The sequence below is a fragment of the Massilibacteroides sp. genome (assembly GCF_028705895.1).
Lineage (GTDB): Bacteria > Bacteroidota > Bacteroidia > Bacteroidales > Tannerellaceae > Massilibacteroides.
The window spans coordinates 1-57,671 of record NZ_JAQWCQ010000008.1 but is presented as its reverse complement, the minus strand read 5'-3'; the positions used below and the strand labels follow the sequence as shown (position 1 = coordinate 57,671).

At 39.8% G+C, this 57,671-nt stretch carries 37 protein-coding genes (1 of these 37 running past the window's edge); 10 read left to right on the top strand and 27 right to left on the bottom strand.

Going from position 1 to position 57,671, the window contains the following annotated elements; all coding sequences use genetic code 11:
• The 22 genes from menD to PHT93_RS03355 all read right to left on the bottom strand — a co-directional run.
• Positions 1-542, bottom strand: the beginning of a protein-coding gene (menD, locus tag PHT93_RS03460; protein WP_300239504.1) for a 2-succinyl-5-enolpyruvyl-6-hydroxy-3-cyclohexene-1-carboxylic-acid synthase. 1,123 nt of this gene lie to the left of the window's left edge; the window shows 542 of its 1,665 coding nt (coding positions 1-542); it begins with the start codon at positions 540-542; its stop codon lies off the left edge, out of view.
• A gap of 7 nt (positions 543-549) precedes the next feature.
• A complete protein-coding gene (locus PHT93_RS03455) occupies positions 550-1,629 on the bottom strand; it encodes an isochorismate synthase (RefSeq protein ID WP_300239502.1) in 1,080 nt (359 codons plus the stop codon).
• Positions 1,626-2,858 (bottom strand): Cof-type HAD-IIB family hydrolase, encoded by a 1,233-nt coding sequence (locus PHT93_RS03450; protein WP_300239500.1) that lies wholly within the window; start codon positions 2,856-2,858, stop codon positions 1,626-1,628. The genes PHT93_RS03455 and PHT93_RS03450 overlap by 4 nt, the downstream gene beginning before the upstream one ends.
• A 408-nt stretch (positions 2,859-3,266) precedes the next feature.
• Positions 3,267-4,208: a malate dehydrogenase gene (mdh, locus tag PHT93_RS03445; protein WP_300239497.1), complete on the bottom strand. Its 942-nt coding sequence runs from the start codon at positions 4,206-4,208 to the stop codon at positions 3,267-3,269.
• A gap of 149 nt (positions 4,209-4,357) precedes the next feature.
• Positions 4,358-5,539, bottom strand: a complete 1,182-nt coding sequence (locus tag PHT93_RS03440; RefSeq protein WP_300239494.1) for a class I SAM-dependent rRNA methyltransferase — start codon at positions 5,537-5,539, stop codon at positions 4,358-4,360.
• Positions 5,540-6,106, bottom strand: coding sequence for a 3'-5' exonuclease (locus PHT93_RS03435; RefSeq protein WP_300239492.1), 567 nt, complete (start codon positions 6,104-6,106; stop codon positions 5,540-5,542). It abuts the gene before it with no gap.
• 8 nt (positions 6,107-6,114) lie between these two features.
• Entirely contained in the window at positions 6,115-6,663 is a 549-nt protein-coding gene (locus PHT93_RS03430) for a DUF5063 domain-containing protein (RefSeq protein WP_300239490.1), read from the bottom strand.
• A gap of 92 nt (positions 6,664-6,755) precedes the next feature.
• Positions 6,756-7,352, bottom strand: coding sequence for a hypothetical protein (locus PHT93_RS03425; RefSeq protein ID WP_300239488.1), 597 nt, complete (start codon positions 7,350-7,352; stop codon positions 6,756-6,758).
• A gap of 116 nt (positions 7,353-7,468) precedes the next feature.
• Positions 7,469-8,779, bottom strand: a complete 1,311-nt coding sequence (locus tag PHT93_RS03420; RefSeq protein ID WP_300239485.1) for a Na+/H+ antiporter NhaC family protein — start codon at positions 8,777-8,779, stop codon at positions 7,469-7,471.
• Positions 8,780-8,791: 12 nt separating this feature from the next.
• On the bottom strand, positions 8,792-11,368 hold the full coding sequence (locus tag PHT93_RS03415; RefSeq protein ID WP_300239482.1) for a DUF5686 and carboxypeptidase-like regulatory domain-containing protein: 2,577 nt from the start codon (positions 11,366-11,368) through the stop codon (positions 8,792-8,794).
• 188 nt (positions 11,369-11,556) lie between these two features.
• Positions 11,557-14,115, bottom strand: coding sequence for a glycoside hydrolase family 2 protein (locus PHT93_RS03410; protein ID WP_300239568.1), 2,559 nt, complete (start codon positions 14,113-14,115; stop codon positions 11,557-11,559).
• 70 nt (positions 14,116-14,185) lie between these two features.
• Positions 14,186-16,075, bottom strand: a complete 1,890-nt coding sequence (locus PHT93_RS03405) for an AMP-binding protein (protein ID WP_300239480.1) — start codon at positions 16,073-16,075, stop codon at positions 14,186-14,188.
• A gap of 9 nt (positions 16,076-16,084) precedes the next feature.
• On the bottom strand, positions 16,085-19,444 hold the full coding sequence (gene mfd, locus PHT93_RS03400) for a transcription-repair coupling factor (protein ID WP_300239478.1): 3,360 nt from the start codon (positions 19,442-19,444) through the stop codon (positions 16,085-16,087).
• A gap of 332 nt (positions 19,445-19,776) precedes the next feature.
• Positions 19,777-21,279: a SusD/RagB family nutrient-binding outer membrane lipoprotein gene (locus PHT93_RS03395; RefSeq protein WP_300239476.1), complete on the bottom strand. Its 1,503-nt coding sequence runs from the start codon at positions 21,277-21,279 to the stop codon at positions 19,777-19,779.
• An 18-nt stretch (positions 21,280-21,297) separates the two neighbouring features.
• Positions 21,298-24,525, bottom strand: a complete 3,228-nt coding sequence (locus PHT93_RS03390) for a SusC/RagA family TonB-linked outer membrane protein (RefSeq protein ID WP_300239474.1) — start codon at positions 24,523-24,525, stop codon at positions 21,298-21,300.
• A gap of 702 nt (positions 24,526-25,227) precedes the next feature.
• A complete protein-coding gene (locus tag PHT93_RS03385; protein WP_300239472.1) occupies positions 25,228-25,734 on the bottom strand; it encodes a flavodoxin in 507 nt (168 codons plus the stop codon).
• Positions 25,735-25,757: 23 nt separating this feature from the next.
• On the bottom strand, positions 25,758-27,791 hold the full coding sequence (locus PHT93_RS03380; protein WP_300239470.1) for an alpha-ketoacid dehydrogenase subunit alpha/beta: 2,034 nt from the start codon (positions 27,789-27,791) through the stop codon (positions 25,758-25,760).
• 22 nt (positions 27,792-27,813) lie between these two features.
• Positions 27,814-29,142, bottom strand: coding sequence for a dihydrolipoamide acetyltransferase family protein (locus PHT93_RS03375; protein ID WP_300239468.1), 1,329 nt, complete (start codon positions 29,140-29,142; stop codon positions 27,814-27,816).
• 103 nt (positions 29,143-29,245) lie between these two features.
• Entirely contained in the window at positions 29,246-29,989 is a 744-nt protein-coding gene (locus tag PHT93_RS03370; RefSeq protein ID WP_300239466.1) for a lipoate--protein ligase family protein, read from the bottom strand.
• 5 nt (positions 29,990-29,994) lie between these two features.
• On the bottom strand, positions 29,995-31,344 hold the full coding sequence (gene lpdA / locus PHT93_RS03365) for a dihydrolipoyl dehydrogenase (RefSeq protein WP_300239464.1): 1,350 nt from the start codon (positions 31,342-31,344) through the stop codon (positions 29,995-29,997).
• Positions 31,345-32,310: 966 nt separating this feature from the next.
• Positions 32,311-32,469: a hypothetical protein gene (locus tag PHT93_RS03360; protein ID WP_300239172.1), complete on the bottom strand. Its 159-nt coding sequence runs from the start codon at positions 32,467-32,469 to the stop codon at positions 32,311-32,313.
• Positions 32,470-32,531: 62 nt separating this feature from the next.
• Positions 32,532-33,722, bottom strand: a complete 1,191-nt coding sequence (locus PHT93_RS03355) for an esterase (RefSeq protein ID WP_300239462.1) — start codon at positions 33,720-33,722, stop codon at positions 32,532-32,534.
• Between the two features lie 187 nt (positions 33,723-33,909).
• On the opposite strand from PHT93_RS03355, the gene PHT93_RS03350 reads away from it, so the two are divergent.
• From PHT93_RS03350 to PHT93_RS03325, 6 genes are all read left to right on the top strand, one after another.
• The gene (locus PHT93_RS03350; protein WP_300239459.1) at positions 33,910-34,815 is read left to right on the top strand and encodes a hypothetical protein; all 906 of its coding nucleotides are present in this window, start codon (positions 33,910-33,912) and stop codon (positions 34,813-34,815) included.
• Positions 34,816-34,852: 37 nt separating this feature from the next.
• The gene (locus tag PHT93_RS03345; protein ID WP_300239456.1) at positions 34,853-36,196 is read left to right on the top strand and encodes a TolC family protein; all 1,344 of its coding nucleotides are present in this window, start codon (positions 34,853-34,855) and stop codon (positions 36,194-36,196) included.
• A 19-nt stretch (positions 36,197-36,215) separates the two neighbouring features.
• Positions 36,216-37,229, top strand: coding sequence for an HlyD family secretion protein (locus PHT93_RS03340; RefSeq protein WP_300239453.1), 1,014 nt, complete (start codon positions 36,216-36,218; stop codon positions 37,227-37,229).
• Positions 37,226-38,404 carry an ABC transporter permease gene (locus PHT93_RS03335; protein WP_300239451.1) on the top strand — a complete coding sequence of 393 codons (1,179 nt, stop codon included), beginning with the start codon at positions 37,226-37,228 and terminating at the stop codon, positions 38,402-38,404. Before PHT93_RS03340 ends, PHT93_RS03335 begins: the two co-directional genes overlap by 4 nt.
• 12 nt (positions 38,405-38,416) lie before the next feature.
• On the top strand, positions 38,417-39,628 hold the full coding sequence (locus tag PHT93_RS03330; protein ID WP_300239448.1) for an ABC transporter permease: 1,212 nt from the start codon (positions 38,417-38,419) through the stop codon (positions 39,626-39,628).
• Between the two features lie 122 nt (positions 39,629-39,750).
• Positions 39,751-40,623: a sugar phosphate isomerase/epimerase gene (locus PHT93_RS03325; RefSeq protein ID WP_300239445.1), complete on the top strand. Its 873-nt coding sequence runs from the start codon at positions 39,751-39,753 to the stop codon at positions 40,621-40,623.
• Between the two features lie 40 nt (positions 40,624-40,663).
• On the opposite strand, the gene PHT93_RS03320 is transcribed toward PHT93_RS03325, so the two are convergent.
• Genes PHT93_RS03320 through PHT93_RS03305 form a run of 4 tightly spaced genes read right to left on the bottom strand, consistent with a single transcriptional unit; the run spans position 40,664 to position 47,636 of the window.
• A complete protein-coding gene (locus PHT93_RS03320) occupies positions 40,664-41,404 on the bottom strand; it encodes an HAD-IA family hydrolase (protein ID WP_300239443.1) in 741 nt (246 codons plus the stop codon).
• A gap of 16 nt (positions 41,405-41,420) precedes the next feature.
• A complete protein-coding gene (gene carB / locus PHT93_RS03315) occupies positions 41,421-44,645 on the bottom strand; it encodes a carbamoyl-phosphate synthase (glutamine-hydrolyzing) large subunit (protein ID WP_300239440.1) in 3,225 nt (1,074 codons plus the stop codon).
• A 14-nt stretch (positions 44,646-44,659) separates the two neighbouring features.
• Complete coding sequence (carA, locus tag PHT93_RS03310) at positions 44,660-45,736, bottom strand: glutamine-hydrolyzing carbamoyl-phosphate synthase small subunit (protein WP_300239438.1); 1,077 nt, start codon at positions 45,734-45,736, stop codon at positions 44,660-44,662.
• Between the two features lie 19 nt (positions 45,737-45,755).
• The gene (locus tag PHT93_RS03305; RefSeq protein ID WP_300239435.1) at positions 45,756-47,636 is read right to left on the bottom strand and encodes an amidophosphoribosyltransferase; all 1,881 of its coding nucleotides are present in this window, start codon (positions 47,634-47,636) and stop codon (positions 45,756-45,758) included.
• A 583-nt stretch (positions 47,637-48,219) separates the two neighbouring features.
• Here PHT93_RS03305 and gltB point away from each other — a divergent pair.
• The 3 genes from gltB (at position 48,220) to asnB (ending at position 55,935) form a co-directional block, all read left to right on the top strand.
• Positions 48,220-52,731 carry a glutamate synthase large subunit gene (gene gltB, locus PHT93_RS03300; protein ID WP_300239432.1) on the top strand — a complete coding sequence of 1,504 codons (4,512 nt, stop codon included), beginning with the start codon at positions 48,220-48,222 and terminating at the stop codon, positions 52,729-52,731.
• 23 nt (positions 52,732-52,754) lie between these two features.
• On the top strand, positions 52,755-54,188 hold the full coding sequence (locus tag PHT93_RS03295) for a glutamate synthase subunit beta (protein ID WP_300239430.1): 1,434 nt from the start codon (positions 52,755-52,757) through the stop codon (positions 54,186-54,188).
• A gap of 64 nt (positions 54,189-54,252) precedes the next feature.
• A complete protein-coding gene (gene asnB, locus PHT93_RS03290; protein WP_300239428.1) occupies positions 54,253-55,935 on the top strand; it encodes an asparagine synthase B in 1,683 nt (560 codons plus the stop codon).
• Positions 55,936-56,020: 85 nt separating this feature from the next.
• Here the strand turns inward: asnB and PHT93_RS03285 are convergent, their stop codons facing one another.
• Entirely contained in the window at positions 56,021-56,584 is a 564-nt protein-coding gene (locus PHT93_RS03285; RefSeq protein ID WP_300239426.1) for a 30S ribosomal protein S16, read from the bottom strand.
• 285 nt (positions 56,585-56,869) lie between these two features.
• Here PHT93_RS03285 and PHT93_RS03280 point away from each other — a divergent pair, with 285 nt between their 5' ends.
• The gene (locus PHT93_RS03280; RefSeq protein ID WP_300239424.1) at positions 56,870-57,520 is read left to right on the top strand and encodes an NAD(P)-dependent oxidoreductase; all 651 of its coding nucleotides are present in this window, start codon (positions 56,870-56,872) and stop codon (positions 57,518-57,520) included.
• Positions 57,521-57,671 lie beyond the last annotated feature (151 nt).

The following is a 57,671-nucleotide window of genomic DNA, read 5'->3' as shown; positions in this document are numbered from 1 at the left end:
TCTTCCGTTTCGAACCGGAACAACGGTTCCTCCAAAGGAATGTTGATATGCGTAGGTCCTTTTATTCCGTTATCCAAAGCAAGCACCGCTTCATTAATTAATCGGTTGCAATGCCACTCTTCTTCTTTATTACTTATTAGCGGAAGCTGAACCGAATGACGGGTAATTCTCCGGAATATGTTTATTTGCGGAATAGTTTGCCCGTCCATTTGTCCAAGCCATGCCTGAGGACGATCTGCAGTGATGACCAACAGCGGTAATTCCTGATAGAAGGCTTCAGCTACTGATGAACCCAAATTTAATACGGCTGTTCCCGAAGTACAACAGACGGCAACCGGTTTATTAATTGCCTGAATAACCCCGAGTGCAAAAAAGCCTGCGCTTCTTTCATCCACAATCGTGTAACACGTGAAATCGTTATCTGTGACAAAAGAATGGATAAGCGGGGAATTTCTTGAACCGGGAGATAATACGATATGAGTGATACCGTGCGCTTTAAGTAAGGCTACTAATTGTAAAACACTTCTTTTGTCTGAATACATGATTAAGCTATTTAAGTATCCCTAACATCGTTTGTAGTTTCTGTTCGGTTTCCTCCCATTCTTCCTCAGGTGATGAAGACGCGAGCAAACCTCCACCTGCAAACAAAGTAAGCGAACTTTTTTCAATCAACATACATCGTAGGTTTACATATATGTCTGTTTCGCCATCAATATCCAATAATCCCAGAAATCCCGAATAGTAGAGACGGTCGTATCCTTCATTTTTTTTAATAAATTGATAAGCCTCGTTTTTGGGAAGTCCTGATACTGCAGGGGTAGGGTGGAGTGTTCTTAATAAAGTTCCTAATGCATACGGTTCAGATAGCTGAAAACGAAAGTCTGTTCGTAAATGAGCGAGTTCTCCTGCTTTTATCGTGTAAGGTCCTTTTGTTTCCGGTATAATACCGAAAGAAGAAAGCTGATTGTGCAAATAAGATGAAACCACCTCCTGTTCTTCCAGATTTTTTTCATCCCACGAAATCTGTGTAGAATTCGGATAACGTGTACCGGCAAGTGCTATTGTTTTCCATACCTTCTTATCTTTCGAAAGTAAGACTTCCGGAGTGCTTCCTAACCATGTACCCGTTTGTGGGGTATGTAAAAGATAAACATAAGAATAGATATACTTTTCTGCCGCTTTAAAAAATGAACGTCCCGGAGAAAACGCTTTCTCTTTTTCTATTGTTTTAGTTCTCGACAAAACTAATTTCTTTATTTCTTCCTTCTTTAATGGAGAAACAAAGTGATCAAACAATTGGCCGTATTTAGTTTTATCAATACTATTATGAATACTATTCTGTTCACGATTTCTTTGCTCCTGTTCTTCTGGTTTTGTCAATACGGCCTTGTCTAAATCAAAACAATCAGGCTGTATCAAAAGCACAGGAGAACTTGCCGAAACCCGGAAAGGGGCAATCACAAATCCCTTTTTGTCGTTGAGCTCTTCAATGTTTTGAAAAACCTCAGGAGAACCGGTGGTTTGCATCAGAAAACGGGGAGAGGTTTCGCCCGGTAAACGGTAAATCACAAAACTTCTATTCTGCTCTATCAGAGTGTCTAAGATTTGATCTGCTTTTGTGATTGTCATCTCTTTTTAAGTACGCTGTTTACTACACGGATTGATGATACAAGCTTGTCGGTTGAAGTAAACACATCGACATTCCAGACGTGCGATGATCGTCCTTTATGAATAATTGTTCCAACGGCACGTACCGTATCTCCTTCATGGGCAGACGACATGTGATTGCCGCTCACCTGCATGCCGACAACAATCTCATCCGGCTCACAAATAATCATGGAGCCCAAGCCGGCTACTGTTTCTGCAAGTGCCAATGTAGCTCCTCCATGAAGAATTCCAAAAGGCTGACGTGTGCGTTTGTCCACAGGCATTGTCGCTTCGATACGTGTTGCAGATGCATAGGTATATTGTATTCCCAGATTTCCCATGAGAGCATGACGACTACCTGCATTTAGCTGATCCAAGGACACGTCGGTGGGGCGTACCTCCGCTATGATGAACTTTTGTACGGCCAATGCAACCCCATCTTTGTCATTTGTTTCAGTCACAAAATCCGCACATGCCTGAATTGAATCCTGAGCATTACCCATCGCAACACCCAAGCCGGCCACTTGAAGCATAGAAAAATCACGCCGGCCATCACCAATTGCCATCACTTCGTCTGCCGCAACGCCCAGTTTCTCGATCAGAACCCCCAACGTATTTCCCTTATCTATAAACTCCGGAACTACTTCAAGGAAAAATGGCTCCGAACGATACACATCCAATACTCCCGCCAAACGTTTACGCCAATGATCTTTTAATCCGACCAAAGCTTGTTCATCATCACTAACCAAAACACATTTACAAGGAGAGAAAACAGTCGCTTCAGAAAGATTTTCTACAGCTTCTATCTGCATGCCATTAAGCTTTGCTTCATCCTGAATATGTTTATTTTCCGGATTAGTGGTGATTAATTTATCCTTATAATAAGTGAAAAAGCCAAAGCCATTCTTTTGTGCTTTTTTCTCTAAATAAGGAAACATTTTAGGATCGATCCTTTTCTCAAATAATATCTGATCATTTTGTAAATCAATCACCTGACCTCCATTATAAGCAAGCGCATAACCACCATGATTTCTTAGTTCTAACTTCTCAATCAATGGTTGTAAACCAAAAGGAGAACGCCCTGAAGCCAAAACGATGCGCACGCCCATCTGTTGTACTTTAAGAAGCGTTGCTAATGTTTGTTTGGAAATTTCTTTATCACTATTAACTAATGTGCCATCTACATCGAGCACTAATAATTTATATTTCATACGAATCTCTTTTTAGTACCTACAAGAATCCTACAAATGTACAAATATTATCCTGTATTAATTATAGAGATCGACCGAAGCTGAAGTACTCTTCCCAGCTTCTAATTCTGCCTCCGTAAAGACATAGTATTTGATGAAAAAATATAAAGGATATAATTGGAAAAATATCCTTTATTTTTCCAATTATATCCTTTATATTTTTCGAGGTGATTTATTCATTGATTTTCAACGAATAAAAAATGCGGTTTTGAAGGGTTGGATTTGCGCATATTTGTTTCCTTCAACGGGTAGTTTATGAAAAAAAATCCTCCCTTGTTTTTCTTTTACCACAGTAAAAAACAAAGGAGGAATTTTAAAAATATCCAGTACGTCAAAAAATAATGACTACTGTTTTATTTCTGTAATGATTTAAAGAACGTTGATTTCTTTCAATACATCATTTGTCTTGCGAACAGCTTCTGCACTCTTAGTGAATAATGCTTTTTCGTCTGCATTCAGGTTAAGATCTACGATGCTTTCAACACCGTTTTTACCTAAGATTACAGGAACGCCGATACAGATGTCTGATTGGCCATATTCACCTTCTAAAGCAACTGAACAAGGAACAAGTTTCTTTTGGTTGTGAATGATTGATTCAACAACGTATGCTCCTGCTGCACCTGGCGCATACCAGGCAGAAGTTCCTAACAGGCCTGTAAGAGTAGCGCCACCAACCATAGTTGCTTTAACTACTTCTTCTAATTTTTCTGCACTTAACAATGTAGAAACAGGAGTTCCTTTGTATGTCGCTAAACGGGTCAAAGGAATCATTGTTGTGTCTCCATGACCACCGATAACAAGACCTTCTACTTCGTTAGCATTGCAACCTAATGCCTGTGACAGATAGTATTTGAAACGTGAACTATCCAAAGCACCACCCATACCGATGATACGGTTTTTAGGCAAACCTAAAGATTTAAGTGCTAAGTAAGTCATTGTGTCCATTGGGTTAGAAATAACCACAAGGATAGCATTTGGAGAATATTTCAACGCATTTTCTGCTACTGTCTTTACGATGCCTGCATTAACACCGATCAATTCTTCACGAGTCATTCCCGGTTTACGAGGAATACCTGAAGTGATAACAACAACATCAGAATTTGCTGTTTTTGCATAGTCGTTTGTGCAACCTACCAATGTAGAATCAAAACCTAACAATTGAGCAGTTTGCATCATATCCATTGCTTTACCTTCGGATACGCCTTCTTTCACATCAAGCATGATAACTTCATCTGCTACTTCATTAAATGCAAGAACATTTGCACATGTTGCACCTACGTTACCGGCGCCAACAACTGTTACTTTAGACATAATAATTCAATTTTTATATGTTACTGACTAATAATACTTCCATAATTAATCATGACAAAGGTACAATCCTATCATGTAATAAAGAAATTTTTCCGTAAATAAAAGAGGCTGTTATCTGTACTAAATTAGTTAAACTTTCTTTCCGTATATTATTCAACAAACAGAACGAGACCTTTCAGGTATTCACCTTCCGGATGATAGATATTTACCGGATGATCGGCCGGCTGTGTTAGTTGATGAAGGATACGCACGTTGCGACCGGATTGGGCGGCAGCACTAAAGACTGCTAATCTGAAATTTTCTTTGCTTACTACCTGCGAGCAAGAAAAGGTAAACAGGATTCCTCCCGGCTTGATCTTCTCAAAAGCTATGGCATTTAATTTGCGGTATCCTTGTAATGCATTGCGCAATACGTTTTTATGCTTGGCAAAAGCCGGAGGGTCAAGAATGATCAAATCATAATTATCTCCCATTTTGTCTAAGTATTTGAACGCGTCGTCTGCAAAAGCTTCGTGTCGTTCGTCTCCCGGAAAGTTTAACTCCACGTTTTGTTTTGTCAAAGAGATTGCTTTTGCGGAACTATCCACCGAATGAACTAAATTTGCTCCACCACGCATGGCGTAAAATGAGAATCCTCCGGTATAACAGAACATGTTTAAAACCGACCGACCGGTAGAGTAAAATTCAAGCAATGAACGATTCTCGCGTTGGTCAACAAAGAAGCCTGTCTTCTGTCCTTTTACCCAGTCCACATGAAACAGCAGTCCGTTCTCTATCGCCGTTTCAATCTCTTTACCATCATACAAGTAGCCGTCTTCATTTTCTAAATTAGCTTTGAATGGGAGGGTAGCATCCGATTTGTAATAAATATTGTTGATCTCTATAATTTCTGCATGTAGCGCATCCGCGATCTGTTTACGGGCAAGGTGCATGCCGACCGAGTGCGCCTGGATAACTGCTGTGTTGGCATATACATCTATTATGAGTCCCGGCAGACTGTCTCCTTCTCCGTGAATCAATCGATAAGTATTGTTGTTTTCTACGCCGGCAAGCTTTAGTGAGCGCCTTAGTTGGTAAGCTACGCGAATTCTCTCTTGCCAGAATGATGCATCAATTTCTATTGGTGTGAAAGAAAGTACTCTGACTGCTATACTTCCAATTTGATAATGCCCTACAGCCAGAAAATCTCCTGCGGCACTATATACATCTACTAATTCGCCTTCTTCCGGATTTCCTGCAATTTTATTTATTGCACCTGAAAAAACCCAGGGGTGAAATCTGCGTAACGATTCCTCTTTCTTCGGTTTAAGTAATACTCTACAATTGTTCATTTATTCTTTTATCAAAGTATTGTATATCTTCAAACAAGCTGATGCATCCAACGCTGCATATTTTTGTTGAGATTCTGTAAGATGATCTGCTTCCCAATTCGTGAGCCGTTGTCCTTTGGAGATTTTCTTGTTAAATAAAATCGCGTAGATCTTCTGTAAGCTTGCTTCTTTTATACCGTATTTACCTACCATCTCCTGAAGGTCGATAAAATTAGCCGGTTCTATATTGGTTCGTTTTCGCATAGCTCCAAAATCATCTCGTAGAGAGAGACCTATTTTAAGCGTTTTATCATCGATCAGAAAGTCTTTTAATTCTGTCGGGATGCCTACTTTATTCAGCCGGATAAGAAAGCATACATCATCTATCGCCAATTGCATCAGCGCCACTTTGTAAGTCTGTCCTTTTTTAAAACTCGGCCGTGTTTCGGTATCAAAACCTACCTTTTCAAAATTACGTAAATAAGTTACTGCTTTACTAAGATCTTCCTGAGTATCAACTACGATAATTCTTTTTGTATATTCTTCGACAGGTAGTTGGGCTATCTGATCCTTAGTTATTGTTTGCATATACTGCATTATTCTTGCTCCTCTTCGTTTGTGTCCGGTTCTAAAGACGCATTGTATCTTAATGAATGCATAGCTTTTAAGGCATTCAAAAGCGGTTGTCCCCAGAACTCAATGAAATTTGTACGGCAAACGGCCATCGCTTCCTGCATAATATCTTCGTTCCCTTGTCTGAAAAGAGATACAAAATTGCCAGTATCCTGATATACGTCTGCCAGGTTTTCTGAAATAAATGCGGCAATAGGAGCATCACTGTATTGCATGTCCGGATGAAAGGTATCCAAGTATGCATCATATTCGCCTAACAAGTCTGCTATGCGCTCTCTTACAGATTCATACATGTCTTCTGTTACCGTCAATTCTAATTCTATATCATCATCGCTTTCAATCTCCGGAAGTAAAGCAGCCTTGAGATATAATAAAGGCAATAATTTAGTTGCTTTATCAACAAAATCAAATAAACTTACCTCTTTTGTGTTTTCGATAAATGAACAAAATTCCAAAGCTACTGTGACAAATTCCAGCGTGTTGCGTTCATATATCGGACTATGTTCATTCATACACTATTGTCTTTGACTATTTTTGTTGACAAAAGTAGTAATATCTTGCGACTTACAGAAAGGATGTTCGTGATTACTTCCCGATAAACAGATTAATATGTCTTCCAGGCGGTAGCGTATTTTCTGTTTCTTTTCTTTGCCCGTTCGCTGGGCCAGAATATATAACGTAGAATATCCTCCATCGAAAATGCGTATCCGATACCGGCTAATGCTCCTCCGCGAGATTGCCCGTCTTTGATTTCCGGACTTAAATCTCCTGTATGCGCGGTAACATAAAATCCTTTGCTTCCGATTGATATTCTTTTCATGCTTATGTAATCTCTATTTTTCGACACATAAACCAAACTTTTTAATTGCGTACTGTCCGGTATATCATATAACATGAACACACCGGGAGGGAGGGAAGAGAGGTCTATTATTTCTGTATCTTCTTCCTCTGGTTGAATTCCTGTAAATTCTTTTAAAATAGGTAACTCGGAGGATGATTCAAGTAGTTGGGTATTGGGCTTGTCAGACCTGATTAGGCGTCCTTCTTCAATGGCTCGTTTTGTTTCGGGGTTTAACTCTATTTTTATTTTGCCCGACTTTACTCCTTCAATCCATAGAGAGTCTTCTTTTGATAACTGCGCACTTATATTTGCAGCCAAAAGAAAACAGGATACGAGAAGAAGTAGTTTGCGAATAATCATTGAATTCTATGTTTATTCTTCAAAAATAGATGAAAACAGACAGGAAGAATGGTTTTTGATAGTAATAATGAGGAAGATTAACGCTTTTTTGACAATATTAAAGAGAATCAACCTTTTTATATAGTTGCTTTAGAGGTTTTAGGAAATCCCAACAAAATAGCAAAAGCTCCTCCGACACCTAAAAGGTAAGGATAATAGAGGTAGGGCATAATCTCTAAGGGGGATACTTCTCCTAAACCGGAGGCAATAAGAAGTTGTGCGCCATAAGGGATGAACCCTTGTACTGCACAGGAAAAAATGTCTATCAGACTTGCACTCCGACGAGGATCTACATCAAATTTCGTAGCAATGTTCTTTGCTATCGGTCCGGCAATAATTAATGCAATTGTATTATTCGCTGTACAGAAATTTGCAAATGCTGTAAATGCAGCCATGCTTGTTTCAGCTCCTTTTCGTCCGTGTATATGGGATGTGAGTTTTAATATTAGCCAATCTATTCCTCCGTTAAACCGAATCATTTCCAGCATTCCTCCAGCCAAAATCGTAACAATGATCAATTCTCCCATGCCTGTGATTCCTTTTCCCATAGAAATAGTCCAATCCCATAAACCTATATGTCCGGTTATTAATCCTGTAATTCCTGAAAGAATAATACCAATAACCAAGACGAAGGTTACGTTTACGCCTAATACGGCAATAACAAGTACTATAAGATAAGGTATTACATTAACCCATTCAACTACTTCGGGTTGGTAGGCTTCTCTTACTTCATTCCCCAAAAAAATGTATAATAATAACGTAAGAATAGCTATGGGGGCAACAATTCTGATGTTTAGTTTAAATTTATCGGACATGTCACAACCTTGCGTACGGGTAACAATTATAGTTGTATCTGAAATAAATGATAAATTGTCTCCAAACATAGCTCCGCCAACAACAGATGCTAACATCATTTCTGTAGGAATACCCGTTTTTGTAGCTATGCCGACAATGACAGGAGATAAAGCTACGATTGTTCCGACGGATGTGCCAATAGCAATAGAAATGAGACAACCCGCAATAAAAATACCCGCTACAAGAAGATTACCGGGGATAACGGATAATGTCAGATTTACAGCCGCATCTATGGCTCCTGTTGCTTTTGTTGTTTCAGCAAAAGCACCTGCTAAAACGAAAATGACAACCATGAGCATAATATTGCTGTCTCCGGCTCCGCGGCAAAACTGCTCCATCCGGTTTGCGATCTTGCCTCCTTTAGATATGCCGATAGCCACAATTGAAGCAATGACAAAAGCTACGGATATCGGCATTTTATAAAAATCTCCAGCGATTATGGAAACGACAAGGTAGGATATAAGAAATATCCCTAATGGCAGAAGTGCCCAAGGATTTGGAGCTCTGTTGGGATTGAAATCAGAAGAGGTCATGCGTTGTTTTTATTAGAAGGAAAAGCGTAATGCTATGCGTATCCCTCCTTTTTTAATATCGGGATTATTCAAATAATTCAGTCTTCTATAGTAATCGATACGTAATATCTTAAATATATTCTCTAAACCAAAGCTGACTTCCATGTAAGGCGTTTTTCCTATTGGTTGCGAGCCGTCAGGGAATAGGAACAAATTATTACTATACATCGGATTGTTCTTGTTCGACAAACTTCCATAGACACCATTGAACGAAACAACTTCACGCAGGCGGAGCCAGTTTATTCCCGGAATACGATTGAGTATCCACCCCTTGAGATAATACGTTGCGCTAAGCGATACATATTGGTCGGTCAGAAATTCCATCGGATTCATCATATGAAAAGCTTCCGGCTGTATAGTGATAGACTGGTTGGTATTTGGCATAATAAGTAGCGGGAAAGGTACTTTGTCCCATATCTTCCCTGCCTTAATCTGTGTGTCTATATGTCCGAAAGAAGATAACCAGATACGCTTTTCAGCACTTGCTTCTGTTCTGTTGAATTTGTATTCACCACCTAATATATCAGTTCCCAGTTGGTGTGATAATCTGAATATCGGTGCATCTTTTGCTAAGTTAAAGACTGATTCTTTTCCTGCACGTCCCGAATAAGCTTTCTCTCCCGGAGCAAATCGAAGTTGTAACCCGAACTCCGATGTTGTTATGTCGTTAATACGGAACAAAGAACCATTTTCATCCCGTTGAATATAGTTTAGTGTTCCGGCGGCTTCTGAATTTTGATTTTTATACCACGATGTTAACGTGAGCCCGTTAAGCCACTCTTTCTGGTATTGGAGTTCAGACTTCCTGATATAGTTCATTTTAGTTATCGGAGCGCCGACTTTTAAGGCTACGAATACGTTATCTTTTGATGTAAATAAGAAGTCTTGCCCAGGAGTATATAGATCATATTCCTGTATCAATGAAAGATTATTTACAGGATTCTCCCCTTCATGATATTTCTTCTCATTAAAACTGTATGTGAGTTTGGTGTTGTATTTAAACTTCCGGTCATTCATTCCATAAGCAAGATAACCGCTGGCAAACCAATGAGGGGTAAGATTTGCGGTTGTCATACCTCCAACCCGAACGCGTAATCCTTCTAATTTATTGGAACTTAATATCGTATTCATAGGACCAAAGTCAAAATCACTTGTGCTTCGATCCCTACCTGTTGGAACATAGCCGGAGATTAATATCTCAGCAGTTTTTATCAATACATTAAATACCGGTATTTTTCGTAGTTCTGCCAACAGATCGTCTAATGCGCTTTCCTTTTCTTTTAAAGGTACATGCCTCTTGTTTATCCAGAATGTATCCGGACGTGCATCTGCCATCTTCTCAATATGTATAGGTCCCATCTGATTGAATATGGAATCGGCCTTCGGTATATCGAATTGATACTGATTATAGGTTCTCAACTGATGGGCATAGAATTGCTGAGATCCTTTTACAATATAGAAATTAATGTATGTATTCTCGCTGTCAACTACCCACGTGCTGTCGGGCATTTGCTTGAATTGTTGTTCAATGCGAAGTCTGTCAACGAAATTAAGATTTATATTATGAGGTACATTAAGCAGGAATTTCTTTAAAGAATAGTTGCCGTCTAATGTAATATATAGCCTTCCTGTGAAGCCGTAACTCTGACTGTTGACCGGAACAAAGGCCAGGTCAACACATTTGTCTCCACCGATATCAAGCGTATCCATGATGTAATATTGATAATAGCTTACCGCTAAGGTGGAAGAAAGCGGGCTTACAAATCGATTCAATAATATATTGATGTTGTTATCAAATATGTTAATGCTTTGAAATATCTCCTCAAGGTTGGATGTTATTCCTCCTTCATCGATTGTCTCGTCTATTCCCTGGAGTCTCTTTCCTTTTATAAATGTCTTGTTTGATTTCGGATGTTTGCGATAATATTGATCTGCTAATGTTTCTCTGATGGATACTGTTAGAATCGGTTTGCCGTCGAATTCAGAAGTATCTAAGTAATTTTTGATAAACTTCAGCTTCTTCATGAAGGCATTCTTTTCGAAATCAGGGTTGAAATTGTCAAAAGAAATACTGAGTTTTTCGTATGTTTCAACCTGATATTGATCTTTTGCTTCGATTCTGTTCTCGTCTTTACGCTCAATTACTTTCTTAATTAGTTCAACAGCCGGATTGTCCTTTCGGGAGTATTTCTCTCTCTTCGGCTTTACTACTACTTCGGAAATCTGAAACGATGTAGAAGACAACAAAATGACCAATCCTTCGTTTTTACTCCCTTGTTTCAGTGGAATCCTTTTGGTGTCGTATCCTAAAGAACTAACCACAAGTTTGGTAAACCCACTGTTGTTCTGAAGAGTGAATTTACCCGCATCATCTGTCATTGCTCCGATCGTTGAATTCTCGAAAATTACAGAAACATAAGATAGCGGTTCTCCTGAAATTGAATCTTTTACAATGCCTGATGCAGAAGTAATATTCTGCGCATGAGAAAGCAAAGTCCCGAATATGACAAAAAGAAACAGGATAGATATATTGCGGATTATTTTGATCATCTAAATTTGAACTGTTGCAATTGTAAAAAATATGACTGCAAAGGTACTATTTTTCCTAAAGCTCCCTAATGCTTAGTCTTTAATAATATTTAATCTGCATTGTAAGTCATACAATAATCTAAAAACAAAGGGATGGTTACTAATGTTTTGTAACCACCCCTGTTTATTGTAATTTATAACCTGATGACTTAATAGGCATCACTTATACTGACACTTTTTAGTTGTTTGTCAAATGTAATTTTATCCAAAGATGTTTTTACATGTATTTTTACCGGCTCTCCTGGAAGCAGGTCAAAATAGTTGTCCGAGAAGAAATTGTCTATTCCTTCAATACTCAGAAATACCCCGCGCGCAAATGTGTCGCTTTCAACTGTTACGTCAAAACCATCCGAAGCAGGTGTCGATTGTAGTTTAATATTTGCTTTCGGGAAGTCAATATCCTTATAACGAGTAAGGAAATAATTGCTTGAGACTGTTTCACCTTTATTGGGAGTGAAACGAACGTTAACAACTACTTCGTTCGCTTTTTTATCGCCCAGCAACTTTTCAATCTTTTCCGTCAGTTGGATTTTACTGGTATTTGCCGGCAGGGTTACATAGACTTTTTGGGTGGTAACAACATTACCCTTTAGATCTAATACACGGAGAATTAAGTGGCCTTTTATTTTATATAAATTGTCAGAAACAACATATACATTAAGAGTTCCATTCTCTGCAATAGGAGAAACCAAAATATTAGCAAATGCTTTTTTAGCAAAATAATGCTGCGCTTTCCAACGTCCGTAATAATCACGGCTTGACCAAGAAGCTACCGGCCAGCAATCATTGTGTTGCCAGTAAAGAGAACCCATACAATAAGGCATATCACGACGGTGCGCTTCGATTGCTGTCTTGATTGCGTCTCCCTGCAATAATTGTCCCATATAAAGGAAGTTCTGGAAATCTTTAGGCTTGCGGTATTCGTTCAACAAATACCATTCTATCAGTCCGTTTGCATGACTACCGCCACGTTGGTGAGCCATCATCACTTCTGAGAAGATATCGTGATCACGTTCTTCCGGTGCATATTTCAATACGGATTGATATTCCGGGAAGGATTGGAAACCATATTCCGAGAAGAAACGGGCACGTATATGGTTGTAATTTGCAATAGAATCCTTCGCATGCCATACACCCCAATAGTGTGCGTCTCCGTTTGGATTCCAATTGACTGTTCCCGATTCACATTTGGCATCCGGATCGCCCCCGTAAGGTGAAGATGGCCAATAGAATGCTGTTGGGTCATATTCTGCTACAGCTTCTTCTAAGACACCGTGGAAAACATCTTTATAATCTTTACGCATTTCATCCAATACACCTAATTTTTTAAATTTAGGCATCCATCCCCAGTTAAACCAAGCCGTGTGACTTTCATTATTCCCACACCAGATGGCAATACTCGGATGGTTACGTAGGCGAATGATATTATCTTTTGCTTCATGACGGATATTATCCAACATTTCAGGATTCATCGGGTAGGTACTGCATGCAAACATGAAGTCCTGCCATACTAAAATGCCGTATTTGTCGCATAACTCGTAGAACATGTCTTCTTCATAGATACCACCTCCCCAGATACGAAGCATATTCATATTGGCATTTACCGCATCAAGAATTGTTTTTTCGTAGTTCTTGAATGTGAGGCGTGGAAGGAAATTATCCTGCGGAATGTAGTTGGCTCCTTTAGCAAAAACATTTACTCCATTTAAACGGAAATAGAATGTATGTCCGAATTCGTCTTTCTCATTGATCACTTTCAGTTCGCGGATACCCAAATTTTCTGTGCGGCTATCGGCTTCTTTGCCATTAAATGATACGGTTGTCGTAAATGAATAAAGATGAGGCTCACCCAGACCATTGCTCCACCAAAGTTTCGGATTGTTAACAACAATGTCTTTTTCAATCAGATTTACCCCTTTGGTGAGCGAGGCTTTCGTTGTCCAACCGTTCTTGATTCCATCAGCTTTGATCGTTAAAACAGCTTCTCCTGCTTTATCTGCAAGGACTTCTGCTTTAACTTTGATGTTAGCACGTTTGGCAGAGACCTTCTCCTGTATGTAGTGTACATTATCAATCCGGGCATTGTTCCATCCTTCCAGATAAACCGGACGCCAGATACCGCTGGTAACCAAACGAGGCCCCCAGTCCCATCCGTAATGATAACCTGCCTTACGAGCAAAGACGCTTACTTTTTTATCAAAGACACCCCCATTTTGCGATTGGTCGTTTCCTGCTTCATTTACATAATTTAATGCGTCAAACTTAGGTATATCCATTTTAATCGGAGAATGAAAATAAATACGCAATTCGTTATCCGCTTTTTTAAGTAAACCTTTTACATCCACTCTCCATTCACGAAACATATTGTTTGCTTTCAGGATACAAGAATCATTCAGATAAACATCTGCATAAGTATCCAATCCTTTGAAATCAAGTTCAATATTATCTTTGTCGAATAACTCGGACGATACGTTCAATTGTATTTTGTAAATCCAATCTTCTTTATCAATCCATTGAACGCCTCTTTCATTCAATCGAAAGAAAGGATCTTCAATAATCTTGTTGTCCATCAAATCGGTGTGTACTACACCGGGTACTGTTGCGGGATACCAGTTGTTCCCTCTTTCTTGTTTAAAAGTCCATCCTTTGTCAATTTTTTGGTTGACAACTCCATCTGCCCAGATCGGCGTTGAAATTAATAAGGCCATGCCTGCAAGGGCTGTGGGAATAATTGTTCTAAAACTCATAAGTCTAAATTTTTATTAGTGGTATATTCTATTACAGAGATTTTTTGTTTTCACTATTCAGAGGATTCTTGCCCTCTGCCAGATATAAATATTCAATTCTGTTTGCGTATGCTTTTTCCACTTTGCCCCGAACAATCTTCATGGTACTGTTTACCATTCCGTTTTGTTCTGTAAATGGCTCCGGTAGCACTGCAAAAGAAGCAGGTAGCCAACGTTCCGGAAACATACCGAATAGTTCGCCTCCTTTTTTGAACTTGTTGATGTCTTTCAGAATTAGCCTGATTGCTTCTTCTTTTCCTTCTTCTGATGCAAAATCGGCTACATTCTTTTTCAGATATTCTTTGTTGGGAACCAACAAAGCGACCGTGTAAGGATTCTGATTGTTGTACAAAATTAATTGGTCAATAGACGGGGAGTGTTCCACTAAGGCTTCTTCAATTCCTTCCGGACTGTATTTCTCACCGTCACTACCTATCAATAAGCTTTTGAATCGTCCTAAAACATACAATAGATTATCCTCACTCATATAGCCCATATCGCCTGTATAGAGCCAGCCATCTATTATCGTTTCTTGTGTTGAGGAAGGATTTTTCCAATAACCAGCCATTACATTTTCTCCATGAATGACGATTTCGCCTTTTTCTCCTTTGGGTAGTTCTTTTCTGTCATTGTCACAAATTTTGACGTCGAGTGGCTGAACCAACACACCGCTACTGCCGAATTTATGTCTTCGCGGACCGTTGGTCGAAATGACAGGGGTTGCCTCACTTAATCCATATCCCTGATACATCGGGAGACCTATAGCATAATAAAATTTCTGCAGGTCTTTATCAAGTAAAGCACCACCTCCGATAAAGAATCTCAGTTCTCCACCAAAGTTTTCACGTACCTTGGAAAAAACAATCTTATCGAAAAGAGCAACAAGAGGTTTCAGTATAAAACGCCAACCACGTCCCTTATCATCACCTCCATCACCATTATATATATAAGCAATCTTCAAACCTATATTAAACAGACTCTTGACTGTATCTCCTTTCGCATTGATTCCCTGTTCAATGTTCTTTTTAAAACTTTTTGCTAGAGCAGGAACGCTTAAAATAAGATACGGTTTGATTTCTTTAATGTTGATCGGGATATTTTTCAAGGTTTCCATTCCTGTACGGCCTACTTGTACGGTGGCAACAGATGCACCTTGAGACATGAAAATATAGAATCCAACGACATGCGCGAAACAGTGATCCAATGGTAGGATGACTAATGTACGCCAATTGCTGTCTATGTCAACGCAAGTAAGCGACTGCTCTACGTTTGCCGTATAATTACGATGAGTCAGGATCACCCCTTTCGGATCAGCCGTAGTTCCTGAAGTATAAGTAATTGTTGCATAATCATCATTCGTTAAAGAATGGGCAACCGTAAGAAGTTCCTCCAGCGAATGTTCTTTCAGCCAGTCTTTACCCAGTTCGATCACCTGATTCATGGAGATTTCTTTCTCTCCATATTGAGGTTGTTCGTCAAATAGGATGACTTTTTCTACTAAAGGCAATTTATCTAAAATAGATTGTATTTTCTTTAGCTGGTTTCCGGAAACGACAATATACTTTACATCCGCGTGCTGTAAGCGAAATAACAAGTCGTTCGCCTCTTCTAATTTAATAGATAAAGGTACATTTGTAGCTCCCGCGTAGAACATCGCTAATTCACCAATGATCCAGGCATTGCGCCCTTCACTTAGCAAAGCCATATGATCCCCCTTTTTTACACCTAAAGCCATCAATCCGGCACCGAGTGCATAGACCTGATCCTGTACCTCTTTGTAAGAAGTCGGTTCGAATTTATCTTTCTTTTTCTCCCACAGAAATGTGTTGTTCGGGTATTGCTTTACAGACCCTTCAAACAGGTCAACAATTGTCTTTTTCATGCGTAGCAATTATTTATTGAGTTCTATTTTATCTATCTCTTCAAGAATGGCACAAGCCGTTTCTACAGTTGGTACATTCTTTATAACAATGCTTCGTTTATTGTTTTGCTCCCGCAGGTTACACCCTCTTGGATTCCATTGGATATAACGAAGGAGCTTGTCGAACGCCTCGCTTTGATAATATGAACTATCCGTATTGGAAACAAGGAAGAGGCTCATTTGCCCTTTCTTCATAATTACTTTTTCCATACCTAATTTTTTTGCAAGTCGTCGTAGGCGTACAATCCGGATCAACTCTTTTCCTTCTTTGGGAATACGTCCGAAACGATCCTTCAAACGTTCCGAGAAAGATTGTATCTCATGCTCTTCCTGCATATTATCCAATTCGCGGTATAAAGATATACGTTCTGAGTCATTTGGTATATATGTTGGAGGAAACATTAACTCCAAATCACTTTCGATATATGTTTCACGAACATATTCGCTACCACTCGTGCGTTTGCCGTCCGCTTGTGTTTCGTAGAGACCGGAAAATTCTTCTGTTTTTAATTCATCTACCGCCTCTTCCAGAATCTTTTGATACGTTTCATAACCAAGATCGGCCACAAATCCGCTTTGTTCAGCCCCGAGTAGATTGCCAGCTCCGCGAATATCCAAATCTTGCATGGAAATGTGAATACCGCTACCCAATTCAGCGAAATTCTCTATAGCTTGCAAACGACGTCTGGCTTCTTGTGTTAATGAAGAGAGTGGGGGGGAGAGCAGGTAACAAAAGGCTTTTCGGTTACTTCTTCCAACGCGTCCGCGCAATTGGTGCAGATCGGAAAGCCCGAAATGCTGCGCATTATTAATGATGATCGTATTTGCATTCGACACATCAATCCCACTTTCTATAATACTGGTCGCAATCAGAACATCGTATTCATAGTTTACAAAATCAAGCAGTATCTGTTCTAATTTTCCCGGATCCATTTGTCCGTGTCCAATACAAATACGAGCGTCAGGAACTTCACGTTGAACCAATGTCGCTATTTCATGAATGTTTTGTATCCTGTTATTGATAAAGAAAACCTGTCCGTTACGACTCATTTCGAAGTTGATAGCCTCACGGATAATATCGGGATTGAATCGTTCTACTTCGGTTTGCACCGGATATCTGTTGGGTGGGGGGGTGGTGATATTACTCAGATCACGTGCACCCATAAGCGAAAATTGTAAAGTTCGGGGAATAGGAGTCGCTGTCATCGTCAACGTATCCACATTGCTCTTCATCTGACGTAATTTTTCTTTAACAGAAACGCCGAACTTCTGTTCCTCATCTATAACAAACAATCCGAGATCTTTAAAACTGACATCCTTTCCAACCAATCGGTGTGTACCAATAATGATGTCTATTTCTCCATCTTTTAAGGCCGTTAATGTCTTTTTTATCGTTCCTGCAGATTTAGCTCTGCTTATATAATCTATTTTACAAGGGAAATCTTTCAGTCGTTCTTTAAATGTCTGATAATGTTGAAACGCGAGAACCGTTGTCGGTACTAATACGGCAACCTGTTTATTATCTGACACTGCTTTAAAGGCTGCACGGATAGCGACTTCCGTTTTACCGAATCCGACATCTCCGCAAATCAAACGATCCATCGGGCGATTATTTTCCATATCCGCTTTAACCTCTGCCGTAGCTTTCTCCTGATCTGGTGTGTCTTCGTAAATAAAACTGGCTTCTAATTCATGCTGCATGAAACTGTCAGGCGAATATGCGAAGCCTGTTTCCTGCATACGCTTTGAATAAAGTACAATCAGATCGCGGGCAATATCCTTGACCTTGCTTTTTGTCTTTTCCTTTACCCGTTCCCAAGCTCCTGTGCCTAATTTGTTCAGTTTAGGCGGCTCGCCACTTTCTTTTCCTTTATACTTAGATAATTTATGCAGAGAATGAATGCTGACGAATATAATGTCGTTGTTGAGGTAAACCAATTTAATTACCTCCTGAATATTGCCGTTGATCTCTGTACGAACCAATCCTCCGAATTGTCCCACACCATGATCAATATGCACCACATAATCTCCAATAGAAAATTGGTGCAACTCTTTTAAAGAAAGAGATATCTTTCCACTTCTTGCTTTGTCGCTCTTTAAATTAAATTTGTGAAAACGATCAAAAAGTTGATGATCAGTGAAAAAGCAAGCCTTAAGCGAAGCATCTGCAAAACCGGCGTGTATTGTTTTATTGACGGGCGTAAACGAGATAGCATCCCCACGATCTTCAAAGATCGCTTTAATACGGGTATTTTGTTTCTCTACATCACTTAGAATATAAATTTGGTAACCTTTCTCTATGTAGTTAATGAAAGAAGAACTAACCAGATCGAAATTCTTATGAAAGATGGGTTGCGCTTCTGTAGAAAAAGTAATAGTCGCTTCAGGTACCCCCATTGGACGTGTACCAAAATGAATACGTTTAAAATCCAACAGGCCACGTAAAAATATATCTCCGCTGAGTAATCTCTTTCGCATTTGCTCCTGGTCGGAAAAAGAATCCTCATCACCGATAATGGGAGCCTCATTATATATACTGTCTATTCGTTCTTTGCACCATTCCAAATCATACAATCCGAAAATTGTATCTTTCGGAAGCGAGTCCATGAGAGAGGTATTGCCACCTCCACTTCTACTCATTTCAGGAATAATATAGATCGAATCTAATTTTTCTTTAGATAATTGCGTTTCAACATCAAATGTACGGATTGTCTCCACCTCAGTCCCGAAAAAATCAATACGAAACGGATACTCATTAGAATACGAAAAGATATCTAAGATACTACCGCGAACAGCATACTGACCGGGTTCATAAACATAATCTACCTGTTCAAACCCGTATTCATCTAATACATCCGAAACAAAAATGCTATCTAATTTTTCTCCGACACTGATCTGCAGCGTGTTTTCTCTAAGTGTTTCTCTGGAGATAACCCTTTCTGCAATAGCATCCGGATAAGTGACGATAACAAATGGGGAATTTTCCTTTTGCAACATGCTCAATACCTCTGTCCGCAAAATTTCATTTGCCGGATCCGTATGCCCATATTTAATTGCCCGTTTATAAGCTGAGGGAAAGAAATAAATATCATCAGAAGCCGTAAGTTGCATTAAATCATGATAAAAATATCCCGCTTCTTCCAAATCATTTAAAATACAGACATAGCTACCCCTTCTTTTAGTGAAAAGAGAAGCTATTGTCATTGCCGCACCTGAGCCGCTCAGGCCTTTCAGAAAAATATTTCGAGATGTTTTGTCCTTTAAAAGACTTCCTAAAGCCATGACTTCAGGATGGGCGGCATACAGTTCTACTAAATTTTTTACCTCCACGTAAATCATATGTTTTCACAACAAAGGTACGTAATAAAAATAATTGAGGGTTACGAATCATATAAATTCCATTTGGATTGTATGGACTACTACTGATGATTAATAGTAGTTCTAAAAATTTTGAGGCGCCTCAACTTTCGTTTCCAGGCGCCTTAAAACTTTTTTTATCACAGATTCAAATTTTTTCATTGTACAGATTTCCGTTTTTAACCCATGTTATAGGTATGATCCGGTCAGGTTGGATTTTAGATAATTAAAAAGGGTGTCCGAACAAAGGACACCCTCTTTCAACAAGTCAAGGTTCAAATGTGTGTTTATGTATTAGAAAGAATTTAATTTACCCCGGTACGTTTATCCCACCAAAGCTGTTTACCCCAAACATAATCAACTACATTTGCAGCTGCAGCTGTTACATTCGTTTTGTTATAAAGATATTGGTTGTTTGGATATGGGAAGCGGAAAGGTACATCATTGTGTATGCCATTAAATGCGGAGCGTGCTCCCGGATACTTTGGAGATACTCCATCAGCCGCTTTAGAAGTGTGAATGTAGGTAGGATAGCCGGTTCTGCGATACAGAGACCATGCTTCAATATTTTGTTTGAAGAGCGCTACCCATTCTTCAAAGTATAAGCGGGCATATGTGTCATCCCATTTACCTTTACCTGCAAGATATGCTTCTGTTTTTGCTTCAGTAATATCATTGTCTGTCATGGACAAGCGAACTCCTTTTTCATAGGCTTCTTTTGCCGTCATTGGAACGTTCCATCCGTTTAATGCGGCTTCAGCCATCATGAAATAACTTTCGCATGCACGATAGAATGGAGAAAAACCATCCGGATCTTCACGATATTTTACTCCCATGCGAGATATGGCATCACGATTTTCAGGGTCGGTCTTTGAACCATTTTCGAAACCGCGGTATTCACCATCCGAAACCGCAGGTTTAGCGATAACTGCAATACGAGGATCTTCCATCATCTTCATGTGATCAATAAATATGTCAGCCATACCATCGTCGTCGCGGTCTTGGAAGTTGTCATAATATCGTTCGTAATAATCACCGGAACCTTGCCACCAGAAGTAAGCATTTTCGTCTGTCTCGTCAATATATGGGTATTTGTCCGGATTATTGTATATCTCTTCGATGATAGATTTAGATTCTGAATAAACACCTGAAATACGCATAGCAATACGCAAACGGAGTGAATTGCAATACTTTTGCCATTGTTCAATATCGCCATTGAACAAGAAGTCGCCACTGCCTATGTCGTCTGTACCTAAACCTTCTGCCCAACTGTCAGCAACCGTTTTCAGGTTGGCTAAAATCTGAGGATAAATCGTAGATTGTTCATCATAAGGAGTCTGTAATACGGATCCGGCTTCGGGAGAACCCTTAAACGCTTCTGAATAAGGTATATCCCCGAAACAATCTACAGCCATGAACATCAGGTAGTTTTGCATTAAAAGAGATACGTTGCGAATATTCTTATTGTCTTCAGTAGCGTCTGCTGTCCTATCCAATATATCCTGCAATTGTACATGCCCCCAGTAGCAATGATACCATCTGTTTCCATACGTGTTATTTGTCGGGATATAACCACTATAGTCATTCAGATACTGAATCTCTGAAACATAACCAGCCCATTGAGCAATATCCAAATCTCCTCCGAACCGATCGGCTGTTAGACGAATAACATCCGCGAAAATATTTGTGTACGGTACAGTTGAATATGCGTCCGGGTCTGTGTTGATCTCATCAAATGAGCTGGTACATCCTACCGTTGTCGCGAAAAATATAGATGCTGCAGCTAATGTTTTAAATATCTTTTTCATAATTCAAACAGCTTTTAATTAAAATGTTAAACCTAATTTAAGACCGATACTGCGTGATCCCGGAGTTGATGCCTGTTCGAATCCTACACCACGGCTATCACTGGACACACCACCGGTTTCCGGATCCAAACGCAAAGTATTGGATGAGTGTACCCAAAGCAGGGCAAGGTTTGTTCCGATTAATGATACTGTCGCTTTCTTGAAATATTTAGTTTTGTTCAATATTGCTTTTGGGAGTTCATAAGACAGATATACTTCACGTAGTTTCAGGAACGAACCGTCGAATACGTAGGTTTCGGATGTGCCATAAGAATTAAACCATGTATAAGCATTTGTCTTTATTGTGTTTTCCACCCAGTTACCACTTGCGTCCTCCATAACAAAACGTTCATCAGTCTGAACATCTTTACCACCTATAACATCTTTTTCACGAATTCCGTTTTCAGCTGTCACATAAGCAGTACCGGCAGAATATGAGTGAGACATAGATTGAGACCAGATATCACCGCCAATGCGTAAATCCAATAAGAAACCGAATGCCAGATTCTTATAATTGAAATCCTGACGCCATCCCATTAAGAAGTCCGGAGTGACATTTCCGATCACTTGAGCAGAGGCTGTCGTCGGTTTTCCATTTGCATTTACTTTGATTGCTCCGATTTGATCGGCAGAGGCTGTATTTGCTTTCACATCATCTTCAGTTATACGTGAATAGCCGGTTCCAACCAAGTCGCCCCAAGTAGAACCCACGCGTGCTTGTGTGGCAATACCCCAGGTCCAACCAATCTGATACGTATCCAAACCGGAATATAAGCTTACAACTTTACTCTTGTCTTTTGCAAAGTTCAGAGTAGAAGTCCAGTTCAATCCCTCTTTGCTGCGAAGCACATCACCTCTTAATTGGATTTCAACCCCTTTATTGTCTATCTGTCCGGCATTAACCAACATGGAAGAGAATCCCACTACATTTGATGTAGAAACAGATAATATCTGATCTTTGGTTTGTTTCTGATAATAAGCTATATCAAAATGTATGCGATCGTCTAATAAACCAACCTCAGTACCTATTTCCCAAGTAGTAATACTTTCCGGTTTTAAATCGAGATTAGGGTATGAGTAACTCTTATACATTTGTGCTACACCATTAAATGATGAACTTTCAGCATAATAATAGTAACTATTGCGATAAGCACTTGTAGCTTTACCGATCTCGGCGATACCTGCACGCAGTTTCCAGAAAGAGAGGACGTCTCCTTTGATGCTTTCAAACGATGCTGTCGGAATCCAACTCAAACTTGCTGAAGGGTAGAAGAAATCTTCATGTATTGTGGAACTCCAGTCGTTACGCGCGCTGGCTTCTAAATAAAGTTGATTTTTCCAGCCTAAAGAAGCATTGGCATAGATTGAATTCGAACGTATGTGGCTATGGTCTATTGTTGCTGTCGCGTCACCGGATTTGTTTGCCAAAGTATAAACACCAGGAACAGTTAAAGCTGTTGCTCCCAAAGCGTGAGTTTCCCACGTAAGATCTCTATAGTTTGCTCCTACTATACCTGAAAGATTGATATCTCCAAATGTTTTGTTTACAGAAGCAATAAAGTCGGTATTCAACTCTGTGTTTTTGGTTGTTTGCTGTAAGAAACCACCGTCAGGCCAGTCACCACGATCAAAATAGTGTTTTTCAAAAGTCTGCGCGTTGTAATAGTCGAAACCTACACGACCTTCAAACTTCAGCCATTCAAAAGGTTGATAAAATAATGATGATTTCCCAAATATACGATCACGCTGGTAACTGTTCGTGTTTTCATATAAGGAAAAATAGGGGTTCATGTGATAATAATCAATCCAGTTATAATAGGTATAGTTACCTTGAGCATCCTTCTGGTCCCAATTGGCTTTTAGTGTCTTCATATTGATCTGACGGCCAGACCAGGTTATCAAAGAGTTCATCGGGTTGTTACCATATCCCTGAGTAATTAAGTTGTCACTCTGTGTACGGGTGTAACTGGCGTTCATAAGATACGAGATATATTTATTCAGTTTAATCTCCGTGTTCATCTGACCGGAATACTTCTTCTGGTCTGTGTTAGGCACAGTACCTACCTGATCGCGGAATGACAATGATGCACGAGTTGTTACTTTTTCACCCTTTGCCTGAACTGATATGATGTGGTTCATTGAAACACCTGTCTGGAAAAAGTCTTTTATGTTATTCGGGCGAGAAACCCAATCCACATATTCACCATTACTGTCATACTGACTGATCTTCAATCCAGCGTCCAGTCTTGGTCCCCAAGACTCGTCATAACCAACATTGACCCCTTTTGAATAATCAAAACCGTATTGAGTTGCATAATCCTGATAACTCAGATCGGAATGACTTCCGTTTTTCCAGTGCCATTCATCACCGTCATGACCTTGACCGTATAAGTTTTGAAGTTTTGGAATATTTGCGACTTGATCCATAGTAATGTTCATGTCATATGAAACAGAAACGCCATTCGCATTTTTACCGGATTTGGTCGTAATTAAAATTACACCGTTACCTGCACGCATGCCATACAAAGCCGCAGATCCACCTTTCAAGACCGAGATTGACTCTATATCTTCCGGGTTGATATCGTTAAGGCCGGAACCGTAGTCAACGCCATTGTACGTATTGTCTCCAGAACGTTGAGTATCATTGGCGATTGGAACGCCATCTACAACGACTAATGGCTGTTGGTCTGCACTTAATGAAGAGTTACCACGAATCGAGATACGTGAAGATGCACCAACAGAGCCTCCAAACTGGTTAATCTGAACTCCGGCAACCTTACCTGCCAACGAGCTGGTCAGACTTGTTGCACCGGCTTTTGTCAACTCTCCCGATTTTACTTCCTGGACAGCATAACCCAAAGATTTCTTCTCGCGATTAAGTCCCATTGCGGTTACAACAACTTCATCCAATTTTTGCGAGTCTGTTTCAAGTAAAATGCGTAAATTCGCTTGAATAGCCACCTCCTGGCTTTTCATACCCAAATAAGAAACCACTAATGTCGTTGCAGAATTAGGTACATTCAGTGTAAAAACACCGTCGAAGTTTGTTACTGTACCGATAGTAGTGCCTTTTACTACTATCGAAGCTCCAATTACCGGCTCTTCTCCTTCTGCGGAAAGAACAAGTCCCTCAATAGTTCGGGTTTGAGCCAGTGTAATCCCTATGCTTCCTAACAAGCATAAAAAAAGAAAAGTCAATCTTTTCATAAACACTCTTTTTTTTCGATTTGATTAATACTAAGCGTAAAGTTTTTATTTAACATAAATACAAGATAACTACATAATGAATGTCAATATGACAGAGTTTGAATGGAAAAAGGCGTGTAAGTAATAAGGAAAATCTAATGATGTTTTAAACGCTATTTCCAGTGGTAAATTTACACTTATTTAATTATTAAACAATATTTTTGTTATTTTATTTTGGTTTAAAGTAAGATTTAGACAAAAGTAAATATTTTAACAGTTTCTGTTCAAGATTCAATGAGTCAAAGATATATATATAATATAATGGTCTATTTGAGATATCTTTTTGTCAATAATAAAAATTCTGCTTAATACATTTATTGAAAGTGAAAATGTACATTGTAGTTCGTATTTTTAGAAAAAACTGTTTGGAGGTAAGGTGAAGTCAGATAGTTCAGAATGAGCTGTCTATATATATATTGGTTTTGAAATTAATCCCTTGGAAGAATTAAAAACACGAAATAATGGTCAAATAATAAAATGATATAATAAAATTCTATTTTCGGTCAAATCGACATTTTGTTGATCTGTAAGAGAAAAGTGAGAAGTAAATATCTTTTTGTCAAATAGTGTCTATGAAACAAAAAAGAGTAGAATACAGAGGAGCATCTATATGCGTTCCTCTGTATTCTACTCTTTTAAGCTGTAAGCTTTATAGGAGTTTATTTAGTTAAACTCCTTTTTCAGCTGTTTAACCCATGCGGCAATACGTGATCCGGTCAGGTCGGATTGATTCTCCTGATCAATTGCTAATCCGAGGAATTTACCGTCGCGTAAAGCGCGAGAACCTTCAAACGTATATCCTTCAATGGAGGTGTGACCTACGATTTCGGCGCCAGAGGCTTCGAAAAATTCAGCCAACAGGCCGATTCCGTCAACAAAGTTTTCCGGATACCCTTCTTGGTCTCCTAAACCGAAGATGGCCACTTTTTTACCTTTCATCTTTAGATTTTCTAATTCGGGAAGTAATTCATCCCAGTAAGTGGGTAATTCACCATCAAACCATGTTGACGCACCTATTATCAGGTTGTCGTATTGTTCGAAACTTTTCTTTCCGGCTTCTTCTACGGCAACAATGTCAGCTTTGTTTTCTCCGAAAGCCTCTTGTATTTCTTTCCCGATCAAGGCTGTCTTTTTGGTGTTAACGCCATAAAATAATCCTGTCTTTTTCATCTTACTTATTGTTCTTGTTAAAGTTAATACTGTATTTGTTTCTTTGCTGCTTCATAAATTAATGCAGCATTTGGTAAAATAGCTCTTTCAAGAATAGGGTTGAATCCAACCGGAGTGAAGGTAGAACCTACACGCTGAATCGGGGCATCTAAGTAACGGAACATTTCGTCTGCAATTGTCGCTGCGACTTCTGCTCCGAATCCGGAAAAGACTTTATCTTCATGTACAATCAGAACTTTACTTGTCTTCTTTATTGACTCAAAGATGGTTCCTTTGTCTAAAGGCAGAAGGGAACGAAGGTCTATGACTTCTACAGAGCCTATCCCTTCTTTTGCTAATTGTTCTGCAGCCTGAAGGCTTAGATGCGTAGTGTTACCATACGTAACCAAGGTGAGATCAGCCCCTGAACGACGAATCCTTGCCTTACCAAACGGAACTTCAAAGTCATCGGGCACTACGGTAGATGCTTCCACTGCGTTGTATAATGCCTTAGGTTCCATAAATACCGTTAGTCCTTCGGAACGAAGACTGGTGCGTAACAGGCCTGCTGCATCATCGGCAAAGGATGGATAAACAATCCGCGCTCCCGGTAGGGTAGTTAGAGCACCTTCAATGTTCTGGGAATGATAAAGTCCGCCACCTATATAACCACCGGAAGCTAAACGAAGCGTGATATTCGGAGAAAACTGTCCGTTACTTCTCCAATAGTCGTGTGTACATTCCACATATTGATTCATGGCCGGCCAGAAATAGTCTGCAAATTCAGCGCCTTCAATTACCACACGTATCTTCGGATCGAAACGACTCATCCCGTTGGCCGTACCCACAATATAATCTTCAGCAATAGGAGCATTATAGACCCGGTTTTCACCAAATTCCTGCTGCATACCTTTGGATACATTGAACACACCACCTTTATCGCGATTGGCTACGTCTTGTCCGAATAAGAATGTATCCGGGTTTTTACGGAATTCGGCTTTCAACGTTTCATTGATCGCGGTTACCATATTAATCTTTTCACCGTCCTTGTTATGCGTACCATCTACATATACCTTTGGTTTGTAAGGTTCCGGAATAACAAAATTGTGAATTGTCTTCGGATCAGGATCCGGAGCAGAGATTGCCTTGCGGTTTGCTACACTCAATTCTTTCTTGGCTTCCGCTTCGATTTCTTTGAGCTCTTTCTCTGAGAAACGTTTGTAACGAAGCAACATACGGCGGAACTTCAATAAAGGGTCGGCTGCCTTTACGTAAGACAGTTCGTCTTCATCACGATATAGTGTATGTTTGTCCGAATTAGAATGCGAACCGATACGTACACAGTTGGCTTGTACAATTACCGGATTACTTGTTTCAATTGCATATTCACGTGCCTCGGTCATGGCATTCATCGAATCGAATACATCCTTACCATTACAGTGAATAATCCGGAGATTTTTCATCCCGACGAAATTGTCCGCAACCTTACGGTTGGCTGTCTGATCCTTCTTGGGAACAGAAATCCCGTAACCATTATCCTGGATTACAAAGATAACAGGCAGTTTTTCATTACTTGCCCCGTTTATCGCTTCGTAAACATACCCTTCCGATGTGGAAGACTCACCGTGCAATGTAATAGCAACACCTTTATGTTTGTAATAAACCATTGCACGGGCTACTCCAACAGCATGTGTGTCGTGGCTGGCAACAGCCGAAGACACATTTTCAATATGCCAGTTTACCTTGGCAAAGTGATTAGACATATGGCGACCGCCACTTGAAATATCAGTAGCTTTGGACAGTCCGTTTAAGAGAATCTCTTCAATAGTGAGTCCGGCAGAAAGAACCGTAAGCATGTCCCGGTAATAAGGAAACATAAAATCTTGCCCTTTCTCGAATACCTGCCCTACGGCCAATTGAATGCCATCATGTCCCGCATATGGAGCATGATAAGACCATCCCAAAGATTGTAAGAGGTACGCCGGTGCTTTCTCGTCGATCGCTCGTCCGAGAGTCATCAGGTGAAACCACTTCTTCAGGGTTTCCTTATCGGTCGTTTTTATATCGTATTTCTTCATGACTTATTTTATTTATTATGTATTACTCATTCCAATTCTCAAGATAATCAGCAACGCGGCGTACGAATTCTCCACCTAAAGAACCATCAATTACACGATGGTCGAATGAAAGCGATAAATACATCTTATGACGTATTGCAATTACATCGCCTTCGGGAGTTTCGATTATAGCCGGTTTCTTTTCGATAGCGCCTACTCCAAGTATCGCTACTTCCGGCTGATTAATAATCGGTGTGCTGATCAGACTTTTGAACGAACCGAAATTAGAGATTGTAAACGTTCCCCCCTGAATGTCATCCGGCATCAATTTGTTTTTACGTGCTTTATCAGCTACTGTACTGATAGATGCCGCTAACCCACTAATACTTAGTTTATCCGCATCTTTAATTACGGGAACAATCAGGTTGCCGTCGTTCAACGAAACAGCAATACCGATGTTGATTCGTTTTTTCTGAATAATATTGTATCCATCCACAGAAGAATTGATTCTTGGGAAATCTTTGAGTGCCTTGGCTGTTGCTTCCGTAATCGGAGACATAAAGGTCAGGCTAACGCCTTCACGTTTTTTGAAAGCATCTTTGTTTTTTTCTCTCCAACGTACCAATTTGGTCATATCTACTTCCACGATTGTCGTTACGTGCGGAGAAATCTTCTTAGACGCAGTCATACGGTCGGCAATAATACGACGAACGGGATCCATTGCGATTACCTCGTCTTCTGCACCGGCTACTACCGGAACGGACGGAGTAGATGGCGCGGCTGGTTGAGGAACGGGAGCAGGCGATGGTTGAGCAACTGCTGCCTGAGGAGTAGGAACGGGCTTTGGGGCAGATGCCGGAGCGCCCGTTTTCTTTCTGCCGATATAAGAATCTATATCTTTTTTACTCAAACGTCCCTGATAGCCTGTGCCTGGAATTGCGTCAAGCTCTTCCTTGCCTATGCCGGCTTCTTGCGCTTTACTTAAAACTACCGGAGAATACCAGCGGTCTTCGCTTCCTTTACTGTTTTTTACTGGTTCAGCTGGAGGAGTAGTGCTTTCTGTTGGTTCTGCAGCTGCGGGTGATGTTTCATTGGCGGGTTCATCGTTGGCGGGTTCATCTCCGTCTTCACCGTCTAACTGGATAAGAGCTACAACTACTCCTACGGCGATTGTATCACCTTCGTTGGCTAATATCTTCAGTACCTTACCGGCTACCGGAGAGGGGATTTCCGCACTAACTTTTGCTGTGTTGACTTCAAATAGTACATCATCTTCATTTACAGTATCACCTACCTTGACCGACCAGGAAACGATCGTGCCTTCTGTAATACTTTCGCCCAGTTTGGGCATTTTTATTTCAAATGTTGCCATAAATTGTGAATTAATAAACACACGTTTATTTATTGTGTGTTACAGTGTTAAGATAAGTTTGTACCTCTTGAACAAGAAGGTAAGATAGATTGTTTTCTATGCTTTATTTTTTTAAGGATTTACCGTCGTAAATCCAGCTTTCTGTAGCATATTTTATGTTTCTGAGTTCGTTGATACGATCAATATCTTCAGTCTTAAAAACATCGGTCTTGTTTCCTTCTGTTTGTTCAGTATAGTAGTTTATAATATAATTCTTTATTTCATCTAACCCGATTGAAGAGGGAAGATGGTTTAAAACGTTCGTTACTGGACTTTTGACTGATTTGACAGCCGTTTTTTGTTTTCTAACCTTTAGTTTTTGCTCCGAAGGAGTATCTAAAGATGTAGCCAGCTTTTGTAAATCCGATGAATAAAGAAGAGTAGCGTGAAACAATACTCTGTCCTTATAAATACTTTGTGCACTTCCTGATATCTTCAAGCCGTCAATTGTGATTCCCCTTCGCTCGTCTGTAGAAGCGGAGATGCCTAATGGCGCAAGCATATCAATCAATTTACGGGTGAAAATATCAAAATCAGCGGATTTGTTGGTTTCTATAAACGTGAAGTTCAGATTACCCTGATCATGATAAACAGCACCGCCACCGGAATAGCGGCGGGCTATTTTTATCTTATTCTCATTTACGAATCCAATATTTACCTCAGCAAAAATATCCTGATGCTTCCCGATCACCACACAAGGATCATTCTGCCATAGCATGAATACATCCTTTTGCGTATTCTTTAACAGATATTCTTCAGCAGCAAGGTTAAAATAAACGTCCGTAGTTCTGTTGTCAATACAAAGCATCTGCTTTATGAAAACAGGGTTTCGTGGATAATTTCAGCGACAGTCGGGTGAGGGTAAACATGCTTTCTGAATTCTTCTACCGTTGCACCATTGTCGATTGCCACTGCTGCGAGAACGATCAGTTCAGATGCCGGATTGCCCAATAAATGACAACCGATGATCCGTTCATCAGTATCGACAATTATTTTACAAAGACTGGAACCTGTTTCATTTTCGGCAACAAATCTACCGGAGTAGGCCATTGGTAATTTTAATACATTATACGGAATTCCTTCTGCTTGCAGCTCTTCTTCTGTTTTACCTACACCCGCTATTTCCGGATTGGTATATACAACACCCGGAATAGCTCTATAGCTCATCGGATCATTTTCACCCAGAATATGACTGATTGCTACTTCTCCTTCACGAATAGCTGTATGTGCCAACATGGAGAAGCCGGTAATATCGCCAGCTGCATAAACGCGAGGGTGACTTGTTTGCATATATTCATTCACCCGAACTCCATTACGAAGTAATTCTATATTAAGACTTTCCAGACCAATACCTTGCGTAACGGCACGACGGCCGACGCTTACTAAAACACGATCTGCTTCGATCGTTTCCGTCTTTCCGTTTTTTTCCACATCTACACCTTTACTGCTGACACCAACTACCTTTGTTTCCAACAAGAAATTTACTCCCCGTTTGGAATAGTCAGCCCTTAACATGGCGGATGTTTCTTTATCCATAGCACCTAAAATCTCAGGCATCATTTCAATCACATGAACCTTTACGCCCATACTATTAAAGAAAGAAGCAAACTCGATACCTATAACACCACCTCCGATAATAGCAAGTGATTTCGGTAATTCTTTTGATTCAAGGGCTTCCTTAGATGTCCAGTAAGAAACATCAGAAAGTCCCGGTATAGGAGGAATCACTGTGTCAGAACCGGTGCAAACAAGAACGTATCTGACGCTGTATATCTGATCTCCACACGAAATATGAATCGTTTCGTGTTCTTCTCCGGTAATAACAGCTGTTCCCTGAACAATTTCAACACCACTAAAGGTTAGTTTTCCACGCACACCGGCAGTCAATTTACGAACAACTTTATTTTTACGACTGATGATCTTGTCTAAATCAAACGATGGATCACCACCCGCAATAATTCCGTATTTGCCGGCACTTTTAATGTTATCTAATGTTTTTGCAGAATATAAAAGGGTTTTCGTGGGGATGCAGCCCTCGTTCAAACAAACACCACCAACAGCGTTTCGTTCAAAGAGAACAGTTTTCAAACCGCCCAAAGCTGCCTTTTCGGCCGCATTATAACCGGCAGGGCCACCTCCGATAATAGCCAAATCGTATTCCATGGTCATATTATAATTTTTGATACAACATATTTACTATTTAGAGTAACAAATAAAACCAAAATAAGTTATATTCATCAGCATTATTTAACCGATAGTAACGCGTGAAAAAATATAAAGGATATAATTGCAAAAATATCCTTTATTTTTGCAATTATATCCTTTATATTTTCGGTGGTGTTTTATTCGTTGATTTTCAACAAAATAAAAAGCGGATCAGTCCGATACCCCGGTTGTTATTACACTTGGATTATGTCGTTTTTAATGGGATTACCTCGATAGGTTAAAACAAATCGTGGACAGCAAATATAAAAAAGTGAAATAAAAAACAAAATAATAGCAAAATTTATCATTTTCAGACAAATTGTCGTCGGCTTCAATAGCGTTGTTTTAACGCGCTTTATTAAATAAAATGACAATATATGTACCCGAAAAACAAACACCGAAAAACCACTCTTAAAACGCACGATACGGCATGCCCGTTTTTTTTGAATTATCAAAATTGAACAAAAAAAGGCAATGGATAAAATCTCCCTATTCTTTTTGGAAAAAGATTCTATTCTTTTTTTGAATATAAAGGATATTTTTCAGAAAATAACCTTTATATTTTCGGTAAAAAACGGGCTATTTTAGTCTAAATACAATATTTATTGGTCTAAAACGATACTATAAATCGAAAAACAAGGATGGACATTTTTTTACGCGTAAGTAAAAGGACGAAAAAAGTATCTATTTGTCAAAATAAAACACAAAAAACCAAAACTATTCGATTGATTTTAATGTATTGTAAATCAAGAATATGAACGGGATTGATTTTGTTGGAAGCCTCTGCTCAGCGTAGTCTCTAAACCAATGTCATCAACTTAAGCTATACAGTTTGGTTTTAAGGCTGAAAGCCTGCTATATTATAGCCCAACTATTAGGGTAGGTTTATACTGTCCTTTCAGGCCGCAAAGGAAGGGTGTCCTATTACCCAACACGTTGTGTTGGGCTGATATATACTCGGCTTTCAGCCGGAATTATTCGATGAATAGTAAGACTAAAGTGGAGCAAGAAGTTTGAGTTGATGACATTGGTCTCTAAAATGCCAGTTTGCAGTATAGACGTATCACGATGGATTATTACCATAACAACCCGATATTTTGCCTGATCCGAAAAAATCACGTTTTTATGTCGAAATTTAGCGCTTTTTATTTGAACAACATGGGGGCAAATTCCGTGAGATAAATCCTCCAGTTTTTCCAGATATGTCCGTCTTCGTTTTCGTAATATACATATTTATAACCTTTCTCGTCTAATTTTTTACGATAGTCCAGATTTGCCTCGTAAAGAAAATCGGTTTTGCCAATAGCAATCCAATACAGTTTAGGTGGGTTATTAAATTGTTTCTTTAATTTTTCATCCGTATTCTCATATATAGGAGAAGAACTTCCCTCTCTGGGTAAAATAGCGGCAGAGAATAGACCCACGTAATCAAATTTTTCGGGGTATTCTTTAGATATATGTAAAGAGTGAAAACCACCCATAGAGAGTCCTGCTATAGCCCGAGCTGATTTTTCTTCTATTGTCCGGTAGTTCTTTTCGATAAAATTCATCACATCAGGAAAGCTTTTTTCCATTTCTCCATCCATTGTTTTGGGTAACGACATGGTTGGTTTAACAAAGCCCAAAGACGATTCTCCGGGTGCGGCTTCCTGAGCAACATTCCCATTGGGCATAACAACGATCATCGGTTTGGCTTTACCTTGAGCTATGAGATTATCCAATATCTGTGCTGTCCGGCCTAATGCAATCCATGCTTCTTCATCACCACCCATACCGTGAAGTAAATAAAACACAGGATATTTGTTACTGCTTTCTTCATAACCGGGAGGTGCGTAAATGGTAATTCTTCTGGTAATACCTAAAGTAGGGCTATTATACCAACGACGGGATACTGTTCCATGAGGTACCTCATTAACTTTATACAAACTTGCCCTATCGCCCTCGATGAGGAATACATTTGTTAATGAAGCTACATCCCGGATAAGATATACATTAGACGGATCCGTCGTTTTGAATCCGTCAATGATAAATGAATAACCGTACAACTCCGGTTTGAGAATTGGCGATGTATATTCCCACACCCCTTTTTCGTTTTTTGCCAGATCCACAACTCCAGGTCCGTCAACTTCTCCAAATGGTGTTTTTTGTTTTTGTGCAGGAAGGAAATCTCCTGTTATTTGCACTTGGTTTGCTTTAGGTGCATTTAACCGGAATGTTACTGTCTGGTCTGCATGTATTTCAGGAGATATTATTTCTTGTTTTTCCCATAGTGCCTGTTGACCGAAGGTGTAACCTGTCCAAAAAACGGCAATAATAATTGTTATGATTTTTTTCATATGGCTGTTATTTTAATTATTTATACAATAATAAATATAAAAAATGCAGTAATAATAATATTCTTTGTTAAAAATCATATACTTTGCTATTCTTTCGGATTGCTTTAAAAATTTGTAAATAAAAGTTATACTTATCGTTAATAACTTGATTAAAGCTTAACTTTGTGCGTTTAAATAGAAAAAACGTATGAGTATGGAGAATAAAGAAGCTAAAGAGATAAATAAGCTTTCAATACTTATCATTACTGTCGTAGTGTTAATTCTGATTATTGCGGGAGCAGCTTATTATATTTTTCATCAACGGGAGCAGCTTAATGAAATTACCCAAACATATGATTTGGATAAAGAAATGCTCGAAGATGAATATAATGAATTGTCACTGCAGTACGAAGGGTATAAATTCCAGATAGGTAATGATTCTTTAGTTGCTTTGCTTTCTACAGAACAAGCTAAGGTACAAAGACTATTAGAGGAGCTTCGTACGGTAAAAGCAACAAATTCCAAACGGATCAATGAGTTGAAGAAAGAATTGGCTACTCTACGGAATATTATGCGAAGCTACGTGATACAGATAGATTCTTTAAATGCGGCCAATGAACAGCTGAAGAAAGAGAATAAAGAGGTTGTGAAAAAATTCCAACAGGCCACTTCTACAGCTGCGCAATTGTCAAAAGAAAAAGAGAAATTGACGGAACGGGTAACATTAGCCAGTAAGTTAGATGCTGCTACTATTACGGTTACTCCTGTAAATTCGCGAGGAAAAACCATGACGCGAATAAAGAAAATGGAACAATTTGTCGTTAAGTTTACTGTCACCAAAAATATAACCGCTCCGGTAGGAGAAAAAACGATCTATGTAAGGATTATGAAACCTGATGATGATATATTGGTGAAAAGCCGGACAAATGTTTTCGAATTTGAAGGAAAGGAGATAAATTATTCGATGAAAAGGATTGTTGAGTATGAAGGAGAGGAGCTTCCGGTTGTCATGTATTGGGATATTGAAGAATTTCTTTCTCCGGGAACTTATCGGGTAGATATTTTTGCTGATGGTAATCTTATCGGTAAAAAGAATTTTGTTCTGGAGAAATAAACGTTCTCATATTGTTTAATATAAAAGATTGATAAACATGAAATATTTGTTTCTATTATTCCTTTCTCTATTGGTTGTGCCTGCAAATGCTCAGAGGATACTTACTCTTGAGGAATGCCGGCAGTTGACTGTGAAAAATAATAAAGAACTACAGATTGCAGGTGAGCGAGTAAAGATTTCATCTTCGGATAAAAAAGCTGCTTTTACTAAGTTTTTTCCACAATTATCGGCTACGGGTACTTTTCTGTGGAATGAAAAAGATATTAATTTAGTTGATTATAATGCTTTAGGTGATTTGTCGGCATTAATCCCCTCGCAGGTTAAAGAGGCTACCCGTCTTGATATTGAAAATGTATGGATAGGAGGGGTGTCGTTAGTACAGCCTGTTTTTATGGGTGGGAAGATTGTCTCGTATAATCAAATTACAAAATATGCGCAGGAGTTGGCCGAATCAATGAATAATCTTAAACTTCAACAGGTTATTTATAAGACTGACGAAGTGTATTGGCAGGTGGTTTCGTTAGCCAATAAGAAAGATCTGGCAGACTCTTATGTTGTGTTGCTGAATAAAATGGATTCGGATGTGTCGGAAATGATAAAAGAAGGAGTGGCGACATATGCTGATGGACTTTCTGTTAAGGTACGTTTGAACGAAGCGGAAATGGCTCAGACCAAAGTTGCAAATGGCCTTGCTTTATCACGAATGTTATTGGCGCAGCTTTGCGGTTTACCAATGAATGAATCTTATATATTAGCTGATGAGATGTTAGCCGATTTACCTATGTCGGATGATTTGCCGGTAGGAAATGTAGAAGAAGCCTTTTTGAATCGGATGGAATTAAAAAGCCTGAATCTGGCTGAACGTATTTATAAAAAGAAAGAAGCTTTAGTCTTAGCAGATATGTTACCTAATATTGCTTTAACAGCAAACTATTTAGTAATGAATCCGAATTCATTTAATGGATTTAAAAATGAGTTTGGCGGTATGTTTAATGTCGGAGTTGCTATGAAAATTCCTTTGTCCGGTTGGTGGGAAGGGGTGCATAAAAGAAATTCTGCGCGTGCGGAGACTACTATAAAGCGGTTGGAATTAGAAGATGCCCGAGAGAAAATAGAACTTGAAGTGACCCAATCTGCTTATAAATTAAATGAAGCGAATAAGAAATTGAGTGCTTCGATGAAGAATAAGGAAAGGGCGGAAGAAAATCTTCGTCATGCAAATCTTGGTTTTAATGAAGGAGTAATTCCTGTATTGAATCTGATGGAAGCGCAAACGGCTTGGATGTCTGCCGGATCGGATCTTATTGATGCGCAGATTGAGGTGAAGCTAACAAAAGTTTATTTGATGAAATCAATGGGGAAATTAGATATAGAAAAGTAAAATCTTAAAAGATATAAAGATGAGCGACACAAAAAAGTTTTCGATGAGTAATATGATGCTGGCGTTTATAACCGTGCTGGTCGTAATCGGATTGGTAGCACTTGCCGGCTTTTTTCTTTTGTCACCATCGGATGATGTGATAATGGGACAGGCTGAGGCTACTCAAGTACGTGTTTCCGGAAAATTAGCGGGACGTATTGCTGCTTATCGTGCAGCTGAAGGCGACCGTGTAAATGCCGGCGATACGTTAGTCTTTTTAGATACTCCGGAAGTAAGGGCTAAACTTCGTCAGGCTGAAGCAATGCAATCAGCGGCAGCAGCCCAGAATCAAAAAGCAATGACAGGAGCTCGGGCACAAGAGATCGCAGCTGCTTATGAAATTAGTCAAAAGGCTCAGGCAGGACTTGATATAGCAAAGAAATCGTTTGATCGAGTTTTGAATCTTTATGAAAAAGGTGTGATGTCTGCTCAGAAAAAAGATGAAGCAGAGGCAAATTACAAGGCAGCAGAAGCAACGGCTAAAGCGGCAACCTTACAATATGAAATGGCTAAAGAAGGCGCACGCCGTGAGGATAAAGCAGCCGCAGCGGCAACGTTAGAACGTGCAGAAGGGGCTGTGGCAGAGGTTGAATCTTATATCAGTGAATCAGTATTGCTTTCTCCAATTAGTGGTGAAATAGTTGAACGTTTCCCGGAAATCGGAGAATTAGTCGGAACAGGCGCCCCAATAATGAATATTGCAGACTTGAACGACATGTGGGTGACTTTCAGTATTCGCGAAGATCTATTGTCTGCCATAAAAATAGGAACAGAAGTGAATGGCTTTATCCCGGCTTTAGGAAATGAACCGGTAGCTATGAAAGTTTATTTTATGAAGGATATGGGGTCTTATGCTGCATGGAAAGCAACAAAGACGACCGGACAATACGATGTGAAAACTTTTGAAGTGCGCGCTCGTCCGATAAAAACTGTAGAAGGACTTCGTCCGGGTATGTCTGTTATTTTGAAGAAAAAAGGTAATACGCTGTTATGAGTTACGGACAGCAGAAATATGGCGTTGGAGCTATTGCTGTCAGAGAAATTAAGCGTCTGCTATCGCACAGGCTGTATCTTTTCTGTCTGCTGTTAGCTCCTTCGATCAGTGTTGTATTTTTTATCTCATTGATGCGTGACGGTTTGCCGACAAACTTACCTGTTGCTTTGGTCGATTTAGATAATACAGCTACATCCCGTACTTTAGTGCGCCAGTTAGATGCTTTTACGCAAACTCAGATAACGCAAAAAATGAACTCCTTTACTGAAGCGCGTATTGCAATGCAAAAAGGGGAGGTCTATGGTATTTATTATATTCCTGAAGGTTTTGGAACAGATGCCGTATCTGGTAAACAACCGAAACTTTCTTTTTACACAAATGGTACGTACCTGATTGCAGCATCACTGTTGTTCAGAGATATGAAGACGATTTCTGTCTTGGCCGGTGCTTCTGTAGGTTTACAAACCGGCATAGCACAAGGCAAATCGACAGATCAGATTATGGGACAGTTGCAACCTATAGTAATTGATACGCATGCCCTTGGTAATCCCTGGCTGAATTATTCGGTCTATTTAAATAATACAATTCTTCCAGGAATATTACAATTGCTGATTTTCTTGGTGACAGTATATTGTATTGGGGTAGAAATAAAGCTTGGTACAGCAGAAGAATGGTTAAAAATGGGACATGGCTGTCTCTTTAAATCATTATTGGGGAAATTACTTCCCTACACCGTGATTTTTACAATCATAGGATTTATGATTTGTGCTGTATTATATGGATTTAATTCTTTCCCTCTCCAATCAGGTTGGTTTCCGATGCTGACTGCTATCTTTTTTCTTGTGATTGCTTCTCAGGCAGTCGGAATATTTATGATTGGGACGTTACCAACATTACGTTTAGGATTAAGTTTTGCCAGCCTTTTCGGTATGATTTCTTTTTCAATTGTGGGCTTTTCGTTTCCGGTATTGGGGATGCACTCGACGTTACAAGCCTTGGCTGAATTATTCCCGTTGAGACATTATTTCCTGATTTATATAGATCAAGCCTTGAACGGACGTGATCTTTATTATAGTATTGGAGAATATCTGTGGTTGCTTAGTTTTCTGATCCTGCCGTTTCTGATAGGAAAGAATTTGAAGAAAGCATTACTTTATATGAAGTACATTCCTTAAAAGAGAAAGAAGATGGCGAATGAAACAAATTTAAGAGAAATTGTTAAGGAAGGTATAGCCGATGTCTTTTATATCTGGAGAGAAGAACTGAAGAATGTTTTTCGCGATACAGGTGTTGTGATTTTCTTTTTCTTAGTTCCTTTTGCTTATCCATTGGTGTATGCTTTTATTTATAATAATGAAGTTGTGCACGAAGCGAAGATGGTTGTCGTAGATAATTCCGACTCTTTTTTAAGTCGTGAGTTTACGCGGCGAGTAAATGCCACACCTGATGTAGAGGTCGTTCGCGTGTGTAAGAATATGGATGAGGCGAAACGGATGTTAGATGAGAAGAAGGCATATGGCATTCTATCTTTTCCATCAGAATTCAGTAAAGATATAAACGCAGGCAGACAAACTACGATATCCTTGTATTCGGATATGAGTAGTCTGCTTTTCTATAAAGCATTTCTACTTTCTGCAACAGAAGTTTCTTTTAGTTTAAGTAAAGAATATGTAAGTGAACTACATCCGGCTTCTTCTCGTCAGACAGAGCTTGTCAAAATAGATCCGGTTCCATATGAGTCGGTTGCTTTGTTTAATAGCCAGATGGGATTTGCAAGTTTTCTCGTGCCTGCTATATTGATATTGGTAATACAACAGACGTTAATACTTGGTATAGGTATGTTAGGTGGTACAGCACGTGAGAGAAACCAACGCCACACGCTGGTTCCGATTTCCGATATCCACTTTAGAGGAACTTTGCGTATTGTATTAGGGAAGTCCTTGTCCTATCTGGTGTTGTATGTTGTAGTCTGTATTTGGGTAATTGCGATCGTTCCCAGACTTTTTTCTTTTCCGCAAATTGGAAATCCCGGTGTAATAGCCTTATTCTTACTTCCATTCCTTGCTGCGTCGATATTCTTTGCCATGACTCTTTCCGGATTCATGACATCTCGCGAATCGCCTATGCTCGTTTTTGTTTTTACTTCTGTAATCCTTTTATTTATCTCCGGAGTTTCCTGGCCTAAAGAGGCTATTCCGGAGTTCTGGCGAATATTGGGGTATTTATTCCCTTCTACTCCCGGTGTTCAGGGATTCATCCGGATAAATACGTCGGGCGCAAGTCTGAATGAAGTTTCCCATGAATACCGACTACTTTGGATACAAGCCGGTTTTTATTTTATATCAGCCTGCTTGATTTATCGTTACCAGATTATTAGAAGTCTGAAAAATAATGACTGATACCGAGAAGCTAAAACGGTCATTATCCTCACAATAATAAATTAATTCTCTCTAAATGACAAAAAACTGAAAATATAGTTATATTTTTGTCTTAACGGTACAATTTTTAATTTAACAATACTATGCAAAACAGACGTGACTTTTTGAAAAGTGCTTCCTTAATGTTGGCAGGCGGACTTGTAGCGCCACAATTATTATCCTCATGTGCGGGTAAACCAGCTAAATACATAGGTCTTCAACTTTATTCTTTAAGAGATATGGTGAAAGAATCCGGTATTAAGGCTGTTCTTGAAGCTGCATCAAAGATGGGATATAAAAATCTTGAAACGGCAGGATACGATAATGGTAAAATCTATGGTTTAGCTCCTGCGGAATTTAAGAAAATGGTGAACGACTTAGGTATGAAATGTACAAGCGCTCACTTGGGACAGGCTTTTACAAAAGAAAAAGAAGCAGAAGTAATGGCTTGGTGGGATCAGGCAATTGAAGCTCACAATGAATTAGGCGTTAAATATATGGTTCAACCGTGGATGCCTGTTAATGATCAGACTACTTTAGATGACTTGAAGATGTATTGTGATTACTTTAATACAGTAGGTTATAAAACTGCTGCTGCAAGTATCGCTTTTGGATATCACAATCATGACTTTGAATTCCGTAAAATTGACGGTCAATTAATTTACGATTACTTGTTGGATAATGTAAGTCCTAATCATGTGTTCTTCCAGATGGACGTTTATTGGGTAACAAGAGGTGGACAAGATCCAACGACCTATTTAAAGAATCGTCCAAGTCAGTTTAGAACAATACATATTAAAGACGATAAAGAAATCGGAGCAAGTGGTAATATGAATTTCCAACCGATCTTTGAACAAATGAAGGCTAATAATATTAAGGATTGGTATGTTGAAGTAGAACAATATACTAATAATGATCCGGTAGCCAGTGTACAAGAAAGCTATGACTATCTGAATAAAGCCGCTTATGTATATTAATCAGAAAATTCTTTATAGATTTAATAAAAAAGCGAACTCATTAAGGGTTCGCTTTTTTTATTGTTTCTATCAAAAAATTAAAGTCCGATGCTAAGTGTTCCATGTCAGGATATAATAGATGAGCGCCGGTATCTAATAAGACCTGATCGGGTAGAGGGCCTGTATTTACTGCTATCGTAAATATTCCTGCCGCCACTGCCGATTCGACACCCATCGGCGCATTTTCTACAACGATTGCTTCGTTAGCCGCTACACCGGCTTTGGCTAATCCCATCAGATAAGGTTCAGGATGCGGCTTTCCAATCTTTACATCATATGCCGTAACCATTAAATCGCGATTAAAACAATTGGGATAAGCTTCGTTTAATTTGTCAAATAAACTGTGTTGTCCGGAGCCTGTGACTACCAGGCATTGCAAACCGTTACGAATCGCTTCATGTACTACATCGAAAGCTCCGGCTATGACTTGTCCATCATTGTATTTATTGAATAATGCCGCCTTTTCTTTGTACATCGTCTGTTTTTCTTCTTCAGTCGCTTCACGGTTGAAGGTTCGGAGGTATAGTTCATTTACTGTACTTTCTCCGGTTCTTCCTTCAAAAAGGTAGAAATCTTCCGGAGTGGAGATCAAATGATGATTTTCTGATGTTTCCTGCCATGCTCTCGCATGGTATTTCATAGAATCAAACAAAACACCGTCCATGTCGAATAAGACAGCCTTGGGCAATAGTTTTGTTTGATTCTGTTGTCTGAGATAATCGTAGATTGCTTTTTCGATCATTTCTATTTGTTTACTGTTAAGCTCCGTATTCCTGCCAGCTCTTGATTTGTATATCATCTATAGTTAGCGTACAGAATGCTTGAATAAATGCACTGGCTAAACGCGCATTGGTAATTAATGGTATATTTAAATCGACTGATGCGCGACGTATTTTATAGCCATTGTCTAACTCCCCTGCACTTAAATCGCGAGGGATATTGACTACCATATCTATTTTTCTTTCCTTCATCAAGGTTAAAGCCTGAGGTTCTCCCGTTTCGCTTGGCCAGTTAACGTGTATGCTATTAATTCCGTTTTCAACGAGGAAGCGGTGTGTACCACCTGTGGCGTATAACTGATATCCTTTTTCTTTAAGCATACGAGCTGCATCGAGCATGTCAACTTTTTGTTTGGGCGTACCTGTTGATAAAAGTATTCCTTTTGAAGGTATTCTTAATCCTACAGATAACATACTTTTTAATACAGCTTCGTTCGTGTCGTCAGCAAGACAACCTACTTCTCCTGTAGAAGCCATATCCACTCCTAATACAGGGTCCGCTTTTTGCAGGCGGTTGAAAGAGAATTGTGAAGCTTTAATTCCCACATAATCCAGATCAAATTCGTTTTTCCAAACTTTTTGAACCGGTAAGCCAAGCATAACTCGTGTTGCCTGTTCGATGAAATTAATCTTTAGAACCTTACTTACGAAAGGAAAACTACGAGAAGCACGCAAATTACATTCGATAACCTTTATCTCGTTGCCTTTAGCTAAATATTGTATGTTGAAAGGACCTGAGATATTCAGTTCTTTAGCAATCTGTTTACTGATGCGTTTGATCCGACGCATGGTTTCAACATACAATTTCTGTGCTGGAAACTGGATTGTCGCATCCCCACTATGCACGCCGGCAAATTCAATATGTTCACTGATAGCGTATAGAATAATTTCTCCATTGTCGGCTACAGCGTCCATTTCGACTTCTTTAGCGTGTTCTATAAACTGACTGACTACTACCGGATGTTTCTTGCTTACGTTTGCAGCTAACTGAAGGAAGCGTTCCAATTCCTCGTTGTTTGAGCAGACGTTCATTGCAGCACCGCTCAGAACATAACTCGGTCGTACGAGTACAGGGAATCCTACTTCTTCAACAAACTGATGTATATCGTCAAGGCTACTTAACTCTTTCCAGCGGGGTTGATCTACTCCGATACGATCCAGCATAGCAGAGAATTTATGTCTGTCTTCTGCGTTGTCAATACTCTTAGCCGTTGTTCCGAGTATGTTTACATGTTGTTCGTCCAGACGCATTGCCAGATTGTTTGGTATCTGTCCGCCTGTTGAAACAATCACACCGTGTGGATTTTCGAGTTCTAAAATATCCATCACACGCTCAAACGTCAACTCGTCAAAATATAAGCGATCGCACATATCGTAGTCCGTTGAAACAGTCTCCGGGTTGTAATTGATCATGACAGACCGCCAACCTTCTTTTCGGATAGTTTCGAGTGCCTGCACACCGCACCAGTCAAATTCTACCGAACTACCAATCCGGTAAGCCCCCGAACCCAATACAACAATCGAACGTTTGTCTCCCAGATAAGTGACATCATTCTCTGTCCCTCCATAAGTTAAATACAGATAGTTTGTCTGAGCGGGATATTCAGCGGCCAACGTGTCGATTTGCTTAACAACCGGAAGAATACCACGACGCTTACGTTCTTGACGTATTTGAAGAATTCCTAACTCAGAATCTTCTATAGTATCCTTTAATACGGCCTTTGCAATCTGATAGTCGGAAAAACCCTGTTTCTTTGCCCAACGGAAAAGCTCATCGGGTAAGTCCGTTGCTTTAGTATAACTTTCCAGCTCCAGATTCGTCTGAAAAATTCCGTATAGTTTTTGTAAGAACCACTTATCTATTTTCGTTAGATCATGTATCTGATCAATGGTGTATCCTGCATCAAAAGCTTTACTGATAACAAATACACGTGTATCTGTCGGCTCTCTTAATGCCTTATCGATATCATCAATCTTTAATTCTTTGTTTTGAGTAAATCCGTGCATGCCTTGTCCTATCATGCGTAAACCTTTCTGGATAGCTTCCTCGAAAGTTCGTCCGATCGCCATTACCTCACCCACAGATTTCATGCTTGAACCTAACTCACGTGCTACGCCATGGAATTTACCTAAATCCCAGCGTGGTATCTTGCAGACCACATAGTCCAATGCCGGCTCAAAAAAAGCGCTGGTTGTTTTGGTTACGGAATTTTTCAAATCAAACAAACCATAACCAAGTCCTAATTTTGCTGCGACAAATGCCAGAGGATAGCCTGTAGCCTTTGATGCAAGAGCAGAAGAGCGACTCAATCGGGCATTTACTTCAATTACCCGGTAGTCTTCGCTTTCAGGATCGAATGCATATTGAACATTACATTCTCCAACAATACCGATATGACGTATAATCCGTATTGCCAGTTCACGAAGTTTATGATATTCTGAATTGGTTAATGTCTGAGATGGTGCGATAACAATACTTTCACCGGTATGGATTCCCAGCGGGTCAAAGTTTTCCATATTACAAACCGTAATACAGTTGTCAAAACGGTCACGTACGACTTCATATTCTACTTCTTTCCAACCTTTCAGACTCTTTTCTACAAGCACTTGCGGAGAGAAAGAAAACGCTTTTTCAGCCAAGACGTCTAATTCTTCCTCATTGTCACAAAATCCTGAACCAAGTCCACCCAACGCATAAGCTGCACGGATAATCACCGGATAACCTAATTCCTTCGCTGCCCTTCTGGCATCTTCTTTGTTTTCTACCGCCTCACTCTTTATTGTCTTTACATTGATCTGATCTAATTTGTGTACAAACAGCTCCCGATCTTCCGTATCCATGATAGCCTGAACAGGAGTTCCCAGTACACGAACATTATATTTCTCCAAGATCCCGTTTTCATAAAGAGCGACCCCGCAATTTAACGCAGTTTGCCCTCCAAAAGCAAGCAGAATACCTTCAGGTCTTTCTTTCTCAATAACTTTTTCTACAAAAAAAGGAGTGACGGGCAGAAAATAAACTGTATCCGCAACTCCTTCCGATGTTTGTACTGTAGCGATGTTTGGATTGATAAGGACTGTCTTAATGCCTTCTTCTTTAATCGCCTTTAATGCCTGTGAGCCTGAATAGTCAAATTCCCCGGCTTCTCCAATCTTTAGCGCGCCCGATCCGAGTATCAGGACTTTTTTTATATTTTCTTTCATGCTTACTCTTTTACTTATAACATCTCTACGAATTTGTCAAACATAAATTCCGTATCCGTAGGCCCGCTACAGGCTTCAGGGTGGAACTGAGCAGAGAAGAACGGCTTGCTCTTATGCCGGATACCCTCATTGGTGCCGTCGTTCATATTAATAAAAAGCGGTTCCCAATCGATACTTAATGATTCGTTGTCAACCGCATAACCATGATTTTGAGAAGTAATAAAACACTGATTCGTTCCGACTAACCTCACGGGCTGATTATGACTTCGATGTCCGTATTTGAGTTTATATATCTTTGCGCCTCCCGCTTTGGCTAATAACTGATTTCCCATACAAATTCCGCAGATAGGTTTATTTCCTTTCAATGCTTTGCGAATGTTTTGCACCGCCGCATCACAGGTATCCGGGTCTCCCGGGCCATTAGAAAGAAAGAGACCGTCGAACTCTAATTGATTAAAGTCGTAATCCCATGGAACACGTATTAGCGTAATATTTCGTTTGAGTAAACTACGGATGATATTGTGTTTGACACCACAGTCTAACAATACAACTCGTTTGCTGCCTTCCTGTCCGGGATAAGTAATCACTTCCTTACAAGATACTTTAGCAACCTGATTGATCAGATTCGGATCGATAAATTCTACATCTTCATTGTTGATGACAATCTTTCCTTTCATACTTCCTTTTTCACGAAGCAATTTGGTCAGTGCCCGCGTGTCGATTCCATAAATACCGGGAACTTTTTCACCTTTTAACCAGTCTCCCAAACTTTCTTTTGCATTCCAGTGACTGTATTCGCGACTGTAATCACTAATGATAATTGCCTCAGCGTGGATACGTTCACTTTCCATAAATGTTGCCATACCGTTATCATTAAATGTACGTTCCGGTACTCCATAATTACCAACCAAAGGGAAGGTGAGAGTCATTAACTGGCCTGCATAAGATGGGTCGGTTAAACTCTCCGGGTAACCCATCATGGCTGTGTTAAATACTACCTCGCCGGCAACAGACTTTTCGTAACCAAAGGAATAGCCTTCAAAGACGCTGCCGTCGTCCAGAATCAAAGTTGCTTTTTTGTCTATCTGCATATAAAAACTCTATGTTTTGTCATTTGACTAAATACTCTTCTTCCATATAATGAATAAAGGCTTCGTTTACTAAGCGAGTACCACCGGGTGTAGGGTAATCACCTGTGAAATACCAATCCCCCGGATGATTCGGACAGGAATCATGAAGACCATCAATTGTTTGATAAACGATTTCAACTTTAGCCTTAGTTTCTTTCGGTGTAAGCAGTTCGGCCATCTTTACCGATATTTCTTCATCAGTAAACGGTGCATAAATCTCTTTCACATAATTAACAGGATATTTTTCTGATTCTTGCTGCTCTTTTGCTTTCTTATAACTTTCCAGAATGATATGAGCCTGCCCTCTCTCATGCAATAAAGCCACAGCAGCTTTAAAGGCAATGAATTCATTCATGCGCGACATATCTATACCGTAATAATCCGGGTAGCGTACTTGTGGAGAAGAGGAGACAATCAATATCTTTTTAGGGTTAAGCCGATCAAGAATGCTGATAATACTCTGTTTCAGAGTCGTTCCCCTCACGATGCTATCATCAATCACTACAAGATTATCTACATAAGGTTCCAGACTGCCGTACGTTATATCATATACGTGTGCCGCCAGGTCATTCCTGCTGTTTCCTTCTGCAATAAAAGTCCGTAGTTTAATATCTTTTATGGCTACTTTCTCACAACGCACTCTCATCGAAAGTATTTGATCAAGTTCTTCAGGAAAAAGCTTTGACCAATTTGAAATAGCCTCTTTCTTTTTCTCATTCAGGTAATCTTCCAACCCTTCCTGCATTCCGAAATAGGCCACTTCTGCCGTGTTCGGGATAAATGAAAATACTGTGTGCTGAATGTCAAAATCAATTGCTTTCAGGATTGGTTTGACTAAATTACGGCCTAAATGCTTTCTTTCATTATATATATCTTTGTCACTGCCGCGTGAAAAATAGATCCGTTCAAAGGAGCATGCCTTTAATTCCTTTGGCTCTACAATTTGGTGCAGTTGAATCTCTCCACTATTCCTTATCACAATAGCCTGTCCCCGTTCTATCTCTTTTACTTTTTCTGCTTCCACATTAAAAGCCGTTTGAATAACCGGACGTTCCGATGCTACAACCACGATTTCATCATCTGCATAATAGAAGGCAGGACGTATCCCCCATGGGTCACGTACGCTGAACGACTCGCCGCTTCCGGTAACACCGCAAATTACAAAACCTCCATCCCAGGACGGAGCACAGCGTTTAAGTACATTGGCTATATTTATATCTTTCTCAATGTCGTGAGTAATATCCATTCCTTTCCGGCCTGCATTTTCACTTATCTGATATAACCGCTCCACTTCTCTGTCCAAACGATGCCCTACTTGTTCAAGCATGATAAACGTATCTGCATATTGGCGAGGATGCTGACCTATTGCTGTTATTTCGTTGAAAACATCGTGTACGTTGGTGAGATTGAAATTGCCGCAAAGGGCTATGTTTTTGGCGCGCCAGTTGTTTCGGCGCATAAATGGATGAACATAAGAAATACCGGATCTACCGGTGGTACTGTAGCGCAGGTGTCCCATGTAAAGTTCTCCTGCAAAAGGAAGTGTTGTTTTAGCGTAATTCGGATCGTCTCGTTTTTCTTTAGGAATGTCTTTAAAGTTCTGATGTACTGCTGAAAATATTTCTGTAATAGCCCCAGTTCCGACTGCTCTTTCTCTAAACATATATTCTTTTCCGGGGCTTGCTTCCAGTTTTACGCAGGCTAAACCTGCCCCTTCCTGTCCGCGATTATGCTGCTTTTCCATCAGCAAATAGAGTTTATTAAGCCCATACATCCAACTGCCATACTTCTGCTGATAATATTCCAGCGGTTTAAGCAGTCGTATCATAGCTACGCCACATTCGTGCTTAAGTTCTTCCATGAAATGATTACTGTATTCGTTAATACCGGTGCAAAGATACAGACATTCTGTAACAAAAAAGTCATCTCGAAATAAAAAAAATGATTGTTTGCCTGTTTAATTTTTATTCAATAGCATCTTAATAGATGCCGGTTTTACCATTTTATCTATCTTTCTAATGCAACAACCCTGTATACAATTTTTCAACATATTCCTTTCTGTATTTATTACAGAAAACATTCATACAAATCAATTACTGGTTAGATATCACCCTAAAGAGTATTGAAATAGAGTGGACTCGTGAAAGTTTGATTATTCTTTGTGTTTGTGAAAAGTCTAATCGGATATCTTTTTGTTAATAAATTATTAAAAATAAAATCAAAATGATTTTTCTTTTTGTTTTTAGTTAAAATAACGACTTTTTGTTTTAGATTATAAGGATAACTGGTGTTTTTTGTTTTAATATGTAAGTTTTCTCTCTGTAAAGATGATTTAAATGATTGTAAAATGATTTATATTCTATTCTAAAAGAAATATAAACAATATATTTGCTATTCAAAAAGATTTATTAATAGTGTATTTTTAAACACAAAGTCAGCAAAAGATGGTTATGATGAGTCATTTTAATAAAAAGAGGGGTTTGTATGATCCTTCTAACGAACACGACGCTTGTGGAGTCGGTATGTTAGTGAATATTCAAGGTGAAAAATCACATGATATTGTAGATTCTGCTCTTCGTGTTTTAGAAAATATGCGCCATCGTGGAGCCGAAGGGGCTAACAAAACCGGAGATGGTGCCGGTATTTTGCTACAAATACCCCATGAATTTATTTTACTTCAGGGAATTCCTGTTCCCGAAAAAGGGAAATATGGTACGGGTTTAGTCTTTTTACCAAAAGATGAAGAAGAGCAAGCTGTTATTTTGAGTATTTTTATTGAAGAGGTTGAGAAGGAAGGTCTTTCTCTTATGCATCTTCGTAAAATACCGGTTAATACAGATATTCTTAGTCCGGAAGCGCAATCAACAGAACCGGATATTAAGCAATTGTTTATTACAGGTTGTAATGATCAACAGACGCTTGAGTTAAAACTTTATCTGATTCGTAAGCGTGTAGAAAAGAAGGTATCAGTATCGTCTTTGAAACATAAAGAAGATTTCTATGTAGCATCTTTGTCAACAAAGATGATCGTTTATAAAGGAATGTTGGAGTCCATGCAGTTACGGCAGTATTTTCCGGATCTGACGAATCATTATTTTACCAGTGGGCTTGCTTTGGTGCATTCACGTTTTAGTACGAATACATTTCCAACCTGGAGTCTTGCCCAGCCTTTTCGGTTATTAGCACATAATGGTGAGATCAATACAATTCGCGGTAATCGCGGATGGATGGAAGCGCGGGAAAGTGTGTTGTCTTCTCCTGCAATTCCGAATATAGAAGAAATACGACCCATTATACAGGCGGGAATGAGTGACAGTGCATCTTTAGATAATGTATTGGAGTTCTTTGTTGCTTCCGGTATGAGTCTTCCTCACGCCATGGCGATGATGGTGCCTGAAAGTTTTAATGATAGTAATCCTATTTCTGAAGAACTAAAAGCTTTTTATGAATACCATTCTATTTTGATGGAGCCTTGGGATGGCCCGGCGGCATTGCTTTTTAGTGATGGACGCTATGCCGGCGGTATGCTTGACCGTAATGGTCTTCGTCCTGCTCGTTATCTGATTACAAAAGATAATACAATGCTTGTTGCTTCTGAAGTGGGGGTTATGGATTTTGAACCAAACAATATCAAGGAAAAAGGACGTTTGCAGCCTGGAAAGATATTGATGATTGATACAGAGAAGGGGGAGATCTATTACGATGGTGAATTAAAGCAACAGTTGGCTGAGGCAAAGCCTTATAAAACCTGGTTGGCAAATAACCGTGTGGAATTGAACGAACTGAGATCCGGTCGTAAAGTAAGTAATGCGGTTACGAATTTCGATAAAAAACTTCGTGCCTTTGGTTATGGACGTGAAGATGTGGAACGTATCCTGATTCCTATGTGTACAGGTGGAGCAGAGCCTGTCGGATCAATGGGGAACGATTCGCCCTTAGCTGTATTATCCGAACGTCCTCAATTATTATACAATTATTTCCGTCAGCAGTTTGCGCAGGTAACAAATCCGCCGATTGATCCGATTCGAGAAGAATTAGTTATGAGTCTTACTGAATATATCGGAGCTGTCGGTGAAAATATATTGGTGCCAAGTGAAGAACATTGCAAGATGGTGCGATTGAATCATCCCATCTTGACAAATACTCAATTAGACATTCTTTGTAATATTCGTTATAAAGGATTTAATGCCGTGAAACTCTCTACATTGTATGAAGTCGGCAAAGGAAAGAAAGGGCTTAAAGCCACGTTGGATAAGTTATGCAAACAAGCAGAACAGTCCGTAACAGACGGGGTTAATTATATCATTCTGAGTGATAGAAATGTTGATGAAACGTTTGCTCCCATACCGTCTCTTTTGGCTGTAAGTGCAGTCCATCACCATCTTATTTCTGTACAGAAACGGGTTCAAACAGCGCTCATCGTAGAAACCGGAGAGTTGCGGGAAGTGATGCATGCGGCTTTGCTTCTGGGATACGGAGCCAGTGCTGTCAATCCTTATATGGCGTTTGCGCTAATCGACGATATTGTCAAGAAGAATCAGATACAGTTAAACTATGAAACTGCAGAGAAGAATTATATAAAAGCGATCTGCAAAGGGTTGTTTAAGGTCATGAGTAAGATGGGAATCAGTACCATCCGGAGTTATCGTGGGGCAAAATTGTTTGAAGCTGTTGGGTTGAGTAAGGATTTGACTAAAGCGTATTTCGGAGGGACTGCAAGCAATGTTGGCGGAGTAGGTCTGGAAGAGATTGCCGGAGATATAGCACGTTTGCATCAGGAAGGATTTGAAGGACAGCTTCATGAAATGCTTGACCATAAGGGTATATATAGTTTCCGTATGGATGGGGAAAAACATGCCTGGAACCCCGAAACGATTGCGTCATTACAATTAGCGACTCGCTTAGGTAGTTATAAGAAGTTTAAGGAATATTCTTCTTCTGTAGATAATAAGGAAAATCCTATTTTTTTACGTGATTTTCTAACTTTTAAAAAAGGAAAGTCGATACATATAGATAAGGTTGAACCGGTTTCCGAGATCATGAAACGTTTTGTGACCGGAGCAATGAGTTTTGGTTCTATCAGTAAAGAAGCGCACGAAACAATGGCGATTGCCATGAACCGGATTCACGGTAAAAGCAATACCGGAGAAGGTGGAGAAGACCCGACTCGTTTCAAACGGCGTGAAGATGGATCCTTATTGCGCTCTGCTATCAAGCAAGTTGCTTCGGGACGGTTCGGGGTGACGACAGAATATTTAGTTAATGCAGACGAGATACAGATAAAAATAGCCCAGGGGGCAAAACCGGGTGAAGGCGGACAGCTACCGGGCTATAAAGTCAATGACGTTATTGCTCGCACAAGACATTCTATACCGGGTATATCGCTGATTTCACCTCCTCCACATCATGATATTTATTCAATTGAAGACTTAGCACAACTGATTTTTGATCTTAAGAATGTTAATCCAAGTGCGGAGATCAGTGTTAAGTTGGTGTCTGAAAGTGGAGTAGGGACTATTGCTGCCGGTGTGGCTAAGGCAAAAGCAGATCGTGTGATTATCTCCGGAGCAGAAGGTGGAACAGGGGCTTCTCCGGTTAGTTCAATTCGTTATGCAGGCTTGCCTCCTGAACTCGGACTTTCGGAGTCTCAGCAAACGTTGGTGATGAATAATCTTCGAGGACAGGTACGTTTGCAAACTGATGGACAGTTAAAAACAGGACGAGATATTCTTTTGATGGCTCTTCTTGGTGCTGAAGAATTTGGTTTTGCAACATCGGCGCTGATTGTATTAGGTTGCGTGATGATGCGTAAATGCCATATGAATACATGCCCGGTGGGGGTTGCTACTCAAGATGAAGAACTACGGAAACGTTTTCTTGGAAAAGCAGATTACTTGGTGAATTTCTTTACGTATTTGGCTGAAGAAGTCAGGGAGTACTTAGCCGAAATGGGGTATGAAAAATTAGACGATGTTATCGGACGTACCGATTTAATTGTTCGTAAACCGTCTGATGGCGTTGTAAAACACGATTTACTTGATTTTGGTTTCTTATTGCATTTCCCGGAGGAGGGGAAAAAGAATGCGATTCTTCGCGTGACGAAACAGGTGCATCTTATTGATGATGTAAAGGATCGTACAATTATTCGTCAGGCTAAATCAGCTATTGAGAATAAACAAGAAGTTTCTTTGGATTATACGATAACCAATACGGAACGTTCGGTTGGGGCTATGCTTTCCGGAGAGATTGCAAAACGTTATGGAAATGAAGGTCTTCCCGATAATACGCTTAATGTAAAGTTTAAAGGTTCTGCCGGACAAAGTTTTGGCGCTTTTCTTGCGCACGGCATACATTTCCGTCTTGAAGGGGAATCGAATGATTACCTTGGAAAAGGACTTAGCGGAGGACGTATTAGCCTTATGCCTCCAATCCGGTCAACATTCGTTGCCGAACAGAACACGATTGCCGGAAATACGTTACTCTATGGAGCAACTGATGGTGAGGTTTATATAAACGGCCGTGTAGGTGAGCGTTTCTGTGTCAGGAATAGTGGTGCCATAGCTGTTGTGGAAGGAGCCGGAGATCACTGTTGTGAGTATATGACCGGAGGACGTGTTGTTGTTCTCGGAAATACGGGACGGAACTTTGCCGCCGGTATGAGTGGTGGTGTCGCTTATGTATGGAACAAAGCCGGTGATTTCGATTATTACTGCAATATGGAGATGGTCGAACTTTCACTTATTGAAGATAGTCCGGCTCGTAAGGAATTACTCGGACTGATTCGTAAACATTACCATTATACCGGTAGTCATTTAGCCGGAAAAATGCTTGATGATTGGGATAAGTACGTGGATGAATTTATTCAGGTAATTCCGATCGAATATAAGAAAGTTCTTCAGGAAGAACAGATGAAGAAGCTGCAGCAAAAGATTGCTGAAATGCAGCGTGATTATTAATCAATAAGTTTAATTGTCTGAAAATGGGAAATCCTAAAGCGTTTTTAAATATACCTCGACAGGAAGCCGGATATCGTCCTGTCTTAGAAAGAGTAGAAGATTATAGTGAAGTAGAACAAACACTCAATACAAGCGATCGGCGTAAACAGGCATCGCGTTGTATGGACTGCGGCATACCTTTTTGCCATTGGGCTTGTCCGGTAGGAAACAAACAACCTGAATGGCAGGAGCTATTGTACGAAGGAAGATGGAAAGAAGCATATCATGTCTTGTCTCTTACCTGCGATTTTCCTGAATTTACCGGCCGTATTTGTCCTGCACCATGCGAAAAAAGTTGCGTGTTGAAGTTGAGTGCAGACTCTCCGGTGACTATTCGGGAGAATGAAGCATCCATTGCCGAAGCTGCGTTTCGGGAAGGATATGTAAATGTAAAGATACCGGTACGTAATGGCAAGACGGTTGCGGTTATCGGTAGTGGTCCTGCCGGATTGGTGGTGGCTAATCAATTAAACAGAAAAGGATATACCGTAACTGTTTTTGAAAAGGACGAATTACCGGGAGGTTTGTTGCGTTTTGGTATTCCGAACTTCAAATTGTCTAAAAATATTGTTCAACGTCGTATTGACCTGATGACTGCCGAGGGGGTGATCTTTAAGACAAATACGATGGTTGGAAAGGAGATTCTTGCCCGTGAAGTCGTTGATAACTTTGATGCGGTATGTGTAGCTATTGGTGCGGAAGTTCCTCGTGATTTGCCGGTAGAAGGGCGTAATTTGAAAGGTGTTCATTTTGCAATGGAATTTCTCGGCCAACAGAACCGTATGCTGGAAGGAATACCTGTTCCTCCTAAAAATCAGATTAGCGCTAAAGGTAAAAGAGTGCTTGTTATCGGTGGTGGGGATACGGGAAGTGATTGTGTGGGTACTTCAAACCGTCATGGAGCGAAAAGTATTCTGCAGATCGAAATTATGCCTAAACCACCGGTTGGTCATAACCCCGAAACCCCTTGGCCAATGTATCCGCAGGTGCTGAAGACCAGCAGTAGCCACGAGGAGGGTTGCGAACGGAGATGGAACTTAGCTACTTGTCGTTTTATTGGTGAACGCAATGTCTTGAAAGCCGTAGAGGTGGAAGAGGTAGAATGGATTAAACCAGCTGTGGGCGGTCGTCCGGAAATGAAGATGACAGGCAAGAAGGAAGTTATCGAGGTTGATCTTGTTTTTCTTGCGATGGGCTTTGTACATCCGGAACAGGAAGGGTTGATAAAAGAACTGGAATTGGCCACAGATGCGCGTAAAAACATAGCTGTCGATAAACAATTACGAACAGCAAATAACAAAATATTTGCCTGTGGAGATGCTATAACAGGAGCAAGTCTTGTGGTTCGTGCCATGGCGTCCGGACATAAAGCTGCCGATGCTATTGATGCTTTCCTTAAAGAGAAAAAAAATAAATAATAGAGTCAAAACGTGAGGGGATAATTTTTGATATACTCTCAATCTAAAACAAAAACAACGAATTATGTGTGGTATTACAGCAATTTTTAATATCCATGATGATGTGCAGTCGCCTAGGGGAAAGGCTTTGCGACAACAAACGTTGAAGATGAGTAAACGTATTCGTCATCGCGGTCCCGATTGGAGCGGAATATACGTAGGGAAAAGTGCCATTCTTGCTCATGAGCGACTTTCTATTGTTGACCCGGCTTCGGGGGGACAACCTTTGAAGAGTAAAGACGGTAAATTAATTCTGACAGTTAACGGAGAAATATATAATCATCTTGAGATACGGGAGCAACTGAAAGATGAATATGAATTCCAGACCGGATCAGATTGTGAAGTGATCCTTGCTCTTTATAAAAAGAAAGGACCTGCTTTCCTTGAAGACCTGAACGGAATATTTGCCTTTGCTCTTTATGACGAAGAGAAAGATGTTTATTTGATAGCTCGTGATCCGATAGGAGTAATTCCACTATATATCGGTTTTGACAGTGAAGGACATCTTATGGTATCTTCGGAATTGAAAGGCCTTGAAGGATATGCTGTAGAGTACAAACAATTTCAGCCGGGACATTATTTTTATAGCGAAGATCGTGAGTTGACAAAATGGTACACGCGCGATTGGATGGACTATGAAAATGTGAAGAATAATCCGGCAAGTGTTGAGGAACTTCATGATGCTCTGGAAGCAGCCGTTCATCGGCAGTTGATGAGTGATGTGCCTTATGGCGTGTTATTGTCCGGGGGGTTAGACTCTTCTATCACATCAGCCATCGCGAAAAAATATGCCGCAAAACGTGTTGAAACAAATGGTAAAGATGATGCATGGTGGCCGCAGTTGCATTCTTTTGCCATAGGATTGAAAGGTGCACCAGATCTGAAAGCGGCAAAAAAAGTAGCCGATTATATAGGAACGATTCATCATGAAATCCATTATACTATAGAAGAAGGCTTAGATGCCGTTCGCGATGTGATTTATAATATTGAAACTTATGATGTAACAACGGTGCGGGCTTCAACTCCAATGTATCTCATAGCCCGTGTTATTCGTAGTATGGGGATTAAGATGGTGCTTAGCGGAGAAGGAGCAGATGAAGTCTTCGGCGGTTATTTGTATTTCCATAAAGCACCAGATGCAAAGTCATTTCACGAAGAAACACTCCGTAAATTGAGTAAATTGTATCTGTACGATTGTTTGAGAGCAAACAAAAGCCTTAGTGCCTGGGGGGTAGAAGGTCGTGTTCCATTCTTGGATAAAGAATTTCTTGATGTAGCTATGCGCCTCAATCCCGAAGCGAAGATGGCGCCGGGAAAAGTGATTGAAAAGAAGATCCTCCGTGAGGCATTTGCCGACTTATTACCGGAAGAAATTGCTTGGAGACAAAAAGAACAGTTTTCGGACGGGGTAGGTTATAACTGGATCGATACATTGAAAATAATTACTTCCGAAGCAGTCTCCGACGAAGATATGACACATGCCGCTCAACGCTTTCCGATTAATCCGCCGCAAAACAAAGAGGAGTATTATTACCGTACAATCTTTGAAGATCACTTTCCGAGCGAAAGTGCAGCTCGTAGCGTACCTTCAGTTCCCAGCGTGGCTTGTTCCACTGCAGAAGCATTAGCATGGGACAAAGCTTTTCAGAATACGAATGATCCGAGTGGTCGCGCCGTGAAAGATGTTCACGAGTCAGGTTATAATTAAATTCTTATATTCATTTTTGATCAACAGAAAAGGCCGCCTCAATTGTATTTGAGACGGCCTTCTTCTTTATGACTAAACTCAGAACTTATTCTGCGCTTGCTTCAGGAGCGGTTTCAGCGGCTGGTGCAGCTTCTTCTGCTGCAGGTTCAGCGTTCGCTTCTGCCTCAGCTTCTGCTTTAGCAGCAGCAAGTTCAGCTTTTTTCTTCGCTACTTTTTCTGCAATAGCTTTATTTGTTTCTTTTTCTGCTTCTAAGCGAGCTTTTTCTACAGCTCTTATCGCTTCAGATTCTTTCGTTTTTACAGATTGGATACTGGCTTGTTTATCTGTTAACCAAGCTTGGAATTTAGCTTCTGCAGCGCTTTCGTCAAAAGCACCTTTCTTCACTCCTTCAAGTAAATGCTTTTTCATGCAAACACCTTCACGAGAAAGAATGTTACGAGTTGTGTCTGTAGGTTGAGCACCTACTTGTAGCCAATACAAAGCTCTTTCGAAATTCAAATCTATTGTAGCAGGATTAGTGTTCGGATTATAAGAACCTATCCTTTCAATAAACTTTCCATCACGTGGAGCCCTGCTGTCTGCGACTACGATCTGATAAAAAGCATACCCTTTACGACCGTGTCTTTGCAATCTAATTTTTGTTGCCATGTTTGAATAATTAATTTATGCGTTTGTATTGCGGGTGCAAATATAGGAAATATTATTAAATCCTAATAGGTTGTCATGTGAAAAACAGATAATCTTCAGTTTTACAGCTCTGTTTAGGCAAACGACGGAATGTTAATAATCGGTAAATAATAGGATTTATAGCTTGTCCGAAGTGCAGTTATTCAGTAATTCTTACATTGAGGTAACTACCTAACCTCAATGTTCCTTCTTGTTTTGTTGCTTTATAAACAATAAGTTTGAGTAAATAAATAAGATTAGAATTGTATGAAAAAAGTTGTTTTAATAGGAGCTACAGGTTTTGTAGGCTCTGCCATACTTAAAGAAGCTTTAAGTAGAGGAATTAATGTTACCGCAGTTGCCAGACATCCTGAAAAGATTTCTGAAAAAAGTGATCACCTGCAAACTGTTGCTGCTGATATCTTTTCCGAAGATGCAGTTGTTGATCTGGTGAAAGGATATGACGCTGTAATTAGTGCTTATAATCCCGGCTGGACAAATCCGAATATTGTTGAAGACACGGAAAAAGGATATACTTCTATTATTAATGGGGTAAAGAAAGCGGGTGTTAAACGACTGCTGATCGTAGGAGGGGCGGGAAGTCTCTATGTTTCGCCTGGAAAAACAGTCTTGGATTCCGGTGTTATTCCCGATGCAATATTACCTGCTGTAAAATCATTGGCGCAAGTATTGAAAGAAAAACTTCTCCCTGAAAAAGAGTTAGACTGGGCTTTCTTTAGTCCGGCAGGAACAATCGAACCGGGAGAAAGAACAGGAAAATACCGTCTTGGCCTTGATGACCTGATCATAAATGTAAATGGAGAAAGCAAGATATCTGTAGAAGATTATGCAAAAGCAATGATTGATGAGTTAGAAGCTCCACAGCATCATCATCAGCGATTTACAATCGGATATTAACCCCTTGAGGCTCCCTTGTCTTTTCTCCTGACTTTGACGGTTTATTTTCGAAAACGAATGATTTTCAGTGTCTTTTGTTTTTGTTTAGACACTACACCTAATTTCTACTATCCAGTTTAAATGGTACGGTATGCCTTTTCATTTTCATGGC

Bases quoted from the DNA above. Each gene is read 5' to 3' on its own strand.
- PHT93_RS03455 (WP_300239502.1), bottom strand. From the start codon at position 1,629: ATGACAATCACAAAAGCAGATCAAATCTTAGACACTCTGATAGAGCAG.
- PHT93_RS03450 (WP_300239500.1), bottom strand. From the start codon at position 2,858: ATGAAATATAAATTATTAGTGCTCGATGTAGATGGCACATTAGTTAAT.
- mdh (WP_300239497.1), bottom strand. From the start codon at position 4,208: ATGTCTAAAGTAACAGTTGTTGGCGCCGGTAACGTAGGTGCAACATGT.
- PHT93_RS03440 (WP_300239494.1), bottom strand. From the start codon at position 5,539: ATGAACAATTGTAGAGTATTACTTAAACCGAAGAAAGAGGAATCGTTA.
- PHT93_RS03435 (WP_300239492.1), bottom strand. From the start codon at position 6,106: ATGCAAACAATAACTAAGGATCAGATAGCCCAACTACCTGTCGAAGAA.
- PHT93_RS03430 (WP_300239490.1), bottom strand. From the start codon at position 6,663: ATGAATGAACATAGTCCGATATATGAACGCAACACGCTGGAATTTGTC.
- PHT93_RS03425 (WP_300239488.1), bottom strand. From the start codon at position 7,352: ATGATTATTCGCAAACTACTTCTTCTCGTATCCTGTTTTCTTTTGGCT.
- PHT93_RS03420 (WP_300239485.1), bottom strand. From the start codon at position 8,779: ATGACCTCTTCTGATTTCAATCCCAACAGAGCTCCAAATCCTTGGGCA.
- PHT93_RS03415 (WP_300239482.1), bottom strand. From the start codon at position 11,368: ATGATCAAAATAATCCGCAATATATCTATCCTGTTTCTTTTTGTCATA.
- PHT93_RS03410 (WP_300239568.1), bottom strand. From the start codon at position 14,115: ATGGCCTTATTAATTTCAACGCCGATCTGGGCAGATGGAGTTGTCAAC.
- PHT93_RS03405 (WP_300239480.1), bottom strand. From the start codon at position 16,075: ATGAAAAAGACAATTGTTGACCTGTTTGAAGGGTCTGTAAAGCAATAC.
- PHT93_RS03395 (WP_300239476.1), bottom strand. From the start codon at position 21,279: ATGAAAAAGATATTTAAAACATTAGCTGCAGCATCTATATTTTTCGCG.
- PHT93_RS03390 (WP_300239474.1), bottom strand. From the start codon at position 24,525: ATGAAAAGATTGACTTTTCTTTTTTTATGCTTGTTAGGAAGCATAGGG.
- PHT93_RS03385 (WP_300239472.1), bottom strand. From the start codon at position 25,734: ATGAAAAAGACAGGATTATTTTATGGCGTTAACACCAAAAAGACAGCC.
- PHT93_RS03380 (WP_300239470.1), bottom strand. From the start codon at position 27,791: ATGAAGAAATACGATATAAAAACGACCGATAAGGAAACCCTGAAGAAG.
- PHT93_RS03375 (WP_300239468.1), bottom strand. From the start codon at position 29,142: ATGGCAACATTTGAAATAAAAATGCCCAAACTGGGCGAAAGTATTACA.
- PHT93_RS03370 (WP_300239466.1), bottom strand. From the start codon at position 29,989: ATGCTTTGTATTGACAACAGAACTACGGACGTTTATTTTAACCTTGCT.
- lpdA (WP_300239464.1), bottom strand. From the start codon at position 31,344: ATGGAATACGATTTGGCTATTATCGGAGGTGGCCCTGCCGGTTATAAT.
- PHT93_RS03360 (WP_300239172.1), bottom strand. From the start codon at position 32,469: ATGGTAATAATCCATCGTGATACGTCTATACTGCAAACTGGCATTTTA.
- PHT93_RS03355 (WP_300239462.1), bottom strand. From the start codon at position 33,722: ATGAAAAAAATCATAACAATTATTATTGCCGTTTTTTGGACAGGTTAC.
- PHT93_RS03350 (WP_300239459.1), top strand. From the start codon at position 33,910: ATGAGTATGGAGAATAAAGAAGCTAAAGAGATAAATAAGCTTTCAATA.
- PHT93_RS03345 (WP_300239456.1), top strand. From the start codon at position 34,853: ATGAAATATTTGTTTCTATTATTCCTTTCTCTATTGGTTGTGCCTGCA.
- PHT93_RS03340 (WP_300239453.1), top strand. From the start codon at position 36,216: ATGAGCGACACAAAAAAGTTTTCGATGAGTAATATGATGCTGGCGTTT.
- PHT93_RS03335 (WP_300239451.1), top strand. From the start codon at position 37,226: ATGAGTTACGGACAGCAGAAATATGGCGTTGGAGCTATTGCTGTCAGA.
- PHT93_RS03330 (WP_300239448.1), top strand. From the start codon at position 38,417: ATGGCGAATGAAACAAATTTAAGAGAAATTGTTAAGGAAGGTATAGCC.
- PHT93_RS03325 (WP_300239445.1), top strand. From the start codon at position 39,751: ATGCAAAACAGACGTGACTTTTTGAAAAGTGCTTCCTTAATGTTGGCA.
- PHT93_RS03320 (WP_300239443.1), bottom strand. From the start codon at position 41,404: ATGATCGAAAAAGCAATCTACGATTATCTCAGACAACAGAATCAAACA.
- carB (WP_300239440.1), bottom strand. From the start codon at position 44,645: ATGAAAGAAAATATAAAAAAAGTCCTGATACTCGGATCGGGCGCGCTA.
- carA (WP_300239438.1), bottom strand. From the start codon at position 45,736: ATGCAGATAGACAAAAAAGCAACTTTGATTCTGGACGACGGCAGCGTC.
- PHT93_RS03305 (WP_300239435.1), bottom strand. From the start codon at position 47,636: ATGGAAGAACTTAAGCACGAATGTGGCGTAGCTATGATACGACTGCTT.
- gltB (WP_300239432.1), top strand. From the start codon at position 48,220: ATGGTTATGATGAGTCATTTTAATAAAAAGAGGGGTTTGTATGATCCT.
- PHT93_RS03295 (WP_300239430.1), top strand. From the start codon at position 52,755: ATGGGAAATCCTAAAGCGTTTTTAAATATACCTCGACAGGAAGCCGGA.
- asnB (WP_300239428.1), top strand. From the start codon at position 54,253: ATGTGTGGTATTACAGCAATTTTTAATATCCATGATGATGTGCAGTCG.
- PHT93_RS03285 (WP_300239426.1), bottom strand. From the start codon at position 56,584: ATGGCAACAAAAATTAGATTGCAAAGACACGGTCGTAAAGGGTATGCT.
- PHT93_RS03280 (WP_300239424.1), top strand. From the start codon at position 56,870: ATGAAAAAAGTTGTTTTAATAGGAGCTACAGGTTTTGTAGGCTCTGCC.